This window comes from Cohnella mopanensis, assembly GCF_022352055.1.
In the GTDB taxonomy this organism is placed as follows: domain Bacteria; phylum Bacillota; class Bacilli; order Paenibacillales; family Paenibacillaceae; genus Cohnella; species Cohnella mopanensis.
The window spans coordinates 230,686-281,997 of record NZ_JAKRWM010000014.1; the positions used below are offsets into that span (position 1 = coordinate 230,686).

Genomic DNA, 51,312 nt, shown 5'->3' on the forward strand with positions numbered 1-51,312 from the left:
GATAGCATCCCTCCGGCCACGGTATGCAAGGGAATCTCAACCGAATCGGGAAGCGGGATATGAAGGAGATTAAACAGAATACCCGCGACGAGAGCGTACAGGATCGGCATTCTGACGAACTGGCGCAACGTTTTGGACGCTCCGATGCTGGCGGCGCTCGCGTTGAATAAGCCGAACGTGAAAGTCAGAGCGATCTCGAACAACACGACCATCATCTGCACGGACATCGCGAAGGGATCGCTATGGAAAACATATCCGTTAACCGGAATGCCGATGTTGCCGTTATTGGTCAAGATAATGCTGTTGGAGAAGCTGGCTGCGGTTGGGCGATTATGCTTCAGCATCCGGCTGATACCATTACCGAGCAAGAAGAGAATAATAAATTGCGCGATCAGTAAGCCGAAGATAATGAGCAGTAGATGCAAAGAGATACTGGCTTCATATACCGTGATGAACGTGAGTGCCGGGATGTAATAGTAGAGAATGAGCCGGGAGAAGGTTTTCATCTCGAATTGAAAGAACCTCTGCAGCACGACGCCGACTCCGATGAGAATGACGAGGGGCAATATTATTTCTTCGATAATGTGAAGGAAAACCATGAGAGTCACCCTATCCGCGTTGTGCTAAGATTTGTTTGATAGTTAGCGTTTGTCCAGGCTCCATAACCCGTCCTTGGATTCCTTGGGCCGCTAGCCTATTCGTAAAATCGCGGCCGTCTTGCCGAATGGCCGGGAAGGTATTGAAGTGGATGGGAACGACGCACTTGGCTTGCAGCCATTGCGCGGCGGTAATCGCGTCCGACGGTCCCATTGTGAACCGGTCGCCGATCGGCAAGAAGGCGAGATCGATCGGTTGACGCTCTCCAAGCCATTTCATGTCCCCGAACAAACCTGTATCTCCAGCGTAGTAGATCGTATAGTCTTCGATCGTAAGCAGAAAGCCCACCGAAACTCCCATACTCAAGCTTTCTCCAGACGTATCCGTCACGGATGAGCTATGCAAAGCGGGAGTCACGTAAACTTTGCCGAAATCGAAGTTCCATTCCCCTCCGATGTTCATGATCTCGACGTCTACACCCTGCTTCCCCATATGAAGGGCAAGCTCTTCCGCCGCGATGATGGGGGCGTTATTTTGTTTTGCAATGGCAACGGCGTCGGTGATATGATCAGTATGACCATGCGTCAGCAGGACGTAATGCGCTTGGATTTGTTCCGGTCGCGTGACGGCGACGGGATTGCCTGTCAAGAAAGGATCGAGAATAATCGAGCTTTCCCCTGTCATGATTTGGATACAAGAATGTCCGTGATAGCGAATGAGCATTTGAAATCACATCTCCCTTTGTTTATAATAAAAATATAAACGTTCGTTGAATAATAAGTTATATTTATTTCGTGGTGCTGTCAACTCTATTTTTCAATTTTTTCCTTAGGGGGTTCTTTTTGTGTTATCCGTCGAGAAGCAAATCCTCTATTTAATTTCGCGTGCGGAGAGCCTATCCGCCAAGGAGCTTATCCGGATTTACGAGGGACGCGGCATCGGCGCGCAGATCGTAAGGAACGCGTTGACGCGGCTGAAGAAGGACCGTTATGCGGAAGTAACCGCGCGTTCGATGTATGCCGCTACTGGACTCGGCCGGGAGTATGTCGCCTCGATCAACCGGAAGCCGGGGCAATACGAACGGGAATGGGACGGAACTTGGTACTTCGTTATGTTCGAAATCCCCGAGGCGGAACGCAAGAAACGGGATGGATTTCGTGCGGATCTGGTGCAGCTCGGGTATGGCGGTTTGTATAAAGGGGTTTATGCTTCTCCGTGGCAGTACACGGAGGAGGTGCTTCGCCTTGGCGAAGTTCATGAGGTGCTCCCTTATTTGTCTTTGACCAAAGGGAGTTATCTGTTTAATCCGGTTACTTCCTTGCAAGCTCAGGCCATTTGGGATTTAGACAGGGTCGAAAGATTGTACGAGGAGAAGAGGGTTTGGTTCGATAACGCCTTTATACCTTCCTTAGGCGGAGTGATGGAGTCCGATCCGGATTACGATTTGCGGCTGTTTCTTAGCTTTCTTGAGCTGGGAGACGTCCTAGCGGAATTAGGTTTGCGGGATCCGATGCTTCCTAAAGAACTGCTCCCGGACACTTGGACGAATGGGATGACCATCGCGTTGTTCAATGAGAAGTTAAGATGGATCGCCAATCAAATTCCGAATGATTCGGCCTATCGCAGGTTCGTGGTATAGCCGAATAGAGGGCCAAGGGATAGTTTCATCCAACTAAATAGTTGTGCAAAAACAAAGAAGACCCGCATCCGCGGGTCTTCTTAAATATTGCATGAAAAACGTTATTGCGGTTTAACTGCCGCTGCAACTTCAACGGCTTCTGGCTCGGTAGCTAATTTCTTGTACGATCCGTCGCTCAGGATGCGACGAGCGCCAAGATAACGCTTAGCGTAATAGCTCTCGTCCAAGGACGTGATGGTAACGCCTTTGGATGCTGCATGCGCGAAGTTGTTGTTGCCAACATAGATTCCGACATGCGAGACTCCGCTGCCACTCGTATTGAAGAATACGAGATCTCCTGCACGAAGGTCCTCTGTAGCGACCTTGGACGCTTTTTCCCAGCTGAACAAATCTCTGGAAGTACGAGGCAAATCGATACCAAGCTCATTGAATACATACCCCGTAAATCCGGAGCAATCAAATCCGCTCGTAGTCGTTCCGCCGTATTCGTAGTTGATTCCGATGAGAGGTGCAACAGCCTTGTCTAACTTGGAGTCTGCGAATGCGCTGCTTACCTGTACAGCTAAGAGTACTGCTAGGGAAAACAAAAACACTGACACTTTGCGCAAAACCGGTGACTCCTTCCAATGCCTACGAGGTTAGCTGGAGGGTTCGGTAGAAGGTTCCCCTATGGCTCCTGTGAAGCAAAGCCAATTCACCCGTATTAATGGTTCCCCCGTTTCCCGTTTGCGCGGGAACTCGGCAATTTTTGATTTCTTAGCTTTATATATTCGGTTATCGTGACGAATTTCCTGCAAATGCTAAATGAGAATTCCTTAATCTGGAGTGTAAAACTAGGAATGGATCCCCCCCTTATTGCCTATATTTATCCCGCCGATAATAACGCCAAACCCCGGTCGCGGCCTGAAAGAGGCGCAACCGGGGAATGTCCCGGGTCAATTATTGTCGAATGGGACGAGAGAAGCTTACGACTCCGTATTGCACCAAACCTCGTACTGCGAAGCGGAAGTCCACAGCTTGAGGAGAGAGCGAACGAAGTGGAAAGCTTGGTGCAGCGCTACGGCGAGAAAGCCCGACCAGAGCAATGAGACGGCCCAGGCTGTAGCGGACACTGCCAAACCAATGCCGAGCAATATGAAAGTGATTCCAAGCAGAGGGAACGCCCGGCGAAGCGCCAATCCCAGACCCTTGAAGATTCCTTCCCGCGAAACCGCTCCGAACTGCATGAATTGAAACAGCAGGTGAAGCGCCAACCCCAACGCCATCCATGCGACGGCGTAAGGCAGCAGTCCCTGGAGCCAAGCCGTTAAGGAGGGTTCTGAGAGAAACCGTTCTTTGGCAAGTGGCAGCAACCATACGGCGGGCAGTATAATTAACCCATTCTCCAGCCAGTAAAGCGCTGTGACCGGCTTCCAAACCTGACGCATTCCTTGCAATACGCGGGTCCCTTCTCCTTCCACCGCATGGTGGAAAGAGTAATAAACGCCGGCATTGAGCAGAGGAGTAAGCACCATCCGCAGGAGCAACAATCCGCCTAACATCCACAGGACTTCATTGACCAGATCTGTCTTGAGCAGGCGAAATTGGGCTTCGATAAGGAACAGATGGGCTGCGTCGGAGTTGGGGTGTTCCTCGGGATAACGCGCCAGAATGGGCGTTACGACCGAGTCGACGAACCGATATAGGAAAAATCCCCACAGCAAGCGATACAGGAATAGAAGAACCAATACATACTTATGCCGAACGGTGATGTCCCATCCCTTTTTCAATAAAAGACGCATGAATTCATCACCTCACCATACCATTGTTCCGAACAGACCCTCAATGATTTGCGTTATTCCGGTCGCGAAGCGGGAACGCTGCTCTTGGGGGACTTCGGCCTTGAGATAATTGTTGTACCTGCGGTTATCGAGAACGACGTTCAAGCTAGGATCGATTGTCGCATACACCAACGGAGTCGCGGAATGGAGCTTTAGCTGAACATGGGATTGCACGCCGTCCCACTTCTTGCGCAACATTTGGCCGTCTTGAAATTTGAGCCAGATCGAGACGGGTTGCGGACTTCCTCCATAGCGTCGTAGAAGGACGAGGCTTTCGTAACCATCGTCAATCTTGCGGGTGCTGATCGTATCGACCGCATAATCGGCCATTTCCCCCTTCTGCACGTAGGCTTGGAAGAAGTCGGCCCATTTCGTTTTCGTTACGGATTCCACGACCTTCTGAAAGTCCGAAGACGAAGGATGTTTAAACCTGTACTTCTGAAAATAAGTGCGCATAATCTTGCTCATCGTTTTGTCGCCCACTTGACGTTCTAAGGCGGAAAGCACGAGTTTGCCCCTTAAGTAGACGTTCTCGGCGTACCTGTCCGAGGAACTGAAGCCCCAGGAAGCTTGATGAAGCGGTTCCGGATGGGTCATGTAGCTGGATTCGATCGTTAAGTTGGGAACGACGCCGTAGATGCTGGCCATCAGCTTATCTTCGGTATAGGAAGTGAAACCCTCGTCCAGCCATGCCTCTTCGAATTCATTGGAAGCAACCAACCCATACCAATACTGATGGGCGATCTCATGGACAAGCGTGCGCTCCAGCTCATAACCCGGATTGTTGTTCTGCGCGGCGGCGGCGGTGACGAGCGTCGGGTATTCCATGCCCCCCGCGCCATTGCCGTTGTTCGGCGGCACTATGACCGACAGGGTGGAATAAGGGTATTCGCCGTACCACTGTCCGAGCTTGGCTAAAGCGGATTTGGCGGCATGCATGTAACGGTCTTTCAAATCTTTGTGCAAGGGGTCTAAATAAAGCTTGATACGCACGCCAGGAATACCAGGAGCAGAGAAGGAGTCTTCTACATATTCGAAGTTAGGCGAAGCGGACCAGGCGAAGTCATGGACGTCATCGGCGTAAAATTGGAGGCTTTTGCGACCTCCGGCTATAATGGGCGATTTCGTCTGAAAGCCGGTTGCCGCCACCTTGTACGTCTCGGGAACGTCGATGCGCACGCTGTAGATTCCGAAGTCCGCGAAAAACTCCGAGTTGCCATGGTACTGGTGCAAATTCCAGCCTTCGGTTGCGCGTCCTCGCATGCCGGCCGTTTCGTATACGGCTATTTTCGGAAACCATTGACCCGCCATTACGAAGTCCCCGGCCTTGCCCATACGGGCAAATACGTCCGGAAGCTTAACCGTGAATTTCATGCGTACGGTAACGGACATGCCGGGCTTGACCGGCTCGGGAAGACGGAAGGTAACGAGCGTGCGATCGCTCTTGTTGCCATCGTCCGGTTGGACATAATGAAGGCGAGGCAGCAGCGTTTCTCCCTCTTCGGTCGTCAAGGAAGTAAGCTCCATGCTCCCGTAGCTGCCCGACTTCATCTTGTCGCCTCTTAGCTGGCCTTTGGATTCTTTCATGAAGGTACTCCCAGGCGCGAAGGCATTCGGATACAGATGGAAATAAAGCTCCGAGACGGCTTTACGTCCCGGGTTTTTCCAAGTTACGGTCTGTTCACCGGCTAAGCTCCCGTTCTTCTCGTCAAGGGCAACGGAAATATGGTATTCCGTTACGCGATTGCTGAGTATGACGGCTTGCGGTTTCAGAGGCACATCAGGACCAGGCTCGGCCTTGTGATTCGCCGCGGCCGGTGTAGCCGTAACCGGCAACTCGGACAGCGAGGAAGCCGGCAAAGCATATTGATCCACCCAAGCGTCGGCAAATCCGAATCGAACAGACAATACAAGTACAGCAGCGGCAGCGACGAAAAGTAACATTCGCAGCGAACGGCGCTTAGGCATACGGATAACCCTCCCGTTGACAAGCATCTACGAGATATATATGTGGGTTGTCCGCGGATTATATCTTCGTCTAGAGAGAAAGTGGGATAAGCTTTGTGAGATTATCTCTTAGGACGATCGAAGTAGATTGGTGTCGCAGATAGAAATTTTTACGACATTTTCTTGTGCAACTTTTGTGCAAACGTTACCAAATGGGCGTTTTTAGAGAATTAAATGTCATTTCACAAGATTTTTGATCATTTTGTAGGTTAATTTTTGAATTGACAGCGTTTTATTGGCAGTAGTAATATAAAATTTGATTAAGGCAAACGCTTTCATTTCCTTATTGTATCAATAAAGCTGTGAGAACGGCTGGAGATGAGAGTCGTTTGCATTTGTTGGTCTTTTTGTGCAAACGTTTGCGTATTTAAGAAAAGCATTACGGCTTTGCAGCTTTATAGCTTGTTGAATGATAAAGACGGGGAGGCAAAAGGAATGAAGTTCGGTTTGAGAAGCAAGAAGATGTTTGCGATTCTATTATCGCTTGCTCTTGTATGGTCTTGTATCGGAGTAAATCCGAATCGGGCAGGCGCGGTTTCGTCTACGACCGCTACATTGGCTGGTAATTTGCAGTCGAAGCTGGGAGGTACGGATTGGACTCCTTCGGATACTGCGACAATCATGCAGGACATGGGCGATGGCAACTATCAATTTACGGGAAGTCTGCCTGCCGGTACTTATGAGTTCAAGGTAGCGATTAATGGAAAATGGGACGAAAACTATGGGGTTGGCAGTTATACGAATCCAGCGAAAACGGGCACAGACAATATCGTTCTCACTCTGCCCGCACCGCAGACGGTAACGTTTTATTACAACCATAATACTCACAAGATCGCGGATTCAACATATTACACTCCGATCGCGGCGAACAAGCTGCCTCGCGTAGTAGGAAGCTTGCAGACGGAGATTGGAGATCCGACGGATTGGGATCCGGGAACCGCTAGCGCGATTATGACCGATCCGGACTTCGATAATGTATACTCGGTAACCAAAACAGTTTATCAAGGCACCTATGAGTACAAGATCGTGCTTGGGAATGACTGGGCCGACCAGGCTTATCCGGGATCCAATAAATCTTTGGTTCTGCCGCAAGAGCTTCCTGTAACATTTAAATATAATAATAACGACAACAGCGTAGCAGCCGACTTCATTGTGCCTGTTGATCCTAATGCAGGGGTTCCAGTACCTGCAGGTCATCTACGGGTTCATTACAATGGCGCCTATAATGGGGTAGGCTTGTGGACGTTCAATGATGTAGATGCTTCACCTGTAACTTGGCCGATAGACGCCATTCCTTTTACATCCGCGCAAGTGGATAGCTATGGTGCTTATCTAGATTTACCGCTTAAAGCGAATGCCAAGAAAGTTGGCCTCGTCGTTGTTAATCGGACTACGCAAGCTAAAGACGGCGGAGATAAAGTGTTCGAACTGACTTCGCCGGCAATGAACGAAGTGTGGCTCCAAACGAACTCTGATGCCGTTCTTCCTTATGAGCCAGTTACGCTTGCACCGAACACCGTGCGCATTCATTACACTAGAGGCGATAAAGATTACAGTAAATTTGGCCTATGGTTGTTCGATGATGTCGCTGTGAAATCCGATCAATTAGGTAAGTGGCCGATGGCGGCAACCCCATTCGCCAATACCGATCGCTATGGGGCTTACATTGATGTTCCTTATAAAGCAGATGCGAAGAAAATTAGCTTTATTGCCGTAAAACGAGAAGGTTCTGGCGATAAAGACCGCGATACCAAAGAGTTCGCTCTGATGAGTAAATATTCGCACATCTGGATCAAACAAGGCGATGATAACGTATATATTTCTCCATACGGAGATTTGGCAACCGCTATCGTCTCCGCGGAAGTCGTGTCTCCAAGCAAAGTTCGTCTCGTCTTCACGATGACAACCGGACTCGATTCAGCGGCTCTATTGAGCGGATTAACGATTAAAGACAAAGATGGCAACCCGGTCACCGTTAATCAAGTCGCGATTCAAGATGCGACAACGGTAGTGGCGGATGCCGCCCTTAATCTAGACAAACTTCCGCTAAGCATCACCTATTCCGGCAGGACGGTGTCCGCCGCTTCCGGTTGGAGACTGCTAGACGAGTTATACGACTATCAAGGGAACGACCTTGGCGCGACGTACAACGCGGATGGGACTGCGACATTGAAGCTATGGGCTCCGTCGGCCAGCTCCGTGTCGGTGGACTTATTCGACAAGAACGATTCAACGTTGCAAATCGGCAATTTCCCTCTGACTAAAGGGGATAAAGGAGTATGGTCTAAAACCGTTACCGTAAATAAAAATAATAGCAAGGTAGACAGCAAAGGCTACTTCTATCAATTCAAAGTGACCAATGATGGCGTAACCAAAGCGGTTCTTGACCCTTATGCCAAGTCGATGGCGCAATTCACGGTGAATACGAAAGGAGAAGCGGGTCCTGACGGCGACCTGGTAGGTAAAGCGGCGATCGTCGATCTGAATGGCACGGATCCGGTAGGGTATGATTTTGCGCATATCGATGGTTACGAGAAGAGAGAAGACGCTATTATTCTGGAAGCGCATATTCGGGATTTTACGTCGGATCCTTCGATCCAAAGCGATTTGAATGCAAGATGGGGCTCCTACTCGGCCTTTATCGATAAGCTTGATTACATCAAAGCGCAGGGAGTCACCCATATTCAACTCATGCCGGTCATGGCTTGGTATTACGGGGACGAATCCAAGATGGACCAAAGGGAATTGGGTTATTCCGCTAAGGATAATGAATACAACTGGGGCTATGACCCTCACAACTATTTTTCGCCGGATGGAGCATATTCCGAGAATGCGGCCGATCCTGAGCTGAGAATTAAAGAGCTAAAGGGTTTGATCGATGCTATTCATGATAGAGGAATGGGTGTTCTTCTAGACGTTGTTTATACTCATATGGCGAAAACAGACACTTTGAACGATATCGTTCCAGACTACTATGCATGGAAAGACCCAAATGGTAATTTCATCGGAGCATTTGGAAATATGTTAGCTACGAATCATAAGATGGCGGAAAAGCTCATGGTAGATTCCGTTAAATATTGGTTCGACGAGTACAAAATCGATGGTATGCGTTGGGATATGATGGGCTACGCAACCCAGGATTCCGTGCAAAATGCCTATAACGCGGCAGCTGCCATTAATCCGAATGCGTTGTTCATCGGCGAAGGCTGGAAGGACTTCGCGGGCGACAAAGCCGATCCTTCTCTGGCCGGCCAAGGCGCAGACCAGAAATGGATGGATAAGACGGATAGCGTTGGCGTGTTCTCCGACGAGATGCGCAACGAGTTGAAATCCGGCTATCCTACGGAAGGCCAACCGAGCTTTATTACCGGTGGCGCTAGAAGCATCAGCACTATTTTCAATAACATTAAAGCTCAACCGTCCAACATTGCCGAAGATGATCCGGGCGACGTAGTTACTTATATTGAGGCTCACGACAACTTGCCGCTCTACGACGTTATCGCACAGTCGATTAAGAAAGATCCATCGGTTGCGGCTAATGATCTAGAAATCCATAAACGGGTTCGGCTTGGAAACCTATTAGTCTTAACTTCGCAGGGAACGGCATTCCTTCAATCCGGTCAAGAGTATGGACGGACGAAACAATGGAAGGCTGCCGGGGTGCCGGAACAGAAATACACGGCGTTTACCGATGTGAACGGCAATCCGTATCCTAATAATTATTTCATTCACGATTCTTATGACTCTTCCGACGCGATCAATATGTTCGACTGGACTAAGGCGACGAATGCGGCTCAGTATCCGGTTAACAGCATCACGAGTAAGTATACTTCCGGTTTGATTAAGCTAAGAAATTCGACGGATGCGTTCACGCTCGGAGATCGAAGCATGGTCAATTCCAATGTCACGCTCATCACGGCGCCGGAAATTCAGGCATCTGATCTTGTTATCGGCTATAAGAGCAAAGCGACGGACGGAACCGGGCTGTATTACGTATTCATGAATGCAGATAACGTAGAAAGAACCATTACGTTAACGGAAGATTTAACTGGCGGAACGGTCGTCGTCGATAACGACGAAGCAGGCGTTCAAGCGGTTTCTTCCCCATCCGGGTTCACTTTAACGACTACCTCTATCAAGCTTGATCCGTTATCGGCAGTCATTATTAAGAAGGATACTGCGGCAACTGTTCTAACTTCATTGGAATTAGACATGCCGAGCTATTCTCTTCCTGCCGGAAGCAAACACCAGATGACGGTGTTCGCAAGATATGACGATGGAAGTAAGAGAAACGTAACGAGCCAGGTTGCATACACATCCAGTAGACCTGGAGTTGCAAGCGTGGCGGCGAATGGTCAATTGACGGCAGCGAGCTTGGGAACGGCTAATATTACTGCGACTTACAAAGGTTTAGCGGTTAACGCTCAAGTGACCGTCACGAAAGCATTGGCCAAGCGATATATCCAATTCAATTATAGTCGTTCGGATAAGGCTTATCAGGGCTGGAATATTTGGGTTTGGAATACTGGGGTGAAGGACGATCAAATCGATTTCGCTAAAGTAGAGAATGGTATCGCCACCGTCAACATCGAAATGGCGCCAGGTGCGACGAAAATGGGCTTCATGCTTCGCAAAGGGACAAATTGGAATGATGCGAAGCAGGATATTGCCTATGACCGATTCATCGAAATTCCGGCGGATACGAACTTTGTAAAAGCAAATGTCACCAGCATGGTCGGAGAACTGGATGTATTGCCGAGTATTAGCGGCCCTGTTCTTGCTGACGGGGACGTCACCTTCTACTATCGGGACGATGCCCTGTTCAAGAATGGACAAATGAATACCATTTCGGGCGTGAAAGTCAAAGTAGGAACGACTGAATACCCGATGGTGTATGACGCTAGTAAAGAGTGGTACAGCTATACATTGAAGAACATTGCAGTCGGCGATCATGAGTACACCTTCTTGGTGTCCAAAGGAACTGCCACTGCTGAAGTCAACGATCCGTATAACCTCGTTGGCGGCAGATCGATCGTGAAATACCGCAACCCTACGATCGCTATTCAATCAGCGGTAAATCCGGGAGCTATCGCTTCCAATGAGAACGGAGTTCTTACTCTCACGGTTACGCCTTCCGAACCCGTTAGCTATAAGGAGGCTTATCTGGATCTTACTTCACTTGGCGGTTTGGCCAAGGCTAAGTTCGACACGGAACTGATGGCTCAATCTATTTCGGTGAAGGACACGATTACGGCGGGTCCGAAAAATATCACGGTAACTTTGGTCGATGTGTACGGCAATAAACATAAGCACACGGCTACTGTGAATGTTAAAGCGAGAATGTATACGAACGATAAGCTCGATTTTGATTGGGATGAAGCGCGAATTTACTTTGCTCTTACCGATCGCTTCGCGGATGGGGATCCTACCAACAATACGAACGTCGACAAAACCCATCTTGAAGCCTACCATGGCGGTGACTTCAGAGGGATGATCGACAAGCTGGATTACATTCAGGAGCTTGGAATCAACACGATCTGGATTACCCCGATCGTCGATAACATCGATTTCAACAAAGGCCTGGATTTTAACAGCAAACAATATGCCTACCATGGATACTGGGCGAAGGATTTTACTCAGATCGACGAGCACTTGGGAGATTTGGATACGTTCAAGGAACTGATCGACAAGGCGCATGATAGAGGAATTAAGATCATGGTGGACGTTGTTCTCAACCATACCGGTTATGGTTTGAAACCGGATGATGCTATTCCTAGCATTACGCAAGCCGACAAAGATCGGTTTGCCGGTATGTTGAGAACGGATGGCGTATCCTCGAATACGGATGAAATCCGTGGAGAGCTTGCCTTCCTTCCAGACTTTAAGACGGAAGAACCTGCCGTGCGCCAGAAGATCATTGATTGGCAAGCAGGCTGGTTAAACCGTGCCAAGACGTCTCGCGGAGATACCATTGATTATTTCCGGGTAGATACGGTGAAGCATGTGGAAAGCACGACATGGAAAGCGTTCAAAAATGCGTTAACGGCGATCGATCCGAAGTTTAAGCTCATCGGGGAGCAATTCGGGGCGACAATCGATAGCGATGGCGGTACGCTTCGCAATGGTCAAATGGACAGCTTGCTCGATTTCGGCTTTAAGGGCAAAGCGAAAGAGTTCGCCAACGGTAGTATTGACGCGGTGGACGCTTACTTGGCAGACCGCGAGTCTAAGTTGGATAACACGACGACGATGGGACAATTCCTGAGCAGCCACGACGAGGATGGTTTCTTGTCTAATTACGTGGACGGAAACAAAGGGAAGTTGAAAATCGCTGCTGCCTTGCAGATTACGGCTAAAGGTCAGCCGGTCATTTACTATGGCGAAGAGCTTGGTCGCTCCGGGAAAAACGCGGGCGATATGAGTAAGGGCGAGTTCAGCGAAAATCGCGGTGACATGCCGTGGGATAAGCTGACGGACGAGAAGGATCTGCACGATCATTATATGAAGCTTCTGAATATCAGAGCTAAATTCTCTAAAGTGTATTCCAAAGGAATTCGTACGAAGATTGGAGGCTCGGATGCTGAGGGCTACCTGGCCTTCAACAAACAATACGGTACGGATAATGTGATTACCGTCATTAATACAAAGACGGCTAGCAAAGACATTACGCTTACTGTTCCATTCGTTGTCGGTACGAAGATTAAGGATGAATACAGCGGCAAAACATACGTCGTATCGAACAATCAAAAGGTGACATTCAAGTTGCCGGGGATGAATGAGGGCGGAACGGTCATTCTTAGCTTCTTGGAGCGTGCTAGTAGCGATTCGTCTTCCGGTGGCAGCGGTGGTTCTGTAACAGTACCTGAACAAGCGAATACGCAAACCGTTAACGAAATGGATTTGAAAGACGGTAAGAACGGCAAGGTAGAAATTCTAATCCTTAACGGCACGCAAACGGTTCTGTTGCCGATTCAAGCGGCTGCGGCGCTCGGAAACAATAATCTGGTGCTCAGCTCCGCAAATTTGTCGGTGACTTTCCCGAACGCGGTTCTGGATTCGATCAGCAGGATGGTAACCGGAGCAGATGCAATAGGCGCTCAAATCTCCTTTGAATTTAAGCCGATTTCAGCTGAGGACGGCGATTCGTTGCTTGCGCGTGCAGGAGCGGGTAAAGTTAACTTGAAATCCGCATCTCAAGTTTACGAATTGACGTTGAACATCGTTACTAAAGACGGCAAGAAGATAGCGGTAACGAAATTCGATAAGCCGCTTACCATTAAGCTGTTAGTAACGGGCAATTTGAACAAAGACTTAATCGGGATTTACTATATCGGGGATGATGGCAAGCTCGAGTATATTGGAGGTACCCTCGAAGGTAGCTATATGACGGCGCAAATTTCCCATTTCAGCAAATATGCCGTTCTCGAGTACAACAAATCATTCGAAGATGTGAAAGCAACTTATTGGGCTTCAACAGTCATCAAAGCTCTTACGGCGAAGCAGATCGTGACCGGGATAACGGATACGAAGTTTATGCCGGAGAAGAGCATTAGCCGTGCTGAATTCGCGGCACTGTTGGTCCGTGCCCTCGGCATTAAAGCGGAAGGTGAAGCTAAATTCACCGACATCAGCAAGAGCGCTTGGTATGCTCCATATGTAGCAACGGCTACTATGCACGGCATTGTCAAAGGGGGCCAAGGCAATACGTTCAGGCCGAACGATACGATTACCCGCGAGGAAATGGCGGTCATGATCATTCGTGCGCTGGAAGTGAAGAACGGCGGTAAGGCCGCGGACGCGGCCAAATCATCAGCTTTCTCGGATCGCGCTCAAGTTAGCGCATGGGCGGTTCAATACGTCGACGCTGCCGCTCAACTTGAACTCGTAAAAGGCAGAGCGAAGAGTCAGTTCGCGCCGCAAGGCGTCATGACCCGCGCGGAAAGCGCGCAAGTCATCTACAACTTGCTGTCTAAGTAAAGAAGCGCAAAAGAGGAGGAGCAGATTTTATCTGCTCCTCCTCTTTTTATTAGGTGGTTACTGCGTTCGCGCTGGCAACTCGCTCTATAGTCCGGTAAAACCCAACTACAGCTCCAATCTATCGTGCTATTGGCACTGTAGTCCGGCAAAACCCAACTACAGCTCCAATTTACCGCGTTATCGGCGCTGCAGTCCGGTAAAACCCAACTACAGCTCCAATCTATCGTGCTATTGGCACTGTAGTCCGGCAAAACCTAACTACAGTTCTAATCTATCGCGCTTTTGGCACTGTAGTCCGGCAAAACCCAACTACAGCTCCAATTTACCGCGCTATCGGCGCTGCAGTCCGGTAAAACCCAACTACAGCTCCAATCTATCGTGCTATTGGCACTGTAGTCCGGCAAAACCCAACTACAGCTCTAATTTACCGCGTTATCGGCGCTGCAGTCCGGTAAAACCCAACTACAGCTCCAATCTATCGTGCTATTGGCACTGTAGTCCGGCAAAACCCAACTACAGCTCTAATTTACCGCGTTATCGGCGCTGCAGTCCGGTAAAACCCAACTACAGCTCCAATCTATCGTGCTATTGGCACTGTAGTCCGGCAAAACCCAACTACAGCTCTAATTTACCGCGTTATCGGCGCTGCAGTCCGGTAAAACCCAACTACAGCTCCAATCTATCGTGCTATTGGCACTGTAGTCCGGCAAAACCCAACTACAGCTCTAATTTACCGCGTTATCGGCGCTGCAGTCCGGTAAAACCCAACTACAGCTCCAATCTATCGTGCTATTGGCACTGTAGTCCGGCAAAACCCAACTACAGCTCTAATTTACCGCGCTATCGGCGCTGCAGTCCGGTAAAACCCAACTACAGCTCCAATCTATCGTGCTATTGGCACTGTAGTCCGGCAAAACCCAACTACAGCTCTAATTTACCACGCTATCGGCGTTGCAGCCCGGCAAAACCCAACTACAGCTCTAATTTACCACGCTATCGGCGTTGCAGCCCGGCAAAACCCAACTACAGCTCCAATCTTCCGTGTTGTAGGCTCGGAAGGTGCGTCTAGACGAACTCCACGACAGTCAACATCCGAAGAAGCATTTGTGCGGTTTCCGCACGTGTTGCCTTTCCGCCCGGGTTCAATTCGTCAAGCTTGTCTCCGGTCAGAATGCCGTATTGAAGACTGAAGCGAACGGCATCGTTAGCCCAAGGTGACACAGAGTTCAGATTCGCAGATGTGACGGCAGTCCCCGGCTTCAGCTCAGATCCCGTGTACAGAGCTGCCCGATACAACATTACCGCGAGTTCTTCACGCGTGACTCCATCATTGGGACGGAAATTTCCGTTATCGTTTCCTTTGATCAAACCGGCGTGATAGGCGGTAGCTACCGGGGAAGAATACCATTCACCCTTAATGTCTCGGAACGGGCTAACGTCTGTCGAGTCGATTAAGCCCAAAGCACGAACGAGCAATGCGGATACTTCTGCTCTCGTAATGGTGCTCTCTGGATCGAAGTTACCATTGCCTCGTCCCTCCACGATCCCTTTCGCAGCCAATCGTTCGGCGCTTTCCTTTGACCAGTGCTTGCTGAGGTCGGGGAACGTGACTTGGCGGTCAATGACCGCATAAGTACTTAATCCTTGCCTTCTTAACTCGGCAACGGTATGTCCATCCTTCTTCTCAAAGTGAGAAGGGACAAAGCGATATTCGCCCGAGTCCGGGTTCCACCAAATGCCCGATGCGGTTGGAGATGCGGCAACGATTCCCATATCAATCGTGCGGGCCACGTAATGCTCGAAGTTGTCGAGCTCGGCAGTTTTCTCGCTTCCGTCGCCAATCCGTACGTGGAATTCTACAGGGGTGACGAGAATGCGAGCTTGTTTCTTCTTAAGGGATTCTTCGAGCTTACCTAAGTTGTCCTTGTCGGTATTCGCAATCGATACCGTCATTTGTACTTTAGAACGATCCATCCCTTGCCGCTCGCTTAACGCAGTTACGTTCAACTCTGCAATCGGCAACGTAATGGAACCGAGCGAAGATTGAAACGTCAGCAAGGTATTCGGATTGATCGATCGAATACGCTCCATGATGGAAGCGGGGATAATAACCTTCATATCCGGCTTGTCCGTCTTTAAGACTACGAAGCCTTTCTTAACTTCATCTAAAGTAATCGATACCTTCGTGGTTGATCCGTCGGAAGACAGGACCTCGAAATTAAAGGATTCTGGCTGCGGGGCAGGGGAGATAGAGCCGCCCGAACCGCTTGGACTACCCGACTGATTACTATTGATCCGAAGGGTTGTATTAGTCGTCAAGCCTCCGTATGTGGCGGTTAAGACGGTATCCCCAACGTTTAACCCAGTGAAGATTCCCTTCGTATCAATCGTAGCTATGCTCGAATCGGCTATAGAATAGATCGCTTTGTCCGTCACATCCGAGGTCGTCTGATCGGAATTCGTGACGGTGAGCTTCGTTGATTGGGTATTTCCCTTCACCACGGAATAAGTAGTGTTCGAGAATTGAAGTCCAACGGCTTGAACGCTCGTAATTTTCCAAGTGTAGCTAGCCGGGGTCGCATCGACGTTACCGAACGCATCAATCGCTCTTACTAGTAAGACGTGATCTCCATAGGCTAGGTTATTAAGCGTCAAGGGAGACGAACATGGTAAAAACGCAGTTCCATCTAAGTTACATTCATACGTGCCGCCGTTCTTATTACTAGTAAAAGAAAATGCAGCGTTAACGCTATTCGTTAATGAATCCGGGCCTGTCACGATTGTCGTGTCCGGTAAATCAACAGTCCATGCGTACGTGGCCGGAGTAGGATCTACGTTGCCTGCCGAATCGCGCGCCCGAACGCTTAATGTATGGCTGCCATCGCTCAACCCAATAAACGTCTCAGGATTATTGCAAGCTTTATAGGCTGCTCCATCCAAACTGCATTCATACGAGACACCGTTCTCGTTGCTGCTGAACCCGAATGTAGCACTGCTGCTAACAGTAGGCGAACTAGGTCCCGTCAAGATTGTCGTATCCGGCGCAGTCGTGTCCACGGTCCAAGTGTAGGTAGCGGGAGTCGGATCCGCAACGCCGTTATACAGGATTGAGCGAACGGAGAAGGTATGGTTCCCGTCCGATAGAGAGCTATAACTTTTAGGAGAAGGACAAGCTCCATAGATAGCTGAATCTAAGCTGCATTCAAAGGAGTTGCCCGTTCCGGAGAAACTAAAAGTCGCGCTCGCGCTTGAAGCCGTGATAGTAGGCTCGGCTAGAGTCGTTTCCGGAAGCGCGTCGAAAAATTCAATGTTCGTAGTTATTTTGAGCGAGGATGCACTCGTATGGCGTTCGGCACGGAAGAGATCGAAATCATAGACTTGACCTGGGATTAATCCTAGGGTCGCGGCGTTCGTCGCATTTAAATCAATAGTGCCAGTTAAGAGGCCGTGAACACCGCCTAAATCAATCGCAAGTTTATTGTTGATAAAAATCCAAGCATCATCGTCAGAGATGAGGGTCAAAGTATCCCCCGGCCGGTAGATGAATTTGCTATGTGCTTCTATGGTGAAGTGGAAGTTACGAGAGACCCCGTACCCGTCATTGTTCTCGTTTCCCCACAACAATCCGTCGATCGGAAAGTAGCTCGGGCTATCGAATTTATAGATTCCGGGGGTAGAATCGTCGGCTAAGATCAAAGTGTCCGTCGTTGTTTTATTAAACCGAGGATCATCGTTGAACCACGAGTTGAAGGTCGAAGAGCTCGTAACAGTACCAGAATTAGTACCGCCGACATAAATCGGCTTCTTATCCGCGCCAAGAGTCGGCGACAAGATTCCGGTTTTAAGCCCGCTGTTGTAGGTCTCGAAGTCAGGATGTGTGTTGGGTGCTTTTGTGGTGAAATCACGGATCACGAGGTTCAATTGATTGCCCGAGGCCGCATTCGCGTCGTTAGGGACAAAGATGGATTGGAGACATAAAAGTAGAACAGCCAAAGCAAGCCCTGCGGATAATGGCCGATATCGATACATATAAAGGCGCCCTTTCCAAATGGAATTAGATTAATGAGATAAAACTCTTATCCTATTAATATACTATATTTGTAATTATCCGCAGAGGGTTTTTCATTTTTTGCGTCCGGCGATGTTAAGCGAGCAACTCAGTCTCTTGGCCATAGTAGTAAAGGGTCAATCGATGAAGCGCGCGGGTACAGCCGACATAGAGCAGTTTAGCATCCTGCGGGGTTAGCGCATACTGTCGTTCATTCGCGTTGGTAATGAGTACCGCGTCGAATTCGAGGCCTTTGGCCAAATAGACGGGCACGATGGTAACGCCACCGCGATATTGGGTTTGGCCTTCGCTAATCAAGTTGGCTTCGATTCCGGCTTGCACCATCTCTTCATGAAGTCGTGCGCACTCTTCGTTCGTACGCCCGATAATCGCGATCGTGTTCATGCCGCGCTCTCGGTTATCCCGAATGAAAGAGTCGATGAAAGGAATCTTCTCCTCCTCGCGTTCCAGACGGACAATATCTACGGGATCTCCGCTTCGGAATACCGGCACCGCGGGAGGCAGACCGGTCTCAGTATGAGGCAGAATCCGATTGGCGAATTCGATGATTTCCAGCGTGGAACGGTAGCTTTGCCGCAAAACGTGATACGAACGGTGTTCCTCGGCGAACAAATCCGATAGTTCCTCCCAACGTTGTACGCCACGATAGGCATGGATGCCCTGCGCCAAGTCGCCAAGAATCGTAAAGGAGGGCTCATTCATGAACGTGTTTAAGAGAGCGATCTGAAGCGGGGAAACATCTTGCGCTTCATCGACGACGACGTGATCGAAAGCGAGATTCTCGGAACCGTTGAATTTGTAGTGAATCCACACTAGCGCAGCTAGGTCTTCAGGTTGTACGAAGCCTTTTTTCAAATAGCTCTGCGTCCCCTCAAGCACTTTCTTCGGAATGCCGCCCTCATCTGCCCCTGAAGCAAATACGCTTTGATAGAAAATGAAAGCATCGGCCTTCGGAAGTTTGTTCGTGTAGGCGCGCAGCCGCTGCTTGCCCGTCTTGCTCTTGTCCTTGCGAATTTTCGGATCTCCGATCGTATTCAGCTGCATTTCAAGCCAGCGATTGATTCTCGCGGCTACCCTGTCACGGCGGGTGGCAAGCGGGTAATGGCGGTATTCTACCTCGAACCATTCGCGGATCGTGTCGGGGGATAGAATGCGTCCTTCCCAAGCTTCGAAAGGCTGCGCCTCCAGGAAGTTCTCTTCGAAACGCTTAAGTTTCTCATCAAGCAGCTCTTTAAAAGCGATAGATCCTTTGAACCGACCAGGCGTTTCATCGTCGATCGACGGTCTTGCGCCGTCCAGCGAGAACCAATGGTTGCCTTCCGATGTGTCTTTCGCTAATCTTACGTTAGCGTTAAGCCGTTCCAATGCCCATTCCACGAAGGTCGTTTGCTTGACATGTCCGACTCCGAGCTCCGGCAGAACGCCGGAAATGTAATCCAGGAACATCGTGTTCGGCGCGAAAATAATCATTCGTTCCGCTCGGATTTGCTGCTGGTATTGATAGAGCAGGAACGCCAGGCGATGCAAGGCGACCGTCGTCTTACCGGAACCTGCCGCACCTTGGATAATCAACGCCTTGTATCTTGGAGCCCTGATGATCTGATCTTGCTCCGCTTGGATCGTGGATACGATATCGCGTAATCGGTTGTCTTTCTTATCGCCGAGCTTATAAAGAAGAAACTCGTCGTTCAAGCCGATGTTATCGCCCCCGCGCTCGTAACTGTCGACGATTCTTCCTAGTTTTTTGTCCCGTATGGATAAGTTCCGTTTGCGGTAGATGTCGCCATGTATCGTCCCGTCGGGCGCATCATAGGATACCGAGGCGTCGCCTCCGGTAAACGAGTAGAATAAGCTGGCGACCGGCGCTCTCCAGTCGATGACGTAAGGTTCGCCGGTCTTCTGCAAGTCCATTCCCCGTTTGCCGATGTATAACGGTAGCGGCTCGGGTTTGCCCTCCTCCCGGAAGTCGAGCCGTCCGAAATAAGGTTCGTTGCCGAGCAGATCCAGTCTTTGCCGGCTTTCTTCCCGTTTTTCCTCGAGCAATTGTTCCGTGAAATCATGGCCACGGTATACGGGACCGATGCTGGAGCGTTGCCGTTCGATTTCCTGAAACGTATCTTGAAGTCGTTGGTTCTCTTCTTCGAAGAGGGGATTTTGCGTTTCCATAGTGCGATTGCCTCCTTGCGTTAAATATTGACTTCACCTATTGTGGCGCATTTTCGATAAAAACAATAGACTTATGTTTTCCGTTTTGTTATGATGTTGAGTACAGGATTGCCTAAAATAGGTAGAACATACGTTCTCATCTATACGCAAGCAAAAAAGAAGCGGGTAAGATCTCGGATTTGGAGATCTAGAGCCCGGTTTTTTTCATATCTATCGGCAAATTATGGAGGTTAACGATGGAAAATCAAGAGAAACCGGTTGAGAAGAAGAAGCTGTCGCTTAACGTCGTCAGCAACAAGGAGCATAAAGGATTCGGAGCGGGATCGATTGATCTGAGCCAAGTCGCCTGCGTGATCATCGACGAAGGAGAAGCCTATATCGACGTCGGCGCGATGCACGCGAAGAGCAAGATCGAGAAGGGGATCAAGTTTTCTCCCGACAAAGCTAACGTGCCTAATGGCCGTCCTGCTTGGATCGTATGGGTGGCCGTTGACCGCAACGAGAACGGATCCTACTACGCGGGCGCGACTTCTTGCGAGATGTTGATCGACACGGAAGCGAGAAGAGGCTGGAAACTGCTGCCTGATCACGTGAACCGTCTGGATGCTTCGCTCAAACGCAAATATATGCTGGATAACATCGGACCGGTGGAGAAAGAAGCGCTTCGCAAGCTGCTCGTAGAGCATAACGCGGAGTGGTGGGATCATTCTCCCCAAGCTTTGAAGGACTTGCTGGTCTAACTGATTTTAAACGATAAAGCCCCCAACCTGATCTCATCGATCGGGTGGGGGCTTCTTTCATATTATACGAACATGCGTGTATCGTTATTGCGACTGAACCGATAGATGGCAATGAGGGAGAATGCGACCGCGAATCCGAATAGGATGGCGAGGTTCAAGCCCAAGTTGCCGAAAGTTTCGCCGCTCTGCAGCTTGTTGATGGCATCCAGCAGCCAGTGCTGCGGGAGGAAGTTCGATATTTTCTGGATCGAATCCGGCATAATCTCCATCGGGAAGAAACAACCCGAGAGCATGCAAGTCGGTACGATGATCAAGTTCTGCATCGCTCCGGCACCTGCGGTACTCTTGGCGAAAGCTACCATAACGAGGGATAGCCCGACAGCCGCGAGAGCGAACAGGAGAAGAACCGGAATGAATTGCGCGTACGGAATGCCGGAATCGATGTGGAATACGTTTTTCATCATGAACAAGGTGAACACGATTTGCAGCAGCATGATGAGCACGTTAACGATTACGTTGGAGAGGACGTAGGTTCTGGCCGATATAGGCGATGTCATCAGACGAAGGAAGGTGCGGGACTCCTTCTCCTTCAGAATGAGCTCGGACAGGTTAACGGCGGAGAACAGCATGAACGTAACCAGGAATCCGATCGTTTGATAAGTCATATCTTTCTGGTTCGACGTATCCTCGATCGTCTCGGCGTTGAGTTTGAAGTTGTGCGCGCTGTATTCGGCATAAAGCTTGTCGAACGTAGCCTCATTGCCTTGCGTGCCTTTGCCGATGGCGGCAACGTTTCCGATATAATTTTGCAACATGGATTTGACGTAAGCTGTAACTTGAGCGCCTTTCACGGATACGATATCCACCTGCGCTTCTCCGTGGCTTCCCGTACGTAGGCTATCCGCAAACCCTTGCTTAAAGACCAAACCGCTATCCAATTTATTTGAGGCGATGTCGCTGCGCAGCGATTTTTCATCCGTCATCGTGATTTTAATTTGATTCAAGCCCTCGATGAACTTGATCGCGTCTTGCGTAATGACTTGATTGCCGTCGTTGTTAACGATGCCGATGCGAAGCGTGTTTCCATTGGTGCTGCCATATAGGAGCGAAGAGATCAGGATGCCGACAAGCGGCAACCCGAGATACACGAGCCAGCTGGACTTATTGCGAAATGTATTTCGCAATGTTTTGCGTATGAGCCATAGAATATCCGTCATTTTATAACGCCTCCCGTTTACGCATGATTAGAGCCGAGATGAGCAGGAAAGCCGCGGCGATGGCAACGTTGATTCCAATCGTCGGCCAAGCCCCCAAGACATCATCCGAATAAATTAAGTTCATAATCGCTTCGTTCGCCCATCTTAGCGGAGATAGATTCATTACGATTCCCATGATGCTATCCGAATCGCCTACAGGGAAATAAGCTCCTCCCACGAATGAAGCGATCTGGGTAAAGATCATGATGACCGAGCGGGATTTCTCTCCTTGAACGAGATAGCTGACTCCTAAGCCTAGGCTTACGGCCAAGAGCACTTCGGCAGTTAGGATAAGGAATACCAAGCCCATATGGTCGCCCCAGTTGGCGTGGAACGCGAATTTGCTGACCAGAATAATGATCGATACGCACAGCAGGTTAATGATCGTGCATCCGATGACTTTCCCCGCGAACAGTTCTCCTTTGCTAATGGGCGCAGCCATTAAGCGAATGGCCGTTTGGCGCGTTCTCTCGCTGCGGAATAAAAAGGAGCCCGACAAAGCGGAGTAGAGAGCGATCATCGTCGTCATGGAGATGGCGTAATAATCCATGGCGCCGGGGGTTTTATCTGGGTCTAACGAAGTCTCGTTGACGAATTCGTCGTTCGATTGAATGCTCTCCATGACTGCTTTCGCTTCGGAAGGAGCTGATTTGATCGCTGAAGCGGCTAAGTTGTAACGATCGGCGAATGCGGTTAACATGCCTTGGAGAACATTGCTTTCGATCGATTGCTTGCTGCTTCCGTAGAACTTCATCCCGTCGGACTCAAGCTCGACATAGGCCGAATACTGCCCGTCTTTAACGAGGTCCTGGCCGTTCATGCCGGCTTCGGCAGGGATGATCTTAATGCCTTGCCGTTCGATCTCTTGGGAGAAGCTTTGCCAAGATTGCGTCAATTGCGGCTCGTTCGCCGTGATCTTATAAAGTAACTGCATCTCTCCGACGATGGCGCTGCCGGAGAACACGTTCGATAACGCGGTGCCGAGAATGAGCATCAATACTATAGGGAAGGCGAGCATGAACAGCAACGTACGCCTCTCTCTCGTTGCGGATTTAATCTCTTTAAGGGCGACATTCAGGATATTCATAACGATTCGCCTCCTTAGTCGCGTAAATTCCGGCCGGTCAAGGTCAGGAATACGGTCTCCAGATTAGGTGCTTGCTCTTCGACCGAACGGATTTCGATTCCGTCCTTGATCAGCTGTTGAATGACGCGATTGAGATTGTTGATCTCGCCCTTGGAGTTGATCTTGATCGTGTTATCTTCGAGCTGCGCTGTGATGACGCCTTGGATTTGTTTCAGCGAATCGATAGAGGGCGAGTCGGTTGCTTTGATCTCGATCCAGATGTTTTTCGTATCGGTAATGATCGCTTTCAACTGCTCCTTCGTGCCGTCCGCAATGATCTTGCCATGATCGACGATGGCGATGCGAGTGCAGATTTCTTCGACCTCTTCCATATAGTGGCTCGTGTATATGATCGTGCAGCCCATCTCATTCAGCTTGCGGACCGAATTCAAGATGTAGTTACGGGATTGGGGATCGATTCCGACCGTCGGTTCATCCATGATGATAAGCTTCGGTCTATGTGCGATGGCACATGCGATGTTAAGTCGGCGTTTCATGCCACCCGAGAAGTTTTTCGGGAAGCTCTTCGCTTTGTCGCCGAGCCCGACGAAGTCGAGCGCTTCCTCCGTTCGTTCTTTTAGAAGATTTCCTCTTAGGCCGTATAGTCCGGCGAAAAAGCTCACGTTCTCGTAAGAAGTCATATTTTCGTAGATGGAAATGTCCTGGGGGACGATGCCGATGTTCATTTTGGCGAATTTGCCGTTCGTCGCGATGTTCCGACCGAGAACTTCGATATCGCCTTTGGTGCTGCGCAGCAAGGAGGAGATCATGTTGATCGTCGTGCTCTTGCCCGCTCCGTTCGAGCCGAGGAATCCGAAAATCTCTCCTTCGCGAATGTTAAGCGACATATTGTCTACGGCAATGAAATCGCCGAATTTCTTAGTCAAGTTACGGATCTCTAACACGTTCATCCGAATCACTCCATTTGTTTTTTGAATTACCGTATTGGTTATGATTGTATTGTAAAGAAAAAGGATGCCCCTATGTCAGTGCATAAGTTCACCCTTTGATATGACATTCCTCATGTTGTGCGGCATGACAAAAGTCATTAGACTCCGCGAGGCAGAAGAGTCGTCACGCTGAATCCCTTAGTACCATCCGCGATGACGGTTCCTCCCACCGAAGCGGCCCTTTCCTCCATACCGATAATGCCAAGCCCTTTAACGACTTTGTCCGCGCCGATTCCGTTATCGGTAACGACCGTTTTAACGAATTTGTTAAGCACTTGAACCTCGATATGAATGGAGGAGGACTTGCCGTATTTCAACGAGTTCGTAATCGCTTCGATGGCGTTCCCCTGTATGATTTTCCACTGGATAGGCGTAATAACGTCGATATTTCCCTCGTGGGATAACGTGACCCTCACCGTATGCTTGGCCGACAGTTCATCCGCGATGAGCCTTAACCGATTAATCCCAAGTTCTTCGGACCTAGGCTTCAAATCCTTTAACGTTAACCGGATTCTCTCCAGTCCTTCTTTAGAGATGCTTATCGCGTTATGCAGGAGTTCGGCGGCCTTGTCCGGATCGGTAGCTAGAAGCCTCTTCGAAGCTTCCATCTGGATTAGCGCCCCGGCCATCGCGTGACCGATATCGTCATGGATTTGCTGGGATAGGCGGCTTCGTTCTTCAAGCTTGATCGTATGTTCGGATTGGCGTATATATTCATTGTTGTCATCGAGGGAGCGGGTAAGCTTATGCAGTTCCTCGCGCATCTTTTCCTGTTCGGTCTTGGCCCGATGAAGCTTCTCCGTCGATTGCCATCCGAATCCGAATAGAAGCAGGCTTAGGAAGGTTGTTAATAAATAGAGAGGGATCAGCCCAGAAGAGACGAAAGGGATCGGGAGAAGCGAAGCCAGCGCGAATGAAATCTTCCTTCCGCCGAAAAGCCATGTTAGCTCATAGAGGTTGACTGGAAGCAACAAAATGAATGCCGGATTCAGAAGGTAGGCGCAGATGAACGTGAATACGGCCGAGGCGACGGACAACAAGACCTTCGGATCGCTCCGCTTGAAGATCGGAATCGCGATATTCAAGCATACGTATAACAGGCAGGCGAGCGTGAACCATGGATGGTCGGTGGAATTCAGAGTAAAGGAAACCGCGATCATATAGGCAAGCAGACCCGCCTTGTTGCCGATAATCCAAAGTTCCATTGGGGTAGCTCTCCTATTCGTCCGACATTCTCACTTCGCCCGTTAAGTAGTAGATCGCGATTTGCGTACGATGCGCAAGGCCGGTCTTGTTCAGAATGGAAGTAATATAATTGGCGATCGTTCCTTCGGAGATGAACAACTTCTTGGCGATTTCTTTATTGGATAAGCCCTTCGCGATTTGGGCCATTACATCGAGTTCGCGCTCCGTGAAAAGGCTTCGGTCTATCGAGCTATGGCTAGTATGGTTACGCGCAATTGGGGCAAGTGATGGAGGGGGCTCGTTTACGGTGCCGCTTGGAGAATTCGCGATACCCGAAATCAAGCTCGTCTTGATCTTGTCCAATACGACATCTTGCAGGACGTGATGGTCGTGGTGCACGCTCTTAATGGCATCCCGGATGCGCTCGGGGTCATTGTTCTTGAGGAGGTACCCTTTGGCCCCGGCTTTGACGGCGTCGAGAATACATTCGTCGTCATCGAACGTCGTCAGGATGAGCGGTTTGACCTTGGTCTCCGCGGTCAGAATCCGGGTTGCTTCAACGCCGTTCATGTTCGGCATCTGCACGTCCAATAGTACAACGTCGACTTCATGGGCTCGGCAGAAAGTTACCGCTTCCGCCCCGTCGGCAACCGTGCCTACGACCTCAAAATCTTCGAACGTGGTTAGAATGATTTTCATGCCTTCTCTTATGAAGGAATTGTCGTCCGCGATCAGGACTTTTATTTTCAACAGGATAGGACCTCCCCGTAACTGGAAAATGATTCCGTTTCCATCTTATCTCATTATGAATCAGCCGGGAAGAAGAGAGTAGATGCGGCTAAGGTGAAAATCAAAAAAGGACCAAGGAGTGATTATGATCCTCCTAAGCCCTGTATGTCCTATTATGAGTGACTGAGCTATACGCCCACCCAGCGACGGAATTTGTTCCACAAGGAGCGATTGTTGCCCTCGATGCCTTCTTGTCCTCCGCTAGCTCCTCCAATCGGAGCGCATGCCTCCGTCGGTTCCGTACCGGCCAAGAAAGTTTCCAGTACGGCTTGGCCCGGGCAAGTGGGGGAGGAGAGCAAGTTGGTGGCGGGATCGACATAGACGCTTACGACACCTTCCGGCATAGGGAAAACATGAGGAGGTGTTCCTTCCAGAGCCGCCTCCGTAAATTGCGCGAAGATCGGCGCCGCTCGATGGGCTTCGCTCGAAGTGATAGCTCTGCCGCGATCATAGCCGATCCAAACGGCTGTCGTAAGCTCCGGCGTATAACCGACGAACCAGGCGTCCGAATCGGTCGTACCCGTCTTTCCCGCTACCGGACGCTTCAGCATGTTCGCTACCCGATGGCCGGTGCCCCCGCGATCGAACACGCTTTCCATCAATTGCGTCGTGACGTAGGCCAGTGCGGGGGTAACCACTTGCTCTTCGCGCAGATGGGATTCGTATAACACTGTGCCATTACGGTCGCGAATGCTCGTGATGGCAATTGGATCAGCCCTGCGACCTTCGTTGGCAAAGGCGGAGAAAGCGGAAGCCATCTCGAAAGGGCTTACGGGGAAAGTGCCGAGAGCAAGTGACGGAACGGCTTTCAGAGTCGATGTAATGCCCAGCTTGCGTGCCATCGAGATGACGGCTTCCGGACCTACCTGCATGATCGTATTGACGGCATAGATGTTATCGGATGCCGCGATCGCTTGGCGCATGCCGATCTCTCCGTGGAAATAATGTCCGTTGTAGTTGCTCGGACGGTAGATCTGACGGTCGTGGTCGAAATAAAACAAGGTCGGCTCGCTGCGAAAACGGGTTGCAGGAGTAACCGCATGCTGCTCTAATGCGGAAGCGTACAGGATCGGCTTGAAGGAAGAGCCGGGTTGCCGCGTACCGGCGAACACGCGATTGAACTGGTTGCTGCGATAGTTCCTGCCTCCAACCATCGCTTTAATATAGCCATTACGGGGATCTATCGCGATCAAGGCAGTTTGCAACTCGGGGCTGCCGCCTTGAAGCCCTTTTTTGATGGCGGCTTCGGCTTTCTGCTGTACATTCGCATCAAGTGTAGTGCGAATCGTAAGGCCGCCTTCGTTCATAAGCCGCTCATCAATGCCGAGTTGCTCGATGGCGACTTTCTTCACGTAGTCCGCGAAGTAGGGAGCGGCACGTTCTTCTTCCTCCGGCAGCGGCCGTACGTTTAAGGTTTGTATTGCCGCTCGGGCCGCTTGCGCCTTGGAAAGTTGGCCTGTATCCTGCATCGCTTGCAATACTATACGCTGTCTGGCCTTCGCATCGTCAAGGTGGAGATGCGGCGAGTAATAGCGAGGTCCCTTGGGAATTCCGGCCAATAGGGCGCTTTCCGCAATGTCTAGTTCCTTGGCCGATTTGTTGAAATAGAGTCTGGAGGCGGCTTCAGCGCCGTACGCCCCGTGACCATAGTATATTTGGTTTAGATAAAGCTCCAGAATCTCGTTCTTGGAATACGTCTGCTCCAGCTTTGCGGCGTACCAAGCCTCCTTGAGCTTGCGGGTCCAAGTCCGTTCATGGGACAGATAGAGGTTGCGCGCTAATTGTTGGGTTAGCGTACTAGCCCCCTGCTGCTTCGACATATGGCGCATATCCACCCATGCCGCTCTTGCCAACCCTCGCAGATCTACTCCGGCATGTTCATAGAAACGACGATCTTCGACGGCTAGCGTAGCTTTTACGAGCCAAGGGGAAATGTCGGAGAGCTTAGCGATTTGCCTGTTGACTCCGCCTTGCAGGGAGGCGAGTAATTGACCGTTCGCGTCGACGATCTGCGTCGATTGCATCGTTGCTCCCGCGGGCAAATCGCCGAACCGGAAGAACAAGGCGCCGCCCGCCGTTAAAGTAACTAACGCAAAAAGCGTCATCCAGCCTAATCTCCGCCGAAGGTTCTCCCAGCGTGCTTTTGTTAATGGTTTCTTCGCTTGTTTTGCGTTATTCTCCATCTCGTGCCCCTCCTCTTCCGGTCGCCATGATCACTCCTAACTTCTTCTAGTATGGAAAAGGCATCCTCGGGTTATCCATCCGCCCCAAACTTTCGAATGGCTGGAAGACGGCAAACTGCAAGCGGTATAGCGTATCCATTGCGAAAATTACACAAACAAACAGCTTTAACGTGCAGTTTACAGGATTGGGTTGCAAAACTGCGCAAGTTTTATATAATACATCTAGTTTGGTACAATAAAACGGTGGCATTTTCAGTTATAGAAAGTAGGGATCGCATGTCTTCCATGGAACTGTGGTACACGGAGAAACAAACCGACAATTTCGGGATTACGATGAAAATCAAACAAACGATGGTCCACGAGCAAACGGACTTTCAAGAGCTGGCGATGATCGAAACCGAGGAGTATGGCAACATGCTCGTACTGGACGGGATGGTCATGACGACCGAGAAGGATGAATTCGTCTATCATGAGATGGTAGCTCATCCGGCTCTATTTACTCATCCGAATCCTGAGAACGTGCTTGTTGTGGGCGGCGGCGACGGAGGCGTTATTCGCGAAGTTCTTAAGCACCCGCAAGTTAAAAAAGCCGTTTTGGTCGACATCGACGGAAAAGTCATCGAGTACTCTAAAAAATATTTGCCGTCTATCGCGGGGAAATTGGAAGATCCTCGTGTCGAAGTCATCGTTAACGATGGATACATGCATATCCATGATCACAAGAATACATACGATGTGATCATGGTCGATTCCACCGAGCCGGTCGGTCCTGCTGTGAATCTGTTCACTAAAGGTTTCTACCAAGGCATCTATGACGCGTTAAAAGAAGACGGGATCTTCGTGGCGCAAACGGACAACCCTTGGTTCAAAGCGGACCTGATCCAAAGTGTTAACCGCGACGTCAAAGAAGTGTTCAGCATCGTTCGCGTGTACATCGCTAACATTCCGACTTACCCGAGCGGTCTGTGGACATTCACGATGGGCAGCAAGAAATACGATCCGCTGGCCGTGGACGAGAGCAAGATTCCTGAGCTCGACACCAAATATTACACGCCGCGCCTGCACAAGGCCGCGTTCGCGCTTCCTAAATTCGTCGAAGATTTGACGAAATAAGTCCGAATGGGCTTGCGGCGCCTGCGCTCGCGGCATCGTTCGTAACGAATTCATCTAACTTTAAAGGAGATTCACCATGCGCTTAAATCAAGCATACTCCGGCAACGTATTCATCTGCAGTTCGGATGACTATGCGGCTTCCAAAGCCGTCATCTACGGAATGCCGATGGACTACACCGTATCTTTCCGACCCGGCTCCAGATTCGGTCCGGGTAGAATCCGCGAAGCTTCCGTCGGATTGGAAGAATACAGCCCATACCTGGATCGCAGCATCGTCGATCTGGCTTACTTCGACGCGGGCGATCTTATGCTTCCTTTCGGCAATGCGGCGAAGAGCCTCGACATTATCGGAGATTTCGTCCGCGGAGTTCTGGCGGACGGCAAGATTCCGGTTGGCCTCGGCGGCGAGCATTTAGTTAGCTGGCCGGTCATTCAAGAGGTTTACAAGAAGTATCCCGATTTAGCGATTATCCATTTCGATGCCCATACCGACCTGCGCGAGGACTACGAGGGCGAGCCTCTTTCCCACTCTACGCCTTTGCGTAAAGCGGCCGAGCTAATGGGTCCGTCCAATATTTATCAATTCGGGATCCGTTCGGGCTCGAAGGAAGATTGGACTTACGCTCAGGAATCGGGCATCCACTTCCATCCGTTCGAGGTGGCCGAGCCCTTGAAGAAGGAGCTTCCTTCGCTTAAGGGACGTCCGGTCTACGTGACGATCGATATCGACGTTCTTGATCCTTCGGCGGCTCCGGGAACCGGAACGACCGAAGCGGGAGGCATCACGTCGAAGGAATTGCTCGAGGCGGTTCACGCGATCGCTCGTTCCGGCGTGAACGTCGTTGGCTTCGACCTAGTCGAAGTAGCCCCGATCTATGATCCGACGGAAATGACGCCGATAGTCGCTTCGAAGATTATTCGGGAAATGTTGCTTGGTTTCGTAAAGTAAATTTGTTAAGTTAAATAACATAGTTTTGAGCCCCTGAGCACTGCGGCAACGCTGCTGCTTGGGGTTTTTTTGGATATGTGAGGTTATCCGCTGGATTCTGTCGAAGTTTATCGAATGAAATGTAAATTTTACCCTTCATCCCGCATTCTTGTGTTACAATATCTAACACAAAAGAATTTGCACATATGGGATATGGGGTGGAAGGATGTTTGGATGGATGGGATGGAAGCAAGGGTTGCCTTTGTGGCGGTCTTTTCGGTTGAATTCGCAATTGGTCGACGATGTTGAGGATATTTTCGAAGGGATTGCCGAAACTCGCGTAGATGTGCTTAAAGATTGGACCGGAGAATGCTGGAGACATCTGGAACGATTGAGCGAACAGATAATATCAATAGAAAGCAATGTTTCCCCGAATGGAAAAACAGACAGCCGCCAAGGATATGGGGAAGTTTGGATGCGCTTATTCGAGACCACCTACTCAAGAGCTTCCGATCTTACGGAAATTTTCTTGCTGGATGCTCAAGGCACGGTGGTCCATTCGACGTATTCTTCCCACATAGGCCGTGAATACGAAGAGGGGTCTCTTATTGCCAAGGGGTTGAATTATTCCAAAGGCGATGGAGGAGCACCTCGAAATTGCTTATTCGGTCCCTATGGAGATCCGTTGACGGTTGAGATCGGTTCGCGCTCCTCGGCATTTCATGACAAGATGACGTTGTTGTTCATTCAGCCGATCATTAAGGACGGAGCCTGGTCCGGAGCGCTTTGCGCGCGCGTCCCTAACGATGTCATCGGGGATCTGATCCAGAGGGAATCCGGACATGTGTACCCGGATTCCGGAGACAATTACATTTTTATGGCCAAGCCCGGACTTAATCATCATATTGCGTTAGGAACGGCCTTGTCGCGCAGCCGGTTCGAAGATCGGACCTTCACCCACGGGGAGAACCTTAAAGACGGAGTGACGACGGATTGGGGGATCGTTTCCGTCAAGGAGCATACGGAATTGGAGCTCGTGTTCACAGATCCCGCAACGGGCGAGCTGCACCCAGGAGTGGCCAACACAATTAGAAACGGAAGCAATCTGTTCGTGAAGTTTCCCGGCTATTCGGATTATCGGCATATCCCGGTCATCGGCAAGGGGGTTACGTTTCAATTGCCGCATTGTCCCGACGTGTGGGGGATAATGTGCGAAGGCGATTTGGAAGAGGTCTACCGGATTAGGGGGATCGCTTGGCGACAGCTACTGCCCCATGCCGCACTGGTAGGTGGATTCGGGCTCGTATCCGCGATGTTGCTGTTCCTGATTGCCGGGCAAGTCTCGACCTTCTCCATCGCTTTGTGCGCATTGGCGTTTAATCTTATATTCGGCGCATTCGTCGTTAGCTCGGTACATCGGCGTACCGCCAAGAAAATCGTTAATCCTATTCGTCGAATCAATCGTTTCATTCGCATTAACGCCGAAGGGAAGGGCGATCTTACCCAAAGGTTGGATACGCGCGAATTCGACAACGATGAATCCCGCGATTTGGCCAAGTGGATTAACAACATGATCGATTCTTTGGAAGGAGTCATGCTTAAAGTGAAATTGGCGGCGGGCGACGTTTCCTCCAGTCAATTGCTTCTAAGCGAGTCGACGGTTAGCACGGCCTCTTCGACGGAGCGAGTAAGCGCCAAAGTCCACGACATGATTCGTAGCCTTCGCAGGCAGCTTAAGGATATTGACATCGCGAAGGATGTCGCAGACGAAATGCGCCAAACGCTGCATATGTTAGAGGAGAAAGCCTCGGGGCAAATAACGATCGCGCAGGGCGAGGTCGGACGTATCGGGGACAAAATGTCGGAGATTTCCGTACGCGTTGCCGATACGAACAAGACGATTCGCGTCTTTATGGATACGGCTAACGAAATCCGCGACGTACTGAATGTCATAGAAGAGATTTCCTCCCAGACGAATCTACTTGCGCTTAATGCGGCTATTGAAGCGGCGCGAGTCGGGGAGCATGGCAAAGGCTTCGCTGTCGTGGCTAGCGAGATTCGTAAGCTTGCCGATATGACGCGCAAATCTACGGAAGAGGTTCACGGCTTCGTGGAGAAAATATCGTTGCATGCGCATGAAGCGTATTCTTCGATAACCGAAGGCACGAAGGTCGTGTCTGAAGGAACCGCGTTGGTCGCGGCCGCGACGGAAACGCTCAGCGATGCGAAAGCGGACGACTCTCTTAAGACCCAGGTCATTGACGAGGTCGTCGTTCTAATGGAGAAGGTGGCGGACGTCAGTATCGAGAACCGCGCGATTTCTAAGGAAGTGGAAGGCCAAGTTCAAGAGCTTCTGACGGACATCGTCAACGTTCGGCATACTTCGGATCATGTTGAAGCTATTACTGCCTTTATGCAGCAGCTTGTAGGCCAATTCCGATTGACGGAAGTGCGGAAAAGGTAAGATTCGGGGCTTGAATCATTCTATAACTATTTGAATTGACTGGACGATCTGTATATAGTATTAACAAGAGTAAAGGGATTTGGGAGAGGAAACAATGCCGGACAAAAGGAGCGTAACCGTCGGCTTTCATAGTCGGCAAGAGGGCGAAGCGCAACGGTTCGACCTGCAGGGGGAATTGTACCGGCTGCAAACCGGATGGACGCTAGTGTACCGGGAACCGCCGGACGAGAATGGCGTCGAATCGGCCAACACCCTGTTTATCCATCCGCGGGAATTGCGGCTCAGGCGACGAGGATCGATTTTCGTCGAATTGAGTTTTCGCCAAGGCGAGTCGTTGCCGGGGAGGATGGAGACGCCCTATGGCCCGCAAGAGGTGAACGCTTCGACTTCGGATCTGGTTATCGATATCTCGGAGTCCGGTGGCGTCATTGAATGGAAATATGACTTGCTTATGCAAGATCAGACGGTCGGTAGCTTTCACATCCGACTCGATATTCGGGAGGTACAAGCAGGATGAGCGTATTAGAACAATTACAAGCAGCTGTTAAAGAAGCGCTTGCCGACGCGGCGCTGGAAGCGGGGCTCGTGTCATCTAAGGATGAATTGCCGACAATCGTTTTGGAAGTGCCGAAGGACAAATCGCACGGAGATCTGGCAACGAACCTTGCGATGCAATTGACGAAGATCGCCAAGAAAAATCCTAGGCAGATCGCGGAAGCGATCATAGAGAAATTGGGTTCCGGCCGCGCTTCCATTCAATCCGCGGAAATCGCGGGACCGGGTTTTATTAATTTCCGGTTGGACAAGAGTTACCTTCACCCGATCGTCGGTGAAGTGCTTACGCAGGGAAGCAAATACGGAGCAGTAAACTCCGGACAAGGGAAGAAAGTCCAAGTCGAGTTCGTTAGCGCGAACCCTACGGGCAGTCTTCACCTTGGTCATGCCCGTGGCGCCGCGGTAGGCGATGCGCTCTGCAACGTGATGTCGGCAGCCGGTTATGACGTGACGCGGGAGTACTATATTAACGATGCCGGCAACCAGGTGAACAATCTGGCCCGTTCGATCGAGGCTCGCTATCGCCAAGCTCTAGGTCAAGCGGCGGAGATGCCGGAAGATGGCTACCACGGCGAGGATATCGTCGGATTTGCCAAGGAATTGGCAGCGGAGGAAGGGGATCGCCTGCTTTCGTTGGGGGACGAGGAACGCTTCGACTATTTCCGTACGTACGGGCTCGAGAAAGAATTGGCTAAAATCAAACGCGATCTGGCGCGCTTCGGTGTTCAGTTCGACGAATGGTATAGCGAGACATCCCTTTACGAGAACGACAAAGTGACCGAGGTTCTGGCTGCTCTCAGAGCACAAGGCCACGTCTACGAGGAAGAAGGGGCCGTATGGCTCGAATCGACTACCTTCGGGGACGACAAGAATCGGGTTCTTGTCAAGAACGACGGGAGCTATACGTACTTGACGCCGGATGCCGCTTATCACATGGATAAGTATAAGCGCGGTTATGATCAAATGATTAATATATGGGGAGCGGATCATCACGGCTATATTCCCCGCATGAAAGCGGCGATGGCTGCGTTAGGCAATGATCCGGATAAACTGACGGTGCTTATTGCACAGATGGTAAGCTTGTTCCAGAACGGCGAGAAAGTGAAGATGTCCAAGCGTACCGGTAAAGCCGTTACGATGGAGGATCTCATGGACGAAGTCGGCGTGGACGCCATCCGTTATTTCTTCACGATGCGTAGCATGGATTCCCATCTGGATTTCGATATGGATCTTGCGGTATCGAAATCGAACGAGAACCCCGTATTCTACGTACAATATGCCCATGCCCGCATTTGCAGCATCTTCCGCCAAGCGGAAGAGCAAGGGATCGCGATCGTTCCTTGGCAGGACGCGGCGATCGGCAGATTGGATACGGAGCAAGAATATGATCTATTGAGGAAGATCGGCGAACTTCCCGAGACGGTTGCGGAAGCAGCGAGGATCTATGCTCCGCACACGATGATCCGTTACGTATACGAGTTGGCTTCCCAGTTCCATAGCTATTACAAAGCGGAACGGGTTATTACGGAAGACGCGGAACAGAGCCAAGCCCGTCTCCAGTTGCTTTCGGCGATCAAGATCACTATCTCCAATGCGTTGGCTTTGGTCGGAGTGTCCGCGCCGGACAAAATGTAAACCGTCTGCTTTTGATCACGGTGATAGACAGATTAGAGATTGTCAGCCGCTTTAATCATACGTACGACGTTCAGCTCCCCGGCCATCCGGGGAGTTTTGCTATTGCGCAAAGGTTTGGCGGATTGCTTAATAATCGATTTGATTTGCCCTGGCGTCAGTCCGGGTTTCAGCGCTAACAATAGCGCGATCGCGCCCGTGACATGCGAAGTCGCCATAGAAGTTCCGCTCATCTCGCGATGCTTGCCTCTTAGCCAGGCGGACGCGATGCGCTCTCCAGGAGCGTAAATATCGATGAGGTTGCTTCGATTGGTGAATTTGGCGATACGGCTTTGCTGATTGGTTGCGCCAACCGCGATCGAAGAGTGATAACGAGCGGGATAGTCGATTTCTCCTACTTGCCCGTCATTGCCGGAGGACGCGACGATTAATACGCCGGAACGGTAAGCGTTATTGACGGCATTCAGCAACGATTTGCTTTTAGTTTTCATCCCGAAGCTCATATTCACGACGTCCATTTGATTACGAATGCACCATTCGATGCCGAGAATGATGTCTGATACGTAAGCCGTGCCGTTATGGTCGAACGCTTTGACCGGGTAGATCAGTGCGCGCGGAGCGACGCCGATCATCCCTTGGAGCTCGTTGGCCGCGGCGATCGTACCGGAGATATGAGTACCATGGCCATTATCGTCTTGCGGTATCGCCATCCGGTGAAGCAGATTGATGCCTCTTTCCAAGGAGTGGCGCAAGTCGGGATGGCTGAAATCGACCCCTGTATCGATTACGCCTACTTTGACCCGATAACCCGTTGTACGACTCCATACTTGGGGTGCTTGAATGTGTCTGACGCCCCAAGGTATACCTTTGTCAGTGACGAGTGCCCCTCCTTGCAAAGCATGGACGCTGATTGGACAATCTTCCTCCCAGCTCACATCTCCTTTCATAGAGGTGGGAAAACGCTTTGCTTCAAGAGCTTCCATAGGAAAGGATACTCCTTGGATGATGCCCAACCGCCTGACTTCCTGAAACTTATCGTTTGGAGAAAGAGAATTTTGCGATGGCAGGGCATGGAGGAACCGCGCATAGTCGTCGGAATCGGAGAAACGGAGAATTCCCCGTCGTCCAAGTTTCTCTGTAGAGCAGGGGGGATAGTGGAGCCCATCCACGATTTGGCTTGCGTCCAATGCGTCTTCCCTCCCGGACGAGTGTGCAGATAAAGCTGGCGTTTCTCTCAGCTCGACTTTTCTGCCGTGTTCTCTACTGTATGAACGGGGTTCGACAAAAGCTTGGGAATGTGGCCTTTTTTGGCAGGAAATAGGCGGCGTCCCGTGTCATTTCTGAACCGCCGACATACGATGAATGGAGAGTTTCCCGGTGAGACTCTTGGTCATGCCGGTTCCTCCGCCCGCGGAGTGGCCGGGAAGGATACAGTCGAAAAGCGAAGGTGCTGTCCGCTAGGGACGCGCCTTCGCTTTTTCGAGGATAGGGGTAAAGGAAATAAAATAAAATCATGAAAAGTCCGTTCCTGCGACTTGCATTTTTATACGAAATACGGTTTACTAAAGGTTGACAAATCAACGTGAAGGTATAATACCGGTTCACATACAGAGAGGATGGAAGTCACGTGAGCGCCGACTACGTGCTGAAACTCGACTCCGAGAAAATTCGTGAGATGCCGATGGTTGACCTGGCATATGAATTGCTGAAGACAGCCAACACCCCGTTTTACTATCGCGATCTGATGATGGAAATTGCTAAGATGCGCGGTCTTACAGAAAGCCAAGTAACAGACGTGATTGCCCAACTTTATACGGAGATCAACATCGATGGCCGCTTTGCATGCGTAGGCGGTAATGTTTGGGGCCTTAAGCGCTGGTATCCGGTTGAACGTTCCGATGATCCGATGAATGGCGGAGCCAAACGTCCTCGCATCATTAATGATGATGACGATGAGGATGATGACGATCTGTACGGCGAGGATGAAGACAACACCTCGACGGATGACGAAACCTACGATCTCTTCGACGAAGAGCGCGAGGAAGTGTTCGAAGAAGGCGAAGAAGCGGCCGAAGCCGATGAAGAAGTTCTCATCGAAGAGGACGAAGATTCCGAGATCGAGGAAGACCTTGACGCGAAAGACGATGACGAGGAAGACGACTTCGATGAAGAAGAAGATGACGATTTAGGCGATGACGACGAGGACGACAACGATAAATAACCCGTTGCCGAATCGTGATAGATCATCCCGAAATTGGCCGAGCCGTTTTACTTGACACCGCCGATTCGAGACGTTAAACTTATGCTTGGGCTTTAGAAGTGAGTATTTCCATAGCATAGGAATTTAAAAAGTGCCCCCATTTATTGGGTGACACTTTTTTCTTTTTGTCCCCTGTTTTCATGGGGCTACAACGCAAAATGGGTAACATAATGAGGATGCCTTAAGGGCATTTGGTGGGAGGTTTCGCACAGGGTGACCAAATACATTTTCGTAACAGGCGGTGTCGTATCATCGCTCGGTAAAGGGATTACAGCTGCATCGCTAGGAAGGTTGCTTAAGAATCGCGGATTAAAGGTAACCATTCAGAAATTTGATCCGTATATCAATGTTGACCCAGGGACGATGAGCCCGTATCAACACGGTGAAGTGTTCGTCACGGATGACGGCGCGGAGACGGATTTGGACTTAGGGCATTACGAGCGGTTTATCGATATTAATCTGTCGAAGAACAGCAACGTAACGACTGGTAAAATTTACTCAACCGTCATTAGCAAAGAGCGTCGCGGAGAATATCTGGGCGGCACGGTGCAAGTTATTCCGCATATTACCAACGAGATTAAAGACCGTGTATTCCGTGCGGGCAAAGAAGCCGGATCGGACGTAGTCATCACGGAAATCGGCGGTACGGTCGGTGACATCGAGAGCTTGCCGTTCTTGGAAGCGATTCGTCAAATTAAGAGCGATATCGGCCGCGATAACGTTATGTATATCCACGTTACGCTTATTCCTTACATTAAAGCTGCCGGCGAAGTAAAAACAAAGCCGACTCAGCATAGCGTTAAAGAGTTGCGCAGCATTGGGATTCAACCGAACATGATCGTGTGCCGTACGGAATATCCATTGGCGGACGACCTGAAACGCAAAATCGCGTTGTTCTGCGATATCGATGCTAACGCGGTCATCGAATGCCGCGATGCTTCAACGCTTTACGAAGTTCCGCTTAACCTTCGCGAGCAGGGCTTGGACGATTATGTCGTCAAGCATTTGAACCTGTCAGTCGGCGCGCCGGATATGACTCAGTGGGAAGCACTCGTTAACCGCGTGAAGTCGCTTAAGAAAACAACGGAAATTGCCATAGTCGGCAAGTACGTTGCATTACACGACGCTTACCTTAGTATCGTTGAATCGCTAGCGCATGCGGGTATCGATGCGGATGCGGAAGTGAATATCCGTTGGGTCAACGCAGAGGAAATTACGCCTAGCAATGTGGGCGAGCTTCTCGGTGGCGTTCAAGGGATTCTCGTTCCGGGAGGATTCGGCGATCGTGGGATCGAAGGTAAGATCACGGCGATCCGCTATGCACGCGAGAACGGTACGCCATTCTTCGGCATTTGCTTAGGTATGCAAGTCGCTGTTATTGAGTATGCTCGCAGCATGGCTGGAATGGATGGCGCGAACAGCTCCGAGATCCATCCGGCTACTCCATATCCGGTTATCGATCTTCTGCCGGAGCAGAAGGATATCGAAGATTTGGGCGGCACGATGAGACTTGGCTTGTATCCTTGCAAGTTGGTTCCTGGCAGCCTGGCGGCGCAATGTTACGGGGACGAGCTCGTTTACGAGCGCCATCGTCACCGGTATGAGTTCAATAACGAATATCGCGAGCGCATCGAGTCGGCAGGATTACTCATCTCCGGAACTTCGCCGGATGGACGACTGGTGGAGATGATCGAGCTTCCCGACCATCCATGGTTCTTGGCGGTACAATTCCATCCGGAATTTACTTCCCGTCCGAACCGTCCGCAACCGTTGTTCAGGGAGTTCGTCAAAGCGGCTCTTCGCCATTCCGAAGCTTAATTTATTTTCATTTATTATATGGAACGTGCCGCCCGGCTGCGAAAGCTCGGGCGGTTCTTCTTTTATTGAGAGTTGCAATGAAATAGGAGGAACATGGGATTTCCCTTTTTATTTATGCACCTTCATAATTTTTACATGGAAAGAGAAGGAATTTAAGGCTCGGGTCACGAATAAGGCTACAATAGTTATTCGGGGGGATGAGTTCTTGGAGAAGAAGAGATTGTTGATTGTAGATGACCAAGTCGGGATCCGTATATTATTACTCGAAGTATTCGCAACCGAAGGTTATGATACTTTTCAAGCGGCGAATGGAAGGACGGCTTTGGAAATCGTTAGGAACCACCGCCCGGATCTAGTACTGCTTGATATGAAGATACCGGGGATGGACGGCCTGGAAATTCTTAAGCAGATCAAGGAATACGACCGCAGCATCAAGGTCATCATGATGACCGCATATGGCGAGCTAGACATGATTAAAGAAGCGACCGATTTGGGCGCTCTCATGCATTTTACGAAGCCTTTCGATATCGATGAGATGAGATTGGCGGTTAATATGCAGATGGGAGAAGGTTCAGCGTCCCGATCCGCGACCGGATCTTAACGACGAGGTTGCGAGTGGATGGGTTGCTTTGGAAACATTCGTTCGGTTTACTTCACAAACTCATTTTGTGTTATAATAACGCAGTATGTATGAAACGTGAGAAATCGAATGAAAACCGCAGGAGGAATTGTACATTATGCCATTAGTATCGATGACTGAGTTTTTACCGCAAGCCAAAGCTGGTAAGTACGCGATTGGCCAATTCAACATGAACAACCTGGAATTTGCTCAAGCGATCACGGATGCGGCGATTGAGGAAAATTCACCATTTATCTTCGGAGTTAGCGAAGGCGCTTTGAAGTACATGGGTATGGAATATACGGTAGCAATCGCTAAAGCGGCTGCTGAGAAATCCGGTCTTCCAATTGCATTGCACTTAGATCACGGCAGCAATTTCGATATCGCTATGAAATGTATCCGTGCTGGTTTCTCTTCCGTTATGTTCGACGGTTCGCACCACTCTTTCGAAGATAACATCCGTTTGACTAAAGAAGTCGTTAAAGCCGCTCATGCAATGGGCGTATCCGTTGAAGGCGAGCTGGGAACAATCGGCGGCGTCGAAGACGATCTTAGCGTGGACGAAGCAGATGCTAAACTTGCTAAACCAGAAGAAGCAATCCGTTTCTATGAAGAAACTGGCGTAGATTGCCTGGCGATCGCAGTAGGTACTGCTCATGGTATGTACAAAGGCGAAGTGAAAATCCACTTCGATATCATTAAAGAAGTTGTTTCCAAAATACCGGTTCCGATTGTTCTTCACGGTGGATCCGGCGTTCCTGACGATATGATTCGCGAAGCGATTCAATCCGGCGCCGGCAAAATCAACGTAAACACGGAAAACCAAGTTGCTTGCACGGCCGCTATTCGCGAAGTGCTTGCAAAAGACGCTCATGTAATCGATCCTCGTAAATACTTGACGCCTGCTCGCAACGCAATGAAAGCAGTCGTTCAAGAGAAAATCCGTTTGTTCGGAAGCAGCAACAAGGCTTAATTTCTACAATTATTATTGTACCAGATGCGGGAAAACGTCTTTAAGGCGTTTTCCCGTTCCTTCATGTGTCGGTGATTTTCATCGACAACAACACGAGGAGGAAGACCGTATTGGATAAATTGATGGTCCGGGGAGGCCGACCGCTTAGAGGTACGGTCGGAATCAGCGGCGCGAAGAATAGCGCTGTCGCTCTTATTCCCGCAGCAATACTGGCAGAATCGGAAGTGAGGCTGGACAACCTTCCTCAACTCAGCGATGTGGCGGTTTATGCGGAATTGTTAGAGGAGCTTGGGGGCAAAGTATCTTGGCAGGATGACGTGATGTCTATCGATCCATCCGCTATGAGATCGGTTCCAATGCCTAATGGAAGAGTTAAGCTTCTTAGAGCATCCTATTATTTGATGGGGGCTTTGTTAGGAAGGTTCGGCGAAGCGACGATCGGCTTGCCGGGCGGTTGCAATTTCGAACCGCGACCGATAGATCAGCATATTAAAGGGTTTGAAGCATTGGGAGCGGAAGTGACCAATGACCACGGATCCATTCGGATCAGAGCGAAAGAATTGCGCGGCGCCAAAATTTATTTGGATGTCGCTAGCGTTGGAGCCACGATTAATATTATGTTGGCGGCTTCCAGGGCCAAAGGATTAACGTTGATCGAGAATGCGGCGAAAGAGCCGGAGATTATCGACGTAGCTACGTTGCTGAATGCAATGGGAGCCAAAATTAAAGGTGCCGGTACGGAAACTATCCGTATTGAAGGCGTTCAGGAAATGCATGGGTGCAGGCACTCTATCATTCCCGATCGCATACAAGCTGGAACATACATGATTGCCGCCGCGGCGACACGTGGCGACGTCCTTATCGATAATATTATTCCTAAGCATTTAGAAGCCATGACCGCGAAGTTGCAGGAAATGGGCGTACACGTCTATGAGATGGATGAAGCAATACGGGTGGTTGGACAATCCCTGTATGAAGCGGTAGACGTTAAAGCGTTGGTGTATCCCGGCTTCGCCACCGATCTGCAATCGCCGATGACCAGCTTGCTTACGCAAGCCCGCGGTGTAAGCGTGTTGTCTGATTACGTGTACAACAACCGGTTCAAGCATGTGCCGGAGCTTGCGCGCATGGGCGCGCAAATTCGGGTAGAAGGCCGTTCTGCCATCATTGAGGGCGGACCGCTTAATGCCGCTAAAGTACGAGCCGCCGATCTGCGTGCGGGAGCTGCGCTGGTCGTAGCCGCGCTTACGGTTGAAGAGGGCACTACGGAAATTAGCGGTGTTGAATATATCGACCGCGGATATGAAAAGCTGGTTATGCAGCTGAGTAACTTGGGCGCGGAAGTTTGGCGGCAAGGGTAATAAGCAAATAGTTGATTTCTGAGCAAAAGTGGGGATTCTATTGACCGATTTAATGATGGCTGATCTGGAAGGTCTCAAGCTAACCGAGCTGTATAAGTTAGCTAAGCAGCACCAGATTAATAACTACGCCCAGATGAAGAAGAAGGAACTGATTATCGCGATCTTGCGAGCGCAAGCGGAGCGAAGCGGTCTGATGTTCATGGAAGGCGTTCTAGAAGTGTTGCCGGAAGGTTTCGGATTTCTACGTCCGATTAACTACCTTCCAAGCGCTGAGGATATTTACATCTCGGCCTCGCAGATTCGCAAATTCGATCTGCGGACAGGAGATCTCGTTTCCGGTAAATGTAGGGCACCTAAAGAAAGCGAGCGCTACTTCGGATTGCTGCAAGTAAATGCCGTGAATGGCGTCACTCCGGAAACTGCCGCCGAACGTCTACATTTTCCCGCTCTTACCCCGCTGTATCCGCAGAAGAAGATCAAGCTCGAAACGTCTCCCTCTCATCTGTCCACTCGAATTATGGATCTCGTAGCTCCCGTCGGATTGGGTCAACGCGGTTTGATCGTTGCCCAGCCTAAGGCGGGGAAAACGTTGCTGTTGAAAGAGATCGCGAATAGTATTTCGATTAACCATCCGGAAATCGACCTATTCGTTCTGCTGATCGATGAGCGTCCGGAGGAAGTAACGGATATGCAGCGCTCGGTCAAAGGAGAAGTTATCGCTTCTACTTTCGACGAGGTTCCCGAGAATCATATTAAGGTAGCGGAGTTAGTGCTGGAACGCGCGTTACGACTTGTGGAGCACAAGCGAGACGTCGTTATTCTGCTGGATAGTATCACAAGGCTTGCGAGAGCTTACAATTTGGTCGTTCCACCGTCCGGGCGTACGTTATCCGGGGGGATTGATCCTGCCGCATTCCATCGTCCGAAGCGGTTTTTCGGTTCTGCGCGTAACATCGAGGAGGGCGGCAGCTTAACGATTCTGGCGACCGCGCTCGTGGAAACGGGTTCGCGTATGGACGATATTATTTATGAAGAGTTTAAGGGTACGGGCAATATGGAGCTCCATCTCGATCGCAAGCTATCGGAGCGTCGGATTTTCCCTGCTTTGGACATCAGGCGTTCGGGAACGAGACGGGAAGAGATGTTGCTTGATAAAGAAGCGCTCGATAAGCTATGGGCGATCCGTAAGAGCATGAACGATTCCATGGAATACGTGGAAGGCTTCCTTAAGAAGCTCTCGAATACGAAAACAAATCAAGAATTCCTGGATATGCTGGACACAAGCGGGGGCCCGAGTTCGCCTAGCCCATCGCCCTCAAGTTCCAGCGGAGGACGTCGCTCACCGCGAAACAGTTCCTCTTAAAGCAGGATTGTTAGGAGGGCTTAGCCCATGCATCTAGTGTACGCAGACGAGCACGGCAACGTATTCGACCATCCGGAGCTCTATGGGATTGCCAGAAGCGGCAATGATCTCGTAGAACTGCTCGAGGATGAGCTTATTCCTCTGCCTGCCGGGGCAACTTTAGTCGGTCTTCCCTATACCCGTCCGATCGGCATGGATCCGGCGAGTGGGAAGATGCAATTGCTTCCCGGCGCTTATCAAGCAGTGGGAGCTTTGTTGCCGCAAGGTTTTACGCGTTATTACGTTCCCGGCTATTCCAAGACGGACAAAACGCAAAAATTTCCGTTGTTCGGGTATACGGCAGTCGTATGGAAAGACGGCGGTTTCTATGTAGCCGCTAGCCAGAGCGATGATCCGGAACCGTGGAATCCTGAAAATTGCGATCGCGCCGAACTTGAGATTCAAGTGGATCGCCTTCTGCAGGCCTACCCGGACAATAGGTTGTATAAGCATCTGTCCCACTGTGCTTTGGGATACGAGTGTTTAACGGCATCCAATACGTTCTTGCAGCGTCTCGAAGGAGCGGTTCCGGTCTCGTTTTCCTGCAATGCCGGTTGTTACGGTTGCATTTCGGAGCAACCTGACGACAGCGGATTCGTCGCGCCGCAAACTCGCTTGAAGTTTAAGCCGGAGGTCGACGAAGTCGTGCAAATCATGTTGGAGCACTTGAAATTGCCAGACTCGATTATCAGCTTCGGGCAAGGGTGCGAGGGCGAACCTTCAACGCAAGCGAAAACGATCGTTGAAGCGATGAAACGCGTTCGCGAGCAAACTTCGTTAGGTTACATTAACATCAATACGAATGCGGGCTTGTCGGATCATATGAGGGCGATAACCGATGCCGGGTTGAATCTCATGCGAGTGAGTACGATAAGCGCGATCGACGAGCATTATAACGCTTATTACAAGCCTCGCGGATATACGTTGAAGAACGTGGAGAAGTCCTTGAAGTACGCGACGGACAAAGGCGTGTATACTTCCATCAATTATTTGATTTTTCCTGGAGTAACGGATCGCGAGGAAGAGATCGAAGCCATGATCGGTTTCGCTCGGAGAACCGGATTGAAATTGATTCAGATGCGCAACTTGAATATCGATCCCGACGCCTATCTATCTCTGATTCCTCCGGCGCAAGGAGAAATCTATGGGATGAAAGCGTTGCTCGATATTTATCGGCAAGAACTGCCGGATGTGGTTATCGGTTCTTATACGCATGTGCCTCCGAAGCCGGCTACTTAATATTGGAACGGTCGATAACATTTTCCGTCGCGAAAAGGCTCAATCTTGCTTGCCACGCAATTACAGGCGTGCTATAATCCCATCATGTGTCTAATACTCTGAATCCGCATGTGATTCAGGGCAGAAAGAGGTGAACCCTTTGAAACCATCCATTCATCCGCAATACAATGTGATTACGGCATCTTGCGCATGCGGAAACACTTTCGAAACAGGTTCGATCAAATCGAATCTTAAAGTAGAGATCTGTTCGGCTTGCCACCCGTTCTACACAGGTAAGCAGAAGTTTATCGATGCAGGCGGTCGCGTAGACAAGTTCAAGAAAAAATACGGAATTTAATTTCAAATCGCCGTATAGAGATAAGCCTCCTTTGAAATCCTACGGGATAAAAGGGAGGTTTTTTTCATGCAAATGAAATGGAAAACAATGACGTTGATGGCATTGGTAATATGCGTTCTATGGGCTACGCCGGGCTGTGGTAAACAAACCACTAATGGGATGAAGGCGCAGAATTACAAAAATGATGGTTATCTTGGAAGGGCGAACAGTAATCCGCAGCTTCCTGGCCATCACATCGTGACCAATTACAACACGGACAACCGAACGATGCGTGAGGCCATTCGCAAAGTACCGGGCGTTGCCGACTCCAGTATTACGTTTAACGGAGCCGATGCCTACGTGACTATTAAGCTCACTCCCGGCCTGCAAGCCCGAGAAATCCCTACGGTCGAACAACAAGTGGCTACCGTTCTTCGGTTTAATTACCCTAGGTATACCATTCATGTCAAATCAATGAAGTAAAGCGACAGTAAAATTTGTGGAAACTGTTTCCGTAGGTTGCACTTCCCTTCGCGATTCGCTATACTTAGCTTTGCCGTGCTAGACGGGGAGGTAGCGGTGCCCTGTAACTCGCAATCCGCTCCAGCGAGGTTGAATTCCTGTTTTAGGTTTTGTGATGCAGGTTCCGGTAAGTTTCGTGCCGTGTTGACGGCAGGGTCCTCCGCGAGGGACGGCCATGAACCCGGTCAGGTCCGGAAGGAAGCAGCCATAAGTGGTTTAGTTCTTGTGCTGGAGGGTAGCTCGGCTCGAGCGACACACTCTTATACGGCTGGATCACAATTATCGAAATCAGGTGCACGGTCCTAATAAGTTAATTCTCAAATGAACGATTCAAGAAGCATCCCGGCTAATCGGCCGAGATGCTTCTTTTGTTATCCCGGTTTCCTATAAAATACTTCTACTGTCATAGGTCCAAAGGAGGGAAATAAGCTCAAATACCGAATATTTACAAATGAACTGGCTCGTTGACCGGAGGTGATTACGAATGGAAGACGAACGGGCGGTACTTGGAGGACGCAAACGAATTGATGCGCATCTGACGAAACGGGAGAAGTATATTCGACAATTTGCGCAACGGTTTTTGTCATTGGAAGGCATTGGTGTGCTAATAATGGATTCGGAATTTCGCATCGTGGAAATCAGCGAAGTCATCTGCTCCATCTTCGGGTGCAAACGAACTGACATCATGGAACAATCCGTGGAGAAATGGTTCGATTCGCTTTCTTTACATCCTAAGCCGTTTGATCGCAGCTTGTTGGAGGGCGGCGTTTTTCGGAACCGCGTATTGAATTGGAAACGGGATGCGAACAATTATAAGTTGATGTTGGACGGTGGGGTGTTACAGCATAACGAAGCCATCACGGGTGCCTTTGTTCTCTTCCAGGATGTGTCTCATTTCATGAGTCTAGAAGAACAGGTTAGGCGATCCGATCGATTGAAAACCATCGGTCAGATCGCAGCGGGTACGGCCCATGAGATTCGCAATCCCTTAACGGCGATGAAGGGCTTCATGCAACTGCTTGAGAAAAGCCTTTCGGAACGAGGGATGAGCAAGGAACAGGATTATGTCGGGATCATGCTCTCCGAGATAGAGAGGGTTAATGATTTGGTTAGCGAATTTCTGCTGCTCAGCAAGCCTAAAGAAATCAAGCGGGCCCCGATAAGAATCGGACATGTGCTTCAAGAAATTATGCCTATGATCCGGAATGAAGCTTTGCTCCATAAAGTGACCGTTCTTTATCATCCGAAATCGGAGCTGTCTGCTATATTGGCGGACAAAGAGCAGCTAAAGCAAGTGTTCTTGAACTTGGGGAAAAATGCGATCGAAGCGATGACCGGAGGAGGGACATTAATAATTAGCGAGCGCCATTACCCCCATGAACCCGACAAAATTGCAGTAGATATAAGTGATACAGGCCCGGGAATTGCACCAGATGCTTTAGAGAAAGTGTTCGATCCCTTTTTTACGACTAAGCCGCAAGGTACAGGGCTGGGATTGTCGATATGCCAGCGGATCGTTCACGACCTGGGAGGCAACATCGAAGTTGCGTCCGATGAAACGGGTACGAAGTTTACCGTTTGGATCCCTTACGCTTCGGAGTAATTAAGAAATAGCAGCTGGCGGTGGAGTGCCGTCTGCCGATGATGTATAATGAATGAAACGGCAAGCTGACGGGAGCGACAAGCAATGGCACATCTTGCTTTGTACCGGGCCTGGCGTCCCCAGACGTTCAAGGACATGGTCGGGCAACAACATATCGTTCAAACTCTACAAAACGCAATCCGCGAAAATCGTCTATCCCACGCGTATTTGTTTAGCGGCCCGAGAGGGACGGGTAAAACAAGCGCAGCAAAAATATTGGCGAAAGCCGTTAACTGCGAGCATGGTCCGGCACCGGAGCCTTGCAATGAGTGCTCGCAATGCGAGCGAATTACTAGCGGATCGGTTATGGATGTTGTAGAGATTGATGCGGCGTCCAATCGAGGCGTTGAAGAAATTCGGGATATCCGAGACAAAGTGAAATACTCGCCGACGGAAGTGCGGCGTAAAGTGTATATTATCGATGAAGTGCACATGTTGACTACGGAAGCGTTCAATGCGCTGCTCAAGACTTTGGAAGAGCCCCCGGGTCACGTCATGTTCGTTTTGGCGACGACCGAACCCCATAAGCTGCCTCCGACGATTATCTCACGCTGTCAAAGGTTTGATTTCCGCAGGGTATCATTAGAGGAACAAGCGGGACGCCTTCGTGAGATTTGCGCGGAGGAACGGATCCAGGCGGAGGAAGAAGCGCTGCATTATATCGCTCGCTTATCTGATGGCGGGATGCGCGATGCGCTAAGTTTACTGGATCAGATCTCGTCTTTTACCGGCGGACAGGTGAGCTTGGATCAGGCGATCGAAGCGACCGGAGGTTTGCCTTCCGAGCAATTCTCAAGGCTGGCGATCGCGATCAGGGACAACGATGCATCTAAAGTTCTGCTCGAGATTGACGAGATGATGAGATCCGGTAAGAGTGCCGACAAATGTTTGGAGCAGCTCATGTATTACTTCCGTGATTTGCTGCTGGCACAACTGGCGCCGGATGCGGGAGACTCTTCAGGGAGAATAGCGAGCCCGGGCGAATTGAAGGAAATGACTAGCGGATTTTCTCGGGAGCGGTTATTTGCTATCATAGATTTGTTAAATCGCTATCAGGGCGAAATGAAGTATGCGGCACACCCGCAAACGATGTTTGAAATCGCACTGCTGAAGCTCTGCTCGGATCAACCGGGTGTTTCATCTTCGTCGAGCGCGACGGCGCAAGCCGATTCGAGCGTTGGCCGAGGCGAACTCGGACAATTAAAGCAACAAGTGGCATCATTGGAGAAGAGGCTTGGGGCGCTGGCGAGCGGAGGCAATGCGGTTACGGCTATGGCGGGATCTCCACCGTCCGGACAAAGCGGGGGAAGCGCCCGCGTAGTCTCGGGTGGCGGCGCTGCTTCTAGTACGCCGAGGCCTTCGACGGTCCCGCGAGCTAAGTTGAATGCTTTCGTGGATGCCCACTCTTCAGCCGCTCAATCGTTGGGGAAATGGCCGCAAATTCTTCAACGAGTCAAGGAAGAACGCGTTACCGTCCATGCTTGGCTAGTGGATGGCGAGCCGGTCTCTTACGATGATAATGCGCTCCTCGTCGCATTCCGGAATACGATCCATCGCGAAACGACGGAGAGGCCCGCCAACAAGGGGGTTATCGAAGGGGTGCTGACTTCCCTGTTCGGTCAAACGACTCAGTTGGTCACCATCATGCAGAAGGAATGGCAAGAAGCTGTAGCGGAAAGCGCTGGACAGTCCAAGGTTAACGCTGTAGGCGAGGAGTTGCTTCTCGTACCGGAAGATGAAGGCGAAGAAAAAAGCGAGCCATGGGTGGACGAAGCAGTTCGTTTGTTCGGAGAGCAATTAGTAACGATTAAAGATGACTAACTTATTGGGAGGCTATATCAATGAATAATATGAATCAAATGATGAAACAAGTTAAGAAAATGCAAGAGCAAATGCTTAAAGCTCAAGAAGAGCTTGGAACTAAGACGATCGAAGGAACTGCCGGCGGCGGCGTCGTAACCGTATCGGTGAATGGTCACAAAAAATTGCTCGACATCAAGATCAAGCCGGAAGCTGTCGATCCGGAAGATGTCGAGATGCTGCAGGATCTCGTGTTGACGGCAGTAAACGATGCGCTGACCAAAGCGGATGAACTGGCGAATCAGGATATGGGCAAGTATACCGGAGGCATGAAAATTCCCGGGTTGTTCTAAACCGAAAATCGAAGATTAGAGGAGACGGGAGCCTTTGTTTTATCCAGAACCGATTGCTAAGCTGATCGACTCCTTCTCCCGCCTTCCAGGCATTGGACCAAAGACGGCTGCCAGGCTGGCTTTTTACGTCTTGCGAATGAAGGAAGAAGACGTGATCGATTTCGCCAAGGCGCTTGTTAACGTCAAGAGAAACCTGACTTACTGTTCGATTTGCTGCAATATTACAGATACGGACCCTTGCCGGATTTGTTCCGATAAGTCGAGAGACGTGTCTGTCATCTGCGTCGTCCAGGAACCTAAGGATCTGGTTGCCATGGAGCGAACCCGTGAATACAGCGGGCATTATCACGTTCTTAATGGCGCGATTTCCCCGATGGACGGACTTGGCCCGGATGATATCCGGATTGCCGAATTGGTTCGGAGGCTTGGAGATGAGCGGGTGCAAGAGCTTATACTGGCTACGAACCCGAACATAGAAGGTGAAGCGACCGCGATGTACCTTTCGCGATTAGTGAAGCCGTTCGGCATTAAAGTTACCCGAATCGCGCATGGTTTGCCGGTTGGCGGAGATTTGGAATACGCGGATGAAGTTACGATCTCCAAAGCGTTGGAAGGTCGTAGAGAGCTGTACTAATGTATGAATCATGCACACAGGGCGCCTTCGGGCGTCTTTTTTTATTTTCTGGCATCCTAACCGTTCTAAGAGAATTGCTAAGGGTATAGACATAGTAATGGGTTGTCCTTCGGGGCGGTACCGTCAGACGCGGGAGGGATAGTCGTGCATAGCAAGGGGAAGCGCGAATGGATCTCGGTGCAATCGGTGGAACGTCAGAGGCTCATTGCGGATATACGGTTAGCAGAGCAGGAATGGAAGCTCGCCGACTGGAGGTTTCATTATGCATTAGGCGAAGATCATGTGGATTATGCGATTTACTGTCTCGAAGCTGCGGAGAAAAAACTGGGAATGTTGATTAAGGAAGCCAAAAGACTATGGAGCAGCAGCTCGGAGCAGGGGCAACAACAGGGAGGGGAAGGGGTAGGATGAAAACATTCTGGCTTATCCTTCTTGTGGGCTCCGCCGTATCGCTCGGACTGGTTCTATTGAAGCGGAGTACTCCCAAAGGCTGGCTTATGCGGTTCTGCGTGCATTTGGTTATGGCGGCAATGGCATTATATGCGCTTAACTTCTCGGGCTGGGGAGCGGGAGGATATGTTCCGCTTAATCCCTTTACAATTGGAGCGGTTGCAATGCTTGGGTTGCCGGGAGTGGGTCTCGTATTAGGTTTGCAATGGATTGTTCTTGCATGAAACGGCCTGCCTCAGCGGGTGTTTTGTGTATTCCTGAGGATAAGGAAAAAGGTAGTTGAATGAGCGAAGGCGGGGGTGGAGAAAGTAAGTTCATCGGATTAGAAAAAAAGCTTTCGACAAGTGTTGACGTATCGCGCTTTAATATGGTACATTATATCTCGCGCCTCTTGGACAGTCGAAATGACGAACGAGGACATCGAGAACTGGTAGAAATTACCTGTTGCAAAGATGATGGTTGCTGTGGTATATTATAAAAGTCGCCGTTAGCGCGGACGACAACGAAATACGAAACAAATTGTTCTTTGAAAACTGAACATCGAGCGTAAGAAACAAACAATCGTCAGAAGATGGCTTCGGCCGTCGGAAGACAAACCAGCAATACAGATTGAGCCTCAAAGGCTCTTTAATAAGAAGCTTCGGCTTCACTATTATGGAGAGTTTGATCCTGGCTCAGGACGAACGCTGGCGGCGTGCCTAATACATGCAAGTCGAACGAATCTCTG

At 50.2% G+C, this 51,312-nt stretch carries 37 protein-coding genes, 1 rRNA gene, 1 other RNA gene and 1 riboswitch (1 of these 40 only partly in view); of the genes, 25 read left to right on the forward strand and 14 right to left on the reverse strand.

From position 1 onward, the window contains the following. On the reverse strand, window positions 1-599 hold the 5' portion of the coding sequence (locus L3D05_RS20345) for an AEC family transporter (RefSeq protein WP_239618162.1). 325 nt of this gene lie to the left of the window's left edge; only the first 599 of its 924 coding nucleotides appear in the window; it begins with the start codon at window positions 597-599; its stop codon lies off the left edge, out of view. A 10-nt stretch (window positions 600-609) separates the two neighbouring features. Continuing rightward, window positions 610-1,320, reverse strand: a complete 711-nt coding sequence (locus L3D05_RS20350; RefSeq protein ID WP_239618163.1) for a metal-dependent hydrolase — start codon at window positions 1,318-1,320, stop codon at window positions 610-612. A 121-nt stretch (window positions 1,321-1,441) separates the two neighbouring features. Here L3D05_RS20350 and L3D05_RS20355 point away from each other — a divergent pair, with 121 nt between their 5' ends. Continuing rightward, window positions 1,442-2,236: a PaaX family transcriptional regulator C-terminal domain-containing protein gene (locus tag L3D05_RS20355; protein ID WP_239618164.1), complete on the forward strand. Its 795-nt coding sequence runs from the start codon at window positions 1,442-1,444 to the stop codon at window positions 2,234-2,236. 101 nt (window positions 2,237-2,337) lie between these two features. On the opposite strand, the gene L3D05_RS20360 is transcribed toward L3D05_RS20355, so the two are convergent. The 3 genes from L3D05_RS20360 to L3D05_RS20370 all read right to left on the reverse strand — a co-directional run bounded on the left by L3D05_RS20360 (window position 2,338) and on the right by L3D05_RS20370 (window position 6,024). Beyond that, window positions 2,338-2,844: a C40 family peptidase gene (locus tag L3D05_RS20360; RefSeq protein ID WP_239618165.1), complete on the reverse strand. Its 507-nt coding sequence runs from the start codon at window positions 2,842-2,844 to the stop codon at window positions 2,338-2,340. Between the two features lie 4 nt (window positions 2,845-2,848). After that, window positions 2,849-2,990, reverse strand: a riboswitch (cyclic di-AMP (ydaO/yuaA leader). A gap of 211 nt (window positions 2,991-3,201) precedes the next feature. Continuing rightward, on the reverse strand, window positions 3,202-4,017 hold the full coding sequence (locus tag L3D05_RS20365) for a hypothetical protein (protein ID WP_239618166.1): 816 nt from the start codon (window positions 4,015-4,017) through the stop codon (window positions 3,202-3,204). Between the two features lie 12 nt (window positions 4,018-4,029). Beyond that, complete coding sequence (locus L3D05_RS20370; RefSeq protein ID WP_239618167.1) at window positions 4,030-6,024, reverse strand: M1 family metallopeptidase; 1,995 nt, start codon at window positions 6,022-6,024, stop codon at window positions 4,030-4,032. Window positions 6,025-6,498: 474 nt separating this feature from the next. Here L3D05_RS20370 and L3D05_RS20375 point away from each other — a divergent pair, with 474 nt between their 5' ends. Further along, window positions 6,499-14,040 (forward strand): pullulanase, encoded by a 7,542-nt coding sequence (locus tag L3D05_RS20375; RefSeq protein ID WP_239618168.1) that lies wholly within the window; start codon window positions 6,499-6,501, stop codon window positions 14,038-14,040. 1,065 nt (window positions 14,041-15,105) lie between these two features. Here L3D05_RS20375 and L3D05_RS20380 read toward each other — a convergent pair. After that, on the reverse strand, window positions 15,106-18,069 hold the full coding sequence (locus L3D05_RS20380) for an S-layer homology domain-containing protein (RefSeq protein ID WP_239618169.1): 2,964 nt from the start codon (window positions 18,067-18,069) through the stop codon (window positions 15,106-15,108). Between the two features lie 115 nt (window positions 18,070-18,184). After that, on the reverse strand, window positions 18,185-20,275 hold the full coding sequence (locus L3D05_RS20385; protein ID WP_239618170.1) for a HelD family protein: 2,091 nt from the start codon (window positions 20,273-20,275) through the stop codon (window positions 18,185-18,187). A 236-nt stretch (window positions 20,276-20,511) separates the two neighbouring features. Here L3D05_RS20385 and L3D05_RS20390 point away from each other — a divergent pair, with 236 nt between their 5' ends. Next, complete coding sequence (locus tag L3D05_RS20390; RefSeq protein ID WP_239618171.1) at window positions 20,512-21,015, forward strand: YwhD family protein; 504 nt, start codon at window positions 20,512-20,514, stop codon at window positions 21,013-21,015. Between the two features lie 62 nt (window positions 21,016-21,077). Here L3D05_RS20390 and L3D05_RS20395 read toward each other — a convergent pair whose 3' ends face one another. The 6 genes from L3D05_RS20395 to L3D05_RS20420 form a co-directional block, all read right to left on the reverse strand. Further along, window positions 21,078-22,232 carry an ABC transporter permease gene (locus L3D05_RS20395; RefSeq protein WP_239618172.1) on the reverse strand — a complete coding sequence of 385 codons (1,155 nt, stop codon included), beginning with the start codon at window positions 22,230-22,232 and terminating at the stop codon, window positions 21,078-21,080. Between the two features lies 1 nt (window position 22,233). Further along, window positions 22,234-23,358: an ABC transporter permease gene (locus L3D05_RS20400; protein ID WP_239618173.1), complete on the reverse strand. Its 1,125-nt coding sequence runs from the start codon at window positions 23,356-23,358 to the stop codon at window positions 22,234-22,236. A gap of 14 nt (window positions 23,359-23,372) precedes the next feature. Further along, window positions 23,373-24,308 (reverse strand): ABC transporter ATP-binding protein, encoded by a 936-nt coding sequence (locus L3D05_RS20405; RefSeq protein ID WP_239618174.1) that lies wholly within the window; start codon window positions 24,306-24,308, stop codon window positions 23,373-23,375. A gap of 137 nt (window positions 24,309-24,445) precedes the next feature. Further along, window positions 24,446-25,552 (reverse strand): sensor histidine kinase, encoded by a 1,107-nt coding sequence (locus L3D05_RS20410; protein WP_239618175.1) that lies wholly within the window; start codon window positions 25,550-25,552, stop codon window positions 24,446-24,448. Between the two features lie 13 nt (window positions 25,553-25,565). After that, entirely contained in the window at window positions 25,566-26,282 is a 717-nt protein-coding gene (locus L3D05_RS20415) for a response regulator transcription factor (protein WP_239618176.1), read from the reverse strand. A 167-nt stretch (window positions 26,283-26,449) separates the two neighbouring features. After that, window positions 26,450-28,504 carry a transglycosylase domain-containing protein gene (locus tag L3D05_RS20420; protein WP_239618177.1) on the reverse strand — a complete coding sequence of 685 codons (2,055 nt, stop codon included), beginning with the start codon at window positions 28,502-28,504 and terminating at the stop codon, window positions 26,450-26,452. Between the two features lie 285 nt (window positions 28,505-28,789). Here L3D05_RS20420 and speE point away from each other — a divergent pair, with 285 nt between their 5' ends. From speE to argS, 5 genes are all read left to right on the forward strand, one after another. After that, the gene (speE, locus tag L3D05_RS20425; RefSeq protein ID WP_239618201.1) at window positions 28,790-29,617 is read left to right on the forward strand and encodes a polyamine aminopropyltransferase; all 828 of its coding nucleotides are present in this window, start codon (window positions 28,790-28,792) and stop codon (window positions 29,615-29,617) included. Window positions 29,618-29,693: 76 nt separating this feature from the next. Then, window positions 29,694-30,566, forward strand: a complete 873-nt coding sequence (gene speB, locus L3D05_RS20430; protein ID WP_239618178.1) for an agmatinase — start codon at window positions 29,694-29,696, stop codon at window positions 30,564-30,566. A gap of 205 nt (window positions 30,567-30,771) precedes the next feature. Further along, a complete protein-coding gene (locus L3D05_RS20435) occupies window positions 30,772-33,009 on the forward strand; it encodes a methyl-accepting chemotaxis protein (RefSeq protein ID WP_239618179.1) in 2,238 nt (745 codons plus the stop codon). Between the two features lie 94 nt (window positions 33,010-33,103). After that, window positions 33,104-33,526: a YwiB family protein gene (locus L3D05_RS20440; RefSeq protein ID WP_239618180.1), complete on the forward strand. Its 423-nt coding sequence runs from the start codon at window positions 33,104-33,106 to the stop codon at window positions 33,524-33,526. Then, window positions 33,523-35,199, forward strand: a complete 1,677-nt coding sequence (gene argS / locus L3D05_RS20445; protein ID WP_239618181.1) for an arginine--tRNA ligase — start codon at window positions 33,523-33,525, stop codon at window positions 35,197-35,199. The genes L3D05_RS20440 and argS overlap by 4 nt, the downstream gene beginning before the upstream one ends. 32 nt (window positions 35,200-35,231) lie before the next feature. On the opposite strand, the gene L3D05_RS20450 is transcribed toward argS, so the two are convergent. After that, window positions 35,232-36,383 carry a S8 family peptidase gene (locus L3D05_RS20450; protein WP_239618182.1) on the reverse strand — a complete coding sequence of 384 codons (1,152 nt, stop codon included), beginning with the start codon at window positions 36,381-36,383 and terminating at the stop codon, window positions 35,232-35,234. Window positions 36,384-36,823: 440 nt separating this feature from the next. Here L3D05_RS20450 and rpoE point away from each other — a divergent pair, with 440 nt between their 5' ends. From rpoE to L3D05_RS20535, 17 genes are all read left to right on the forward strand, one after another. Beyond that, on the forward strand, window positions 36,824-37,417 hold the full coding sequence (rpoE, locus tag L3D05_RS20455; RefSeq protein ID WP_239618183.1) for a DNA-directed RNA polymerase subunit delta: 594 nt from the start codon (window positions 36,824-36,826) through the stop codon (window positions 37,415-37,417). Window positions 37,418-37,669: 252 nt separating this feature from the next. Continuing rightward, window positions 37,670-39,274, forward strand: a complete 1,605-nt coding sequence (gene pyrG / locus L3D05_RS20460; RefSeq protein WP_239618184.1) for a CTP synthase — start codon at window positions 37,670-37,672, stop codon at window positions 39,272-39,274. A gap of 205 nt (window positions 39,275-39,479) precedes the next feature. Continuing rightward, a complete protein-coding gene (locus L3D05_RS20465; RefSeq protein WP_239618185.1) occupies window positions 39,480-39,875 on the forward strand; it encodes a response regulator in 396 nt (131 codons plus the stop codon). A 136-nt stretch (window positions 39,876-40,011) separates the two neighbouring features. Further along, entirely contained in the window at window positions 40,012-40,866 is an 855-nt protein-coding gene (gene fba, locus L3D05_RS20470) for a class II fructose-1,6-bisphosphate aldolase (RefSeq protein ID WP_239618186.1), read from the forward strand. A gap of 110 nt (window positions 40,867-40,976) precedes the next feature. Next, the gene (murA, locus tag L3D05_RS20475; protein WP_239618187.1) at window positions 40,977-42,227 is read left to right on the forward strand and encodes a UDP-N-acetylglucosamine 1-carboxyvinyltransferase; all 1,251 of its coding nucleotides are present in this window, start codon (window positions 40,977-40,979) and stop codon (window positions 42,225-42,227) included. 52 nt (window positions 42,228-42,279) lie between these two features. Further along, complete coding sequence (rho, locus tag L3D05_RS20480; protein WP_239618202.1) at window positions 42,280-43,590, forward strand: transcription termination factor Rho; 1,311 nt, start codon at window positions 42,280-42,282, stop codon at window positions 43,588-43,590. Between the two features lie 27 nt (window positions 43,591-43,617). Further along, window positions 43,618-44,868, forward strand: coding sequence for a radical SAM family protein (locus L3D05_RS20485; RefSeq protein WP_239618188.1), 1,251 nt, complete (start codon window positions 43,618-43,620; stop codon window positions 44,866-44,868). 139 nt (window positions 44,869-45,007) lie between these two features. Then, window positions 45,008-45,205: a 50S ribosomal protein L31 gene (gene rpmE, locus L3D05_RS20490; protein ID WP_120979354.1), complete on the forward strand. Its 198-nt coding sequence runs from the start codon at window positions 45,008-45,010 to the stop codon at window positions 45,203-45,205. Window positions 45,206-45,271: 66 nt separating this feature from the next. After that, window positions 45,272-45,667: a hypothetical protein gene (locus L3D05_RS20495; RefSeq protein WP_239618189.1), complete on the forward strand. Its 396-nt coding sequence runs from the start codon at window positions 45,272-45,274 to the stop codon at window positions 45,665-45,667. 73 nt (window positions 45,668-45,740) lie between these two features. Beyond that, an RNA gene (gene ffs, locus L3D05_RS20500) (signal recognition particle sRNA large type) lies at window positions 45,741-46,006 on the forward strand. Window positions 46,007-46,190: 184 nt separating this feature from the next. Then, on the forward strand, window positions 46,191-47,309 hold the full coding sequence (locus tag L3D05_RS20505) for a two-component system sensor histidine kinase NtrB (RefSeq protein WP_239618190.1): 1,119 nt from the start codon (window positions 46,191-46,193) through the stop codon (window positions 47,307-47,309). Between the two features lie 84 nt (window positions 47,310-47,393). Further along, window positions 47,394-49,169, forward strand: a complete 1,776-nt coding sequence (gene dnaX, locus L3D05_RS20510) for a DNA polymerase III subunit gamma/tau (protein WP_239618191.1) — start codon at window positions 47,394-47,396, stop codon at window positions 49,167-49,169. A 20-nt stretch (window positions 49,170-49,189) separates the two neighbouring features. Then, window positions 49,190-49,501: a YbaB/EbfC family nucleoid-associated protein gene (locus tag L3D05_RS20515; protein ID WP_239618192.1), complete on the forward strand. Its 312-nt coding sequence runs from the start codon at window positions 49,190-49,192 to the stop codon at window positions 49,499-49,501. 34 nt (window positions 49,502-49,535) lie between these two features. After that, the gene (gene recR, locus L3D05_RS20520; protein ID WP_239618193.1) at window positions 49,536-50,135 is read left to right on the forward strand and encodes a recombination mediator RecR; all 600 of its coding nucleotides are present in this window, start codon (window positions 49,536-49,538) and stop codon (window positions 50,133-50,135) included. A gap of 144 nt (window positions 50,136-50,279) precedes the next feature. Next, the gene (locus L3D05_RS20525) at window positions 50,280-50,546 is read left to right on the forward strand and encodes a DUF2508 family protein (RefSeq protein ID WP_239618194.1); all 267 of its coding nucleotides are present in this window, start codon (window positions 50,280-50,282) and stop codon (window positions 50,544-50,546) included. Continuing rightward, window positions 50,543-50,809 carry a pro-sigmaK processing inhibitor BofA family protein gene (locus tag L3D05_RS20530; RefSeq protein ID WP_239618195.1) on the forward strand — a complete coding sequence of 89 codons (267 nt, stop codon included), beginning with the start codon at window positions 50,543-50,545 and terminating at the stop codon, window positions 50,807-50,809. Before L3D05_RS20525 ends, L3D05_RS20530 begins: the two co-directional genes overlap by 4 nt. Before the next feature lie 427 nt (window positions 50,810-51,236). Continuing rightward, window positions 51,237-51,312, forward strand: a 16S ribosomal RNA gene (locus tag L3D05_RS20535); the annotation flags it as partial.

Coding starts and splice junctions, on each gene's coding strand:
- L3D05_RS20350 (WP_239618163.1), bottom strand. CDS start 1,320: ATGCTCATTCGCTATCACGGACATTCTTGTATCCAAATCATGACAGGG.
- L3D05_RS20365 (WP_239618166.1), bottom strand. CDS start 4,017: ATGCGTCTTTTATTGAAAAAGGGATGGGACATCACCGTTCGGCATAAG.
- L3D05_RS20370 (WP_239618167.1), bottom strand. CDS start 6,024: ATGCCTAAGCGCCGTTCGCTGCGAATGTTACTTTTCGTCGCTGCCGCT.
- L3D05_RS20375 (WP_239618168.1), top strand. CDS start 6,499: ATGAAGTTCGGTTTGAGAAGCAAGAAGATGTTTGCGATTCTATTATCG.
- L3D05_RS20380 (WP_239618169.1), bottom strand. CDS start 18,069: ATGTATCGATATCGGCCATTATCCGCAGGGCTTGCTTTGGCTGTTCTA.
- L3D05_RS20385 (WP_239618170.1), bottom strand. CDS start 20,275: ATGGAAACGCAAAATCCCCTCTTCGAAGAAGAGAACCAACGACTTCAA.
- L3D05_RS20390 (WP_239618171.1), top strand. CDS start 20,512: ATGGAAAATCAAGAGAAACCGGTTGAGAAGAAGAAGCTGTCGCTTAAC.
- L3D05_RS20395 (WP_239618172.1), bottom strand. CDS start 22,232: ATGACGGATATTCTATGGCTCATACGCAAAACATTGCGAAATACATTT.
- L3D05_RS20400 (WP_239618173.1), bottom strand. CDS start 23,358: ATGAATATCCTGAATGTCGCCCTTAAAGAGATTAAATCCGCAACGAGA.
- L3D05_RS20405 (WP_239618174.1), bottom strand. CDS start 24,308: ATGAACGTGTTAGAGATCCGTAACTTGACTAAGAAATTCGGCGATTTC.
- L3D05_RS20410 (WP_239618175.1), bottom strand. CDS start 25,552: ATGGAACTTTGGATTATCGGCAACAAGGCGGGTCTGCTTGCCTATATG.
- L3D05_RS20420 (WP_239618177.1), bottom strand. CDS start 28,504: ATGGAGAATAACGCAAAACAAGCGAAGAAACCATTAACAAAAGCACGC.
- speE (WP_239618201.1), top strand. CDS start 28,790: ATGGAACTGTGGTACACGGAGAAACAAACCGACAATTTCGGGATTACG.
- speB (WP_239618178.1), top strand. CDS start 29,694: ATGCGCTTAAATCAAGCATACTCCGGCAACGTATTCATCTGCAGTTCG.
- L3D05_RS20435 (WP_239618179.1), top strand. CDS start 30,772: ATGTTTGGATGGATGGGATGGAAGCAAGGGTTGCCTTTGTGGCGGTCT.
- L3D05_RS20440 (WP_239618180.1), top strand. CDS start 33,104: ATGCCGGACAAAAGGAGCGTAACCGTCGGCTTTCATAGTCGGCAAGAG.
- argS (WP_239618181.1), top strand. CDS start 33,523: ATGAGCGTATTAGAACAATTACAAGCAGCTGTTAAAGAAGCGCTTGCC.
- fba (WP_239618186.1), top strand. CDS start 40,012: ATGCCATTAGTATCGATGACTGAGTTTTTACCGCAAGCCAAAGCTGGT.
- rho (WP_239618202.1), top strand. CDS start 42,280: ATGATGGCTGATCTGGAAGGTCTCAAGCTAACCGAGCTGTATAAGTTA.
- L3D05_RS20485 (WP_239618188.1), top strand. CDS start 43,618: ATGCATCTAGTGTACGCAGACGAGCACGGCAACGTATTCGACCATCCG.
- L3D05_RS20495 (WP_239618189.1), top strand. CDS start 45,272: ATGCAAATGAAATGGAAAACAATGACGTTGATGGCATTGGTAATATGC.
- L3D05_RS20505 (WP_239618190.1), top strand. CDS start 46,191: ATGGAAGACGAACGGGCGGTACTTGGAGGACGCAAACGAATTGATGCG.
- dnaX (WP_239618191.1), top strand. CDS start 47,394: ATGGCACATCTTGCTTTGTACCGGGCCTGGCGTCCCCAGACGTTCAAG.
- L3D05_RS20515 (WP_239618192.1), top strand. CDS start 49,190: ATGAATAATATGAATCAAATGATGAAACAAGTTAAGAAAATGCAAGAG.
- L3D05_RS20530 (WP_239618195.1), top strand. CDS start 50,543: ATGAAAACATTCTGGCTTATCCTTCTTGTGGGCTCCGCCGTATCGCTC.